General features: G+C 56.6%; 50 protein-coding genes, 1 tRNA gene and 2 rRNA genes (2 of these 53 cut by a window edge). 22 read left to right on the forward strand and 31 right to left on the reverse strand.

The window, feature by feature from the left end; genetic code table 11:
• From AVI_RS21255 to AVI_RS21270, 4 genes are all read left to right on the forward strand, one after another.
• Positions 1-1,703, forward strand: a 23S ribosomal RNA gene (locus tag AVI_RS21255) (it extends 1,244 nt beyond the left edge of the window).
• A 232-nt stretch (positions 1,704-1,935) separates the two neighbouring features.
• A 5S ribosomal RNA gene (rrf, locus tag AVI_RS21260) occupies positions 1,936-2,050 on the forward strand.
• A gap of 119 nt (positions 2,051-2,169) precedes the next feature.
• Positions 2,170-2,246: transfer RNA gene (locus tag AVI_RS21265), tRNA-Met, on the forward strand.
• Positions 2,247-2,522: 276 nt separating this feature from the next.
• Positions 2,523-4,031, forward strand: a complete 1,509-nt coding sequence (locus tag AVI_RS21270) for a pyruvate kinase (protein WP_012654198.1) — start codon at positions 2,523-2,525, stop codon at positions 4,029-4,031.
• Between the two features lie 106 nt (positions 4,032-4,137).
• Here the strand turns inward: AVI_RS21270 and AVI_RS21275 are convergent, their stop codons facing one another.
• The 8 genes from AVI_RS21275 to AVI_RS21310 all read right to left on the reverse strand — a co-directional run bounded on the left by AVI_RS21275 (position 4,138) and on the right by AVI_RS21310 (position 15,334).
• Positions 4,138-6,474: a polysaccharide biosynthesis tyrosine autokinase gene (locus AVI_RS21275; protein WP_012654199.1), complete on the reverse strand. Its 2,337-nt coding sequence runs from the start codon at positions 6,472-6,474 to the stop codon at positions 4,138-4,140.
• Positions 6,475-7,114: 640 nt separating this feature from the next.
• Positions 7,115-8,110 (reverse strand): glycosyltransferase family 2 protein, encoded by a 996-nt coding sequence (locus AVI_RS21280; RefSeq protein WP_012654200.1) that lies wholly within the window; start codon positions 8,108-8,110, stop codon positions 7,115-7,117.
• A complete protein-coding gene (locus AVI_RS21285; RefSeq protein WP_012654201.1) occupies positions 8,107-9,039 on the reverse strand; it encodes a glycosyltransferase family 2 protein in 933 nt (310 codons plus the stop codon). Before AVI_RS21285 ends, AVI_RS21280 begins: the two co-directional genes overlap by 4 nt.
• Complete coding sequence (locus AVI_RS21290; protein ID WP_012654202.1) at positions 9,036-10,061, reverse strand: glycosyltransferase family 2 protein; 1,026 nt, start codon at positions 10,059-10,061, stop codon at positions 9,036-9,038. Before AVI_RS21290 ends, AVI_RS21285 begins: the two co-directional genes overlap by 4 nt.
• Positions 10,051-11,295: a glycosyltransferase family protein gene (locus tag AVI_RS21295; RefSeq protein ID WP_012654203.1), complete on the reverse strand. Its 1,245-nt coding sequence runs from the start codon at positions 11,293-11,295 to the stop codon at positions 10,051-10,053. Before AVI_RS21295 ends, AVI_RS21290 begins: the two co-directional genes overlap by 11 nt.
• A gap of 229 nt (positions 11,296-11,524) precedes the next feature.
• The gene (gene exoK / locus AVI_RS21300; protein WP_012654204.1) at positions 11,525-12,331 is read right to left on the reverse strand and encodes an endo-1,3-1,4-beta-glycanase ExoK; all 807 of its coding nucleotides are present in this window, start codon (positions 12,329-12,331) and stop codon (positions 11,525-11,527) included.
• A gap of 1 nt (position 12,332) precedes the next feature.
• Positions 12,333-13,457 (reverse strand): acyltransferase family protein, encoded by a 1,125-nt coding sequence (locus tag AVI_RS21305; RefSeq protein WP_041698621.1) that lies wholly within the window; start codon positions 13,455-13,457, stop codon positions 12,333-12,335.
• Positions 13,458-13,855: 398 nt separating this feature from the next.
• Positions 13,856-15,334 carry a lipopolysaccharide biosynthesis protein gene (locus AVI_RS21310; protein ID WP_012654206.1) on the reverse strand — a complete coding sequence of 493 codons (1,479 nt, stop codon included), beginning with the start codon at positions 15,332-15,334 and terminating at the stop codon, positions 13,856-13,858.
• 236 nt (positions 15,335-15,570) lie between these two features.
• Here AVI_RS21310 and AVI_RS21315 point away from each other — a divergent pair, with 236 nt between their 5' ends.
• Both AVI_RS21315 and AVI_RS21320 read left to right on the forward strand, forming a co-directional pair.
• The gene (locus AVI_RS21315; RefSeq protein ID WP_012654207.1) at positions 15,571-16,530 is read left to right on the forward strand and encodes a glycosyltransferase family 2 protein; all 960 of its coding nucleotides are present in this window, start codon (positions 15,571-15,573) and stop codon (positions 16,528-16,530) included.
• A 73-nt stretch (positions 16,531-16,603) separates the two neighbouring features.
• Positions 16,604-17,569: a polysaccharide pyruvyl transferase family protein gene (locus AVI_RS21320; protein WP_012654208.1), complete on the forward strand. Its 966-nt coding sequence runs from the start codon at positions 16,604-16,606 to the stop codon at positions 17,567-17,569.
• Positions 17,570-17,696: 127 nt separating this feature from the next.
• Here the strand turns inward: AVI_RS21320 and AVI_RS21325 are convergent, their stop codons facing one another.
• Both AVI_RS21325 and AVI_RS21330 read right to left on the reverse strand, forming a co-directional pair.
• Positions 17,697-18,713: a glycosyltransferase family 2 protein gene (locus AVI_RS21325; protein WP_012654209.1), complete on the reverse strand. Its 1,017-nt coding sequence runs from the start codon at positions 18,711-18,713 to the stop codon at positions 17,697-17,699.
• A gap of 272 nt (positions 18,714-18,985) precedes the next feature.
• Complete coding sequence (locus AVI_RS21330) at positions 18,986-19,261, reverse strand: exopolysaccharide production repressor protein (protein WP_012654210.1); 276 nt, start codon at positions 19,259-19,261, stop codon at positions 18,986-18,988.
• Between the two features lie 786 nt (positions 19,262-20,047).
• On the opposite strand from AVI_RS21330, the gene AVI_RS21335 reads away from it, so the two are divergent.
• The 6 genes from AVI_RS21335 to AVI_RS21355 all read left to right on the forward strand — a co-directional run bounded on the left by AVI_RS21335 (position 20,048) and on the right by AVI_RS21355 (position 24,598).
• Complete coding sequence (locus tag AVI_RS21335) at positions 20,048-20,725, forward strand: sugar transferase (RefSeq protein WP_012654211.1); 678 nt, start codon at positions 20,048-20,050, stop codon at positions 20,723-20,725.
• A 96-nt stretch (positions 20,726-20,821) separates the two neighbouring features.
• Positions 20,822-22,102: a polysaccharide biosynthesis/export family protein gene (locus tag AVI_RS21340; RefSeq protein ID WP_012654212.1), complete on the forward strand. Its 1,281-nt coding sequence runs from the start codon at positions 20,822-20,824 to the stop codon at positions 22,100-22,102.
• A 6-nt stretch (positions 22,103-22,108) separates the two neighbouring features.
• Positions 22,109-23,386, forward strand: a complete 1,278-nt coding sequence (locus AVI_RS21345; protein ID WP_012654213.1) for an O-antigen ligase family protein — start codon at positions 22,109-22,111, stop codon at positions 23,384-23,386.
• Positions 23,387-23,683: 297 nt separating this feature from the next.
• Positions 23,684-23,848: a hypothetical protein gene (locus AVI_RS31185; protein ID WP_156582993.1), complete on the forward strand. Its 165-nt coding sequence runs from the start codon at positions 23,684-23,686 to the stop codon at positions 23,846-23,848.
• Positions 23,849-24,000: 152 nt separating this feature from the next.
• A complete protein-coding gene (locus AVI_RS21350; protein WP_041698993.1) occupies positions 24,001-24,270 on the forward strand; it encodes a DUF1488 family protein in 270 nt (89 codons plus the stop codon).
• A 100-nt stretch (positions 24,271-24,370) separates the two neighbouring features.
• A complete protein-coding gene (locus AVI_RS21355; protein WP_041698624.1) occupies positions 24,371-24,598 on the forward strand; it encodes a hypothetical protein in 228 nt (75 codons plus the stop codon).
• 54 nt (positions 24,599-24,652) lie between these two features.
• On the opposite strand, the gene AVI_RS21360 is transcribed toward AVI_RS21355, so the two are convergent.
• Both AVI_RS21360 and AVI_RS21365 read right to left on the reverse strand, forming a co-directional pair.
• Positions 24,653-25,300, reverse strand: a complete 648-nt coding sequence (locus tag AVI_RS21360; RefSeq protein WP_012654216.1) for an alpha/beta hydrolase — start codon at positions 25,298-25,300, stop codon at positions 24,653-24,655.
• 134 nt (positions 25,301-25,434) lie between these two features.
• Positions 25,435-26,388, reverse strand: coding sequence for a ring-cleaving dioxygenase (locus tag AVI_RS21365; protein WP_012654217.1), 954 nt, complete (start codon positions 26,386-26,388; stop codon positions 25,435-25,437).
• Between the two features lie 256 nt (positions 26,389-26,644).
• On the opposite strand from AVI_RS21365, the gene AVI_RS21370 reads away from it, so the two are divergent.
• Together AVI_RS21370 and AVI_RS21375 are read left to right on the forward strand one after the other, a co-directional pair.
• Complete coding sequence (locus AVI_RS21370) at positions 26,645-27,583, forward strand: LysR family transcriptional regulator (protein ID WP_012654218.1); 939 nt, start codon at positions 26,645-26,647, stop codon at positions 27,581-27,583.
• A gap of 269 nt (positions 27,584-27,852) precedes the next feature.
• Positions 27,853-29,019, forward strand: a complete 1,167-nt coding sequence (locus AVI_RS21375) for a polysaccharide biosynthesis/export family protein (protein ID WP_041698627.1) — start codon at positions 27,853-27,855, stop codon at positions 29,017-29,019.
• Positions 29,020-29,088: 69 nt separating this feature from the next.
• Here the strand turns inward: AVI_RS21375 and AVI_RS21380 are convergent, their stop codons facing one another.
• Positions 29,089-29,841, reverse strand: coding sequence for a TetR/AcrR family transcriptional regulator (locus tag AVI_RS21380; protein WP_012654220.1), 753 nt, complete (start codon positions 29,839-29,841; stop codon positions 29,089-29,091).
• A 99-nt stretch (positions 29,842-29,940) separates the two neighbouring features.
• On the opposite strand from AVI_RS21380, the gene AVI_RS21385 reads away from it, so the two are divergent.
• The 3 genes from AVI_RS21385 to AVI_RS21395 all read left to right on the forward strand — a co-directional run bounded on the left by AVI_RS21385 (position 29,941) and on the right by AVI_RS21395 (position 35,085).
• The gene (locus AVI_RS21385) at positions 29,941-31,407 is read left to right on the forward strand and encodes a carotenoid oxygenase family protein (protein ID WP_012654221.1); all 1,467 of its coding nucleotides are present in this window, start codon (positions 29,941-29,943) and stop codon (positions 31,405-31,407) included.
• A gap of 395 nt (positions 31,408-31,802) precedes the next feature.
• The gene (locus AVI_RS21390) at positions 31,803-33,581 is read left to right on the forward strand and encodes an FUSC family protein (protein ID WP_187152393.1); all 1,779 of its coding nucleotides are present in this window, start codon (positions 31,803-31,805) and stop codon (positions 33,579-33,581) included.
• 22 nt (positions 33,582-33,603) lie between these two features.
• Complete coding sequence (locus tag AVI_RS21395) at positions 33,604-35,085, forward strand: aldehyde dehydrogenase family protein (protein ID WP_012654223.1); 1,482 nt, start codon at positions 33,604-33,606, stop codon at positions 35,083-35,085.
• 91 nt (positions 35,086-35,176) lie between these two features.
• On the opposite strand, the gene AVI_RS21400 is transcribed toward AVI_RS21395, so the two are convergent.
• The 6 genes from AVI_RS21400 to hutI form a co-directional block, all read right to left on the reverse strand.
• Positions 35,177-35,779, reverse strand: a complete 603-nt coding sequence (locus tag AVI_RS21400; RefSeq protein WP_041698630.1) for a TetR/AcrR family transcriptional regulator — start codon at positions 35,777-35,779, stop codon at positions 35,177-35,179.
• Between the two features lie 161 nt (positions 35,780-35,940).
• Positions 35,941-36,513 carry a HutD/Ves family protein gene (locus AVI_RS21405; RefSeq protein ID WP_012654225.1) on the reverse strand — a complete coding sequence of 191 codons (573 nt, stop codon included), beginning with the start codon at positions 36,511-36,513 and terminating at the stop codon, positions 35,941-35,943.
• A gap of 1 nt (position 36,514) precedes the next feature.
• On the reverse strand, positions 36,515-38,188 hold the full coding sequence (hutU, locus tag AVI_RS21410; protein WP_012654226.1) for a urocanate hydratase: 1,674 nt from the start codon (positions 38,186-38,188) through the stop codon (positions 36,515-36,517).
• A 2-nt stretch (positions 38,189-38,190) separates the two neighbouring features.
• Positions 38,191-38,997 (reverse strand): N-formylglutamate deformylase, encoded by an 807-nt coding sequence (hutG, locus tag AVI_RS21415; protein ID WP_012654227.1) that lies wholly within the window; start codon positions 38,995-38,997, stop codon positions 38,191-38,193.
• Positions 38,998-40,536: a histidine ammonia-lyase gene (gene hutH / locus AVI_RS21420; RefSeq protein WP_012654228.1), complete on the reverse strand. Its 1,539-nt coding sequence runs from the start codon at positions 40,534-40,536 to the stop codon at positions 38,998-39,000. It lies immediately after the preceding gene.
• A 15-nt stretch (positions 40,537-40,551) separates the two neighbouring features.
• Complete coding sequence (gene hutI / locus AVI_RS21425) at positions 40,552-41,772, reverse strand: imidazolonepropionase (RefSeq protein ID WP_012654229.1); 1,221 nt, start codon at positions 41,770-41,772, stop codon at positions 40,552-40,554.
• A gap of 109 nt (positions 41,773-41,881) precedes the next feature.
• On the opposite strand from hutI, the gene AVI_RS21430 reads away from it, so the two are divergent.
• Positions 41,882-43,231, forward strand: coding sequence for a formimidoylglutamate deiminase (locus AVI_RS21430; RefSeq protein ID WP_012654230.1), 1,350 nt, complete (start codon positions 41,882-41,884; stop codon positions 43,229-43,231).
• 226 nt (positions 43,232-43,457) lie between these two features.
• Here AVI_RS21430 and AVI_RS21435 read toward each other — a convergent pair whose 3' ends face one another.
• From AVI_RS21435 to AVI_RS21480, 10 genes are all read right to left on the reverse strand, one after another.
• Positions 43,458-44,819, reverse strand: a complete 1,362-nt coding sequence (locus AVI_RS21435; RefSeq protein WP_012654231.1) for an LLM class flavin-dependent oxidoreductase — start codon at positions 44,817-44,819, stop codon at positions 43,458-43,460.
• Between the two features lie 20 nt (positions 44,820-44,839).
• Entirely contained in the window at positions 44,840-45,589 is a 750-nt protein-coding gene (gene hutC / locus AVI_RS21440; protein ID WP_012654232.1) for a histidine utilization repressor, read from the reverse strand.
• Positions 45,586-46,377: an amino acid ABC transporter ATP-binding protein gene (locus AVI_RS21445; RefSeq protein ID WP_012654233.1), complete on the reverse strand. Its 792-nt coding sequence runs from the start codon at positions 46,375-46,377 to the stop codon at positions 45,586-45,588. The genes hutC and AVI_RS21445 overlap by 4 nt, the downstream gene beginning before the upstream one ends.
• On the reverse strand, positions 46,374-47,042 hold the full coding sequence (locus AVI_RS21450; protein WP_012654234.1) for an amino acid ABC transporter permease: 669 nt from the start codon (positions 47,040-47,042) through the stop codon (positions 46,374-46,376). The genes AVI_RS21445 and AVI_RS21450 overlap by 4 nt, the downstream gene beginning before the upstream one ends.
• Positions 47,039-47,680: an amino acid ABC transporter permease gene (locus tag AVI_RS21455; protein WP_012654235.1), complete on the reverse strand. Its 642-nt coding sequence runs from the start codon at positions 47,678-47,680 to the stop codon at positions 47,039-47,041. Before AVI_RS21455 ends, AVI_RS21450 begins: the two co-directional genes overlap by 4 nt.
• A 286-nt stretch (positions 47,681-47,966) precedes the next feature.
• The gene (locus tag AVI_RS21460) at positions 47,967-48,794 is read right to left on the reverse strand and encodes a transporter substrate-binding domain-containing protein (RefSeq protein WP_012654236.1); all 828 of its coding nucleotides are present in this window, start codon (positions 48,792-48,794) and stop codon (positions 47,967-47,969) included.
• A gap of 209 nt (positions 48,795-49,003) precedes the next feature.
• Positions 49,004-49,639 carry a nucleoside triphosphate hydrolase gene (locus AVI_RS21465; protein WP_012654237.1) on the reverse strand — a complete coding sequence of 212 codons (636 nt, stop codon included), beginning with the start codon at positions 49,637-49,639 and terminating at the stop codon, positions 49,004-49,006.
• Entirely contained in the window at positions 49,636-50,418 is a 783-nt protein-coding gene (locus tag AVI_RS21470; protein ID WP_041698633.1) for an ATP-binding cassette domain-containing protein, read from the reverse strand. Before AVI_RS21470 ends, AVI_RS21465 begins: the two co-directional genes overlap by 4 nt.
• Entirely contained in the window at positions 50,418-51,500 is a 1,083-nt protein-coding gene (locus AVI_RS21475; protein ID WP_012654239.1) for an ABC transporter permease, read from the reverse strand. The genes AVI_RS21470 and AVI_RS21475 overlap by 1 nt, the downstream gene beginning before the upstream one ends.
• A 195-nt stretch (positions 51,501-51,695) precedes the next feature.
• Positions 51,696-52,721: a sugar ABC transporter substrate-binding protein gene (locus tag AVI_RS21480; RefSeq protein ID WP_012654240.1), complete on the reverse strand. Its 1,026-nt coding sequence runs from the start codon at positions 52,719-52,721 to the stop codon at positions 51,696-51,698.
• 349 nt (positions 52,722-53,070) lie between these two features.
• On the opposite strand from AVI_RS21480, the gene AVI_RS21485 reads away from it, so the two are divergent.
• Positions 53,071-54,300, forward strand: a complete 1,230-nt coding sequence (locus tag AVI_RS21485; protein WP_012654241.1) for an ROK family transcriptional regulator — start codon at positions 53,071-53,073, stop codon at positions 54,298-54,300.
• A complete protein-coding gene (locus AVI_RS21490; RefSeq protein WP_012654242.1) occupies positions 54,301-54,732 on the forward strand; it encodes an RbsD/FucU family protein in 432 nt (143 codons plus the stop codon).
• Positions 54,733-54,848: 116 nt separating this feature from the next.
• On the opposite strand, the gene AVI_RS21495 is transcribed toward AVI_RS21490, so the two are convergent.
• Both AVI_RS21495 and AVI_RS21500 read right to left on the reverse strand, forming a co-directional pair.
• Positions 54,849-55,616 (reverse strand): SDR family NAD(P)-dependent oxidoreductase, encoded by a 768-nt coding sequence (locus AVI_RS21495; RefSeq protein WP_012654243.1) that lies wholly within the window; start codon positions 55,614-55,616, stop codon positions 54,849-54,851.
• Between the two features lie 41 nt (positions 55,617-55,657).
• A complete protein-coding gene (locus tag AVI_RS21500; RefSeq protein WP_012654244.1) occupies positions 55,658-56,104 on the reverse strand; it encodes an Lrp/AsnC family transcriptional regulator in 447 nt (148 codons plus the stop codon).
• A gap of 123 nt (positions 56,105-56,227) precedes the next feature.
• Between AVI_RS21500 and rocF the strand changes: the two genes are divergently transcribed.
• Both rocF and AVI_RS21510 read left to right on the forward strand, forming a co-directional pair.
• Positions 56,228-57,160 carry an arginase gene (gene rocF / locus AVI_RS21505; RefSeq protein ID WP_012654245.1) on the forward strand — a complete coding sequence of 311 codons (933 nt, stop codon included), beginning with the start codon at positions 56,228-56,230 and terminating at the stop codon, positions 57,158-57,160.
• Positions 57,160-57,671, forward strand: the beginning of a protein-coding gene (locus AVI_RS21510; RefSeq protein ID WP_012654246.1) for an ornithine cyclodeaminase. It continues 544 nt past the right edge of the window; only the first 512 of its 1,056 coding nucleotides appear in the window; its start codon is at positions 57,160-57,162; its stop codon lies off the right edge, out of view. The genes rocF and AVI_RS21510 overlap by 1 nt, the downstream gene beginning before the upstream one ends.

Below are 57,671 nucleotides of genomic sequence, written 5' to 3' on the forward strand. Positions count from 1 at the left end.
GGCTTAGAAGCAGCCATCATTTAAAGAAAGCGTAACAGCTCACTGGTCTAAATAAGGGTCTTTGCGCCGAAAATGTAACGGGGCTAAAGCCATGCACCGAAGCTGAGGATGTGCACGTAAGTGTACGTGGTAGCGGAGCGTTCCGTAAGCCTGTGAAGGGACAGTCGTGAGACATCCTGGAGGTATCGGAAGTGCGAATGTTGACATGAGTAACGATAAAGGGGGTGAGAGACCCCCTCGCCGAAAGACCAAGGGTTCCTGCTTAAAGTTAATCTGAGCAGGGTTAGCCGGCCCCTAAGGCGAGGCAGAAATGCGTAGTCGATGGGAACCACGTTAATATTCGTGGGCCTGGTGGTAGTGACGGATCACACAAATTGTACAGTCTTACTGGATTGATTGTGCAGTGGAGTGGTTCCAGGAAATAGCTCCACCGTATAGACCGTACCCGAAACCGACACAGGTGGTCAGGTAGAGTATACCAAGGCGCTTGAGAGAACTATGTTGAAGGAACTCGGCAAATTGCACGCGTAACTTCGGAAGAAGCGTGACCCCTTTTTACGCAAGTGGAGAGGGGTGGCACAGACCAGGGGGTAGCGACTGTTTATCAAAAACACAGGGCTCTGCGAAGTCGCAAGACGACGTATAGGGTCTGACGCCTGCCCGGTGCTGGAAGGTTAAAAGGAGAGGTGCAAGCTTTGAATTGAAGCCCCAGTAAACGGCGGCCGTAACTATAACGGTCCTAAGGTAGCGAAATTCCTTGTCGGGTAAGTTCCGACCTGCACGAATGGCGTAACGACTTCCCCGCTGTCTCCAACATAGACTCAGTGAAATTGAATTCCCCGTGAAGATGCGGGGTTCCTGCGGTCAGACGGAAAGACCCCGTGCACCTTTACTATAGCTTTACACTGGCATTCGTGTCGGCATGTGTAGGATAGGTGGTAGGCTTTGAAGCTTGGACGCCAGTTCGAGTGGAGCCATCCTTGAAATACCACCCTTATCGTCATGGATGTCTAACCGCGGTCCGTTATCCGGATCCGGGACAGTGTATGGTGGGTAGTTTGACTGGGGCGGTCGCCTCCGAAAGAGTAACGGAGGCGCGCGATGGTGGGCTCAGACCGGTCGGAAATCGGTCGTCGAGTGCAATGGCATAAGCCCGCCTGACTGCGAGACTGACAAGTCGAGCAGAGACGAAAGTCGGTCATAGTGATCCGGTGGTCCCGCGTGGAAGGGCCATCGCTCAACGGATAAAAGGTACGCCGGGGATAACAGGCTGATGACCCCCAAGAGTCCATATCGACGGGGTTGTTTGGCACCTCGATGTCGGCTCATCGCATCCTGGGGCTGGAGCAGGTCCCAAGGGTTTGGCTGTTCGCCAATTAAAGCGGTACGTGAGCTGGGTTCAGAACGTCGTGAGACAGTTCGGTCCCTATCTGCCGTGGGTGTAGGAATATTGACAGGATCTGTCCCTAGTACGAGAGGACCGGGATGGACATATCTCTGGTGGACCTGTTGTCGTGCCAACGGCATAGCAGGGTAGCTATATATGGAATGGATAACCGCTGAAGGCATCTAAGCGGGAAACCAACCTGAAAACGAGTATTCCCTATCAGAGCCGTGGAAGACGACCACGTTGATAGGACGGGTGTGGAAGCAGGGTAACCTGCGAAGCTTACCGTTACTAATAGCTCGATTGGCTTAATCGTTCTCATTGACCATGCTCATCGACTTCGTCGATGAGCCATCTGTTTAGCGCTCACGCATGAGCGGCTCGTATACGAGCCTATGCTCCGCGAGGGCGCCGAACGATCGGCGACGCGCCTTGCGCTTGCGGACTTCGTCCGAAAGTGCCAAGCAAAACGTCGCGGAATGACGTGTTCACACAATAAGAAAACGGGCAATGCCCGCCAGCTTCTCATCAACATTGCCCTTAGCTGACCTGGTGGTCATGGCGGGGCGGCCGCACCCGTTCCCATTCCGAACACGGCCGTGAAACGCCCCTGCGCCAATGGTACTTCGTCTTAAGACGCGGGAGAGTAGGTCGCTGCCAGGTCTGCTAAGCGCAATGTTCATACTCAAATCAATCATCTTCTCTCATAAACATCGGCCCCGCCGAAAACATAAAGGGTCGCTCAAGCGACCCTTATTCCGTTAACGAATAAAAATATATAACGCGGGGTGGAGCAGCCCGGTAGCTCGTCAGGCTCATAACCTGAAGGCCGCAGGTTCAAATCCTGCCCCCGCAACCAATAACTTACATCAATCCCGCAGCCTTAAACGCTGCGGGATTTTTGCGTTTGGGGAATGAGATCCTCCGGGCTTTCAGCGCTGTTTATATGTTACAAGGAAGGGTGCGCACAGTTTCGAACCCGCGGCTTACTCCGCAAGTACTCACGGTTGAGATGATACCGATTTTCGAAATTGCTTTGTGAAACTTTCTAGACGGTTGACGTAGCGCAAAGCGATATAAGCGACCATCAGTCATCTGTGTCTAGAAGGCTTATGTCTTCTGGACATAATTAAGGATGATGGCCATGGCACAGTCTAATTTTGTTTCGAGTGAGAATTCAATCGCACTGGAGGCTTTGCATCGCCAGATAAATGACCTTCGCGCTGACATTGCTGCTCATGCGCAAGATTTGTTGCAAGGTCTGTGCGGCTCGGCGGTGGTTCCCGCGCAACATAGGCCAGCGATTGAGAACCTCTGTCATTATCTTTCACTGCGCCACCGTGACCTTCGTGTTTTGCAGCGCGAGCTGATGTGGAGAGGATTGTCGTCTTTGGGCCGGCTGGAAAGCCGCGTGCTTCCAACCTTGGATGCGGTCTCCGCAGCGCTATCGGGTCTACAAGGTGTTGCGTCACACCTGGAGGAACTGTCAGAGAGTAAATTCTTTGCCGGAGAGCGATCGTTGCGAGTGGCAACAGAGGAATTGTTTGGACCGGCCCGCTCCTCTCGCCGCGGGCGGATCATGGTGACCATGCCAAGCGAGGCTGCTGATCAGCCGGATTTTGTACTTGATCTCGCCAAACGCGGGATGGACATTGCCCGGATCAATTGTGCGCATGATGACGAGAAGGCATGGACAATGATCTCCGGCCACGTCCGCGCGGCGTCAGAGATCATTGGCCATAAGCTGACCGTGTTGATGGATATCGCCGGACCAAAAATTCGCACGGAGACCGTCGCGGGAGAAAAGCGCAAACTTCAGGTCGGGGACCGCCTCAGATTGGTTGCGCAAGGAAAGCCGCGGCCAACGCAGGAGGTTGAGTTTGCGGCGACCGTATCGGTTGCGGAAATCGTCACCCGTGTCGCCGTGGGCCATCGGGTTCGATATGACGACGGTAAGCTTGAAGGTGTCGTTGAAGAAACGGGGCCAAACGAAGCGGTCATTCGTGTAACCCACACCAAAACCGGAGGTGTGAAACTCAAACCCGAAAAGGGTTTAAACCTGCCCGATACAGCGCTTGGTCTTTCGCCGCTAACGACGAAAGACTATTCCGATTTGGCAACAGTTATGACACACGCGGATATGCTGGGCTATTCCTTTGTCAGCCATGCTGATGATATCGACCTTTTGGAGGATGCACTGGCAAAATTTCCGGCCCGTTTGCAGCCGCTTGGCTTGATTGCCAAGATCGAGCAGCCGCAAGCTGTGACCAACCTGCCGGAATTGATCGTGCGAGCTCGATGCCGTAATCGCCCGTTTGCTGTGATGATCGCCAGGGGTGATCTGGCGGCTGAAATCGGCTTTGAGCGGGTAGCGGAAATGCAGGAGGAGTTGCTGTGGCTCTGCGAGGCAGCCGCTGTACCCACCATCTGGGCGACCCAGGTTCTCGAGGATCTTGTCAAAACCGGTCTGCCGTCCCGGGGAGAGATGACCGATGCCGCCATGGCCGCCCGCGCCGAGTGTGTGATGTTGAACAAGGGGCCTGCGGTGGGTGAGGCAGTGAGCCTTCTCGATAGTCTCCTTGCCCGTATGGACGGACATGTGTTCAAGAAGACCCCAACGCTTCGCGCCCTGAAATCATGGTAGCGGGCAATTGCTCGTAGCCATCATCTTGGGGACTTGCCCCTCCCAGCAATAGCGAAGAGGGGCAAGTGTATTCCAATTTACGAATTGCGGGTCGCCGTTACAGCAATCATTCCACGTAGTATTTATTGTATTGCTTGCGGAATTTCTCTGAGCCGCCGAAGTCGCTATAGCGAGTCAGCGTCTGCATGTCTGTCTTGTTCAAGAGAACGCCGAGGACCTTATTGCTGATATGGGGTTCTGCTTCGAGTAGATCGGACACCAGCTTCTTAGGCGTCTTACCCCATTCGACAACGAAGACGAAACCATCTGCCAAGGGGGCGAAGGCCTTGGCATCGACGACTGGGCCAAGCGGCGCAAGATCAACGATGATGTAATCGAACGATTGGCGGACATTTTCGAGCAAGGCATTCATTCCAGGCGATGCGATGAGCTCGTTGGTATGAGCCAGAGATCGGGCTGCCGCGCCGGGAACGATGGGTAGGACGGCAAGTTTCGTTTCCTGGTCGACCTTGATGCAATCCTGCCAGGAGACCTCACCAAGCACGGCCTGCACGAGGCCGGTTTTCGGGGCGGGCTGCAGAAGCCGGCTGAGGCTCGGATTGCGTAAGTCGGCGTCGATCAGCAATGTCCGCTTGCCGCTGGAGGCAAGCAGAACGGCGAAATTTGCTGCAACCGTAGACTTACCTTCGCCAGGAAGTGCCGACAGGACACCGATAACGCGGCTTGTCTTGCCCTGTAGAATAATATCGGTGGCCAGCTTGGTATTGCGCAGGGTTTCTGTGAAGGCGGATCGGGGCGCTTCGATCACGGTTCGCATCATTCTGTCGAGCGATACATTTTCCGCGCCAGGAACGACTGTCGCTCCCTTAGGCGCTTTTTGACGCCAACGGGCAAGTTTGGGATTGATCGGCTTTTTCAACTTGGGACCGAGACGCGGCAGATAACCCAGAGATTTTTGGCCAAGTGTGGTGCGTACGTCGCTTTCCAGCCGGAAATACCGCTCCTGCATTTCCTGAAGAAAGGCTAGCCCGGCACCGGCCATCAGGCCGAGAACCATGGAAAGGGCGATCACCATTGTCTTTTTCGGGCTGGATGGTGAGGCGGGTATGCCAGCCTCCGAGATAACCCGTGCTTTGGCAGCCGGCAGTGATTGGCTTTGGCTGGCCACTTCGTAGCGATTCAGGAAGGCTTCGTAGAGGGTCTTGAGCGCTGACGATTTCTGCTCAAGCTCTCTCAGATGCACAAGCGATCGATTGGCGTCGGAATTGGTGCCGGTCAACTTCTCCAGGCTCCCGCGCAGTGATTGCTCACGCGATCTGGCAACGTCGAATTCATTGCCATAGCTTGACGTCAGTTGTTGCAGTTCCTGGAAAATCTGGCCGCCGACATTGTCTTTTTCAGCCTTCAGCGCTTTGGCCTGGGGATGGGTCGGGCCAAAATTGGCAACGATATCCTGTTCACGCTTTTCGATCGACAAATACCGGCTTCGCAGATCCTGGAGCACCTGATTGGCGCCAGCCTGTCCGGAAACGATGGCATTCTTGACCGCATTTTGCGGGCCTTGCGTGACGATGCTTTTATATTGCTCGTAGCGGGCCTGCGCGCTTGCCGCATCGGCCTGGGCAACGATCAACTGCTTGTTGAGGTCGGTCAACTGTTGTTCGGACATCAGTTCGCCGCCCGTTTGGGTCAGGCCGTTTTCTGCCTTGTATTTCTCAACGTCCAACGAGGCTAGTTGGGCACGCTTTGCCAGGTCGTCCAAGCGACCTTGCAGCCACAGTGTCGCCCGCTCACTGGCGTCGAAATTGGCATTCAACTGATCAGTGAGGAAGGCATCTGCGTAGGCTTTGGTGACTTTCGCCGACAGCAGAGGGTCAGGAGAGCGGTAGGATACGGCAATGACCGCACTGCGCATCACCCGCTCCACGGTGATGTTCTGCTGTAGCATGGCAGCGGCCTTGCCGCGCTTGCCTGCTGCAATTTCCGCATCGGTTAATTTCGGTCCGGGGCTGACCAGTCTCTTTACGGATCGCAACATGTCCTTGACGAAGGAGACTGGCGAGGCAGGAGGATTGGTGACCAGCTCGTTATCGCTGAGCTTGGCCTCATCGACAACCCGCAGGGCCATGCTGTTGGATTTAAGGATTTCCACGGCGCTGGCCAGTTCGGTATCGGCCTGGGAACGGTCACCGGGTGCTGCCTTGTCGTCTTGCGTGTAGCGCGACAGGCTATCATCCAGCAGGATCTGCGTCATCGACGTATAATAGGGTGTCGTGAAGAGCAGATAGGTGACGCCGAGCATCACGAAGAGGGCGATCGACAGACCGACGATCCTGGCCCTGCGCACGGCAATGGTCAGCAGTCTATCAAGATCGATAAAGGAATCGGCTTCAGGCTGCTCCCGTTGCAGAACGGCTTTATAGGGATAACTTCTCTCGTTCATGGGGCGGCTCTTCATAATTCGTTGCGGAACATAGTTTGGTCCAAGGATGTCTCGGCGGCACCAGGCCTGAGCCGGAAACCGGCTTCAAACGTGGTTGAGGCATGGATGGCTGTCAGGAAAACACCTCCGCTGACCTGCCGGGATTCATTTAGGGTTCGTCTCCCGCCAATGCTGTCCGGGCGGGAACTCTTCGTCAGGGCATGGTCTGTCAACGGACAGCTGGACCGCCGCGACTGCTCATGCACATTGGAAAAACTCACACTCATACAGCACTCCAAACCCTTGATCTCGACAGATGCCCGTTTCCCAGCTTCGTTAGGATCGGAATGATCCGACCCTGATCAAGCAAATTGTAGAACAATGTTGATATTCCGGTGCCTCATGTCATTCATGACGAACAAACCAGGCTCAGGCATTTTATATTCAAGCATCGTTGTCGCCTTAAATCGATTTCGGACTTAAGGACTTTGCACTATAGGACGTCTTGGTCCGCCTGAATACGGCATTCATGCGACGGAACCGATTCCTTTAAAAAAGAGTAAACAGCGCAGGTCAAGATCGCTCCGGGTTGGGACAAGGGCGTCATTAATTTTGGTCTTGGCGTGCAAAGATCCATGTCACTTCTCTTTAAAGCAGCGGGTTAGCCCTTGATTGGCGGATCGGCAGAAGAGGTAGCGGCTGTTGATGTCCGGTCTTTCTGCAGGCTCTTTATCAGTCGCCGGAGACGAACGGAGATTGGCATTTTCAGATGGCGCAGCGCCAAGGGATTGGCAAGGGCGGTCTTGAAAACACCCGACACCGATCGTGCCTTGAGACTATCGATCAGATTTATGAAAGCGCGTGCTTCCTTCAGGCTGCGGGTTCGAGCCGTCTGGGCCGCAAGGGCTGCTCCTTTCAGCGGATAGCGTGAGATGAAACCGGCATCGGCGGCCATCATTGCATCGACATGATGGAGACGAAGCACCCGCGAGATCGATCCCTCCCTGATATAATAGAGGTAACCCGCAGTCGGCTCTATCGTACAGATGGCATTCTCGGCCAAGGCCGAAGCCAGCAGCAGATAATCCTCGCCGATCCTGAGGCTCTCGTCGAAACGCAGGCCTTTGTCATTCAGGAAACTGCGCAGGAACACAGGCTTCATATAGCCGAAATTATGCTCGGATCGGAACAGGATGTTGGAGCCGATAAACCGCGCCAGGTCGATTTGGCCGATATGCGCCAGCGCGTCTTCCAGAAACATCGTCCGGCAGGTGCCATTCATGTCGATCACGTCGAGATTATCGACGACGACCTGGGCCTTTTCGTCCTCGGCGCGCTCGATCATTCGAAACAGCCGCATCGGTTTGAATGTATCGTCTGAATCCAGTACGGCGACCCAGCGACCACGGGCGGCATCTATTGCCGCATTCCTGGCACCGCCCGGGCCCTTATTACGCTCCAATGCGATCAAGCGAACGCGGGGATCGGTGAGGGCTGCGACCCGTTCACGGGTATCGTCGGATGAGCAATCGTCGACAACAACAACTTCGACTGTGACATTAACCTGCGACAGCGCGCTTTCAATGGCGCGCTCGATGGTTTCACCGGTATTATAGGCGGCAATCACCACCGTGACGTCGGGGGTCCAGGCGATCATGGCTTGGCAGTCTCCAGCGATCCGTATTGGTGGATTTCACGAAAACCGAGAATGCCGGAGACGGCGCCGAGATGCAGGATGCCGCGCAGGACATAGCGATGACGATGGATCGGCATGAAGACGAAAACCAGTGCGGCGAGAAAGCAGAAAACGGCCTTTGCTCCAGCCATCAGGATTGCCTTGAGTTTCGTCAGGGTTCCCTTGCCTTCAGCCACCAGCCGGCCATGGGTCTGGCCCATGCGGTAGCGGCGCTTGGCCAACCAGTCGAACCGGCTGCGCGATGGGGTCACGGGCTCATGGAGAAGGGCGTTCTCAGCATAGGCGATCCTGCCGCCATTGCGGTATATATAGGTGAAATACTCGGTATCCTCGCCGCCGGTTTTGCCCAGCGCCAAGTTGAAGCGGCGCTCTGCAAGGCGTGGTGAACGCAGATCGAGAAGCACGTTGCAGGTATAGCCGGTACGGATTTCACCGCCGACGAAGACCGGGAATGTCGAGTGAAAGTCACCTTTGCGCATCCATTCCGGTGCGTTGTCACTGTAGCTCGCCCTGACAGGACCAAGAACGGCATCGGCACCGGTTTGGCGGGCGACCCCCAGAAGTTCGGTCAGCCAGCTTTCCGTTGCGGTTTCGTCATCGTCGATAAAGGCGAGGTAATCGGCATCGCTGGCATCCAGGCAGGCATTGCGGGCGATGGATATATTGCCAGCCGGGCAATGGACGTAAATCAGCCCGCAGGGAAGACGCGGGCGCAGGCTATCGACCAAGGATGCGGCGCTGGGCGTCTGGTCATTGTCGGCAACGATGATGCGCAGTGACACACCGGTGGGAACGTCGATCATGGCGAGCGACAACAGAGCTGTCTCAAGCTCCGGCCGGCGGAACGTGCAGATGCCGATATCGATGCGGATGGGATGGGCGGCATTCATGACGCAACCTCTTGGCTGGGCGGCAGCGGATAGGTTTTACGATTGCGAAAATCCAGTATTTCCCGCCAGAAACCGGCTGACCAGGCAAAATGCATGATCATTGCCGAGAGGGCGGCCAGCGGCCCAAGTGGTTGGCGCTCGCCGATGGCGAGCCAGACGCCGTAGCCAAGGCAGGCCAGCGCCCAGACGAGAAGAGGGATGAGTGCGAGCCAGCTGAACACGCACAGCAATGCGAAAACGGCAACCGGTGCCACGGCCAGCGGAATGAGCTGACGCAGGCTTGGACGGGAGCGATGTTTCAGGAAATTCTGGGCGCGACCGCGGCCATAGCCAAAATATTGCCGGTAGAGCGGCAAGGGGCTAGAGCGTGGATAATAGACCATGCTGGTATTGGCGGTCATCCAGACACGAAAGCCGGATTTATTCAGTCGGTAGTCGAATTCCGCATCTTCGTTATGGCGGAACGATTCGTCATAGCCGCCAATCGCTTTATAGGCGGCAATGCGGATCAGGGCGTGATGGCCATGATCCGTCCAGTGACTTTGGGCGCCAGTGCGATGCTTGGAGCCACCGTTGCCGAGCTTGGAATTCTGTGCGAGCGCCGTTGCCTTCTGGAACGTTCCGAAGCCAACCGTCAACATGCCGACCACGACGGAATCGGCCCCGGTTTCCAGGGCCTCTGTCACCAGTGTCTGGCAATAATCGTCTGGATAGGTGCCATGGGCATCGATGCGAATGATATAATCGTAATCGCCGCCGAATTGCGCAACGGTCAAGTTGACGGCGGCGCTCTGGATCTTCTTGGGATTGTCGATCAGCCTGACCTTGGAATTCTCAGCGGAAATGCGCGAGACGATCGCCTGGGTCTGATCGCGGCTACCGCCATCGGCCACGACGATTTCAGCGTTCAGATCTTCAAGCGCCTTGGCCAGATTGGCGATAACGCCCGCGATGTGCTTTTCTTCGTTGAGGCAGGGGATGACGATCAGGCATCTTACGGATTTCAGCTTGTCAGCCATCATGAACGTCTACCTTGTTCGAAAGGGTTGGCTTGGTTGAAAGGATCGGCGCCTTCAGGGCGTTTGAATGCAGAGAACGGGAGGCCACGGGATCTGCAGGAAGTGCCGCAAGTCGTCGCACCAATGTCTCGCAATCGGCTCTGGTGAGCGTGAAGCTGTGAGGATCCTGAGCGGCAACCGCATCGAAGGCGGACTGGTAGCGCTCGGCATTCATGTTTTCAAACAGTGAAACGAGGGACGAGACACTTGCATCAGGCAATTCAAAGCCAATACCCTTGCGGGCCAGGTAGCGTGCTGTCTCAGTTCCCTTCAGGGCAATGGGAACGGTGCCATAGCGACATCCTTCATAGAGCCGGTTCGGCAAAAGCCAGCTTGAATTCTGGCCTTCCTCGTAGAAATCGATGGCCCAGACAAATTGAACCTGCTGGTAGATGCCTGCCAGGTCCTCGGGATTTTTGTAGGGTCCATGAAAATTGACATGCGGTTCACGTGCGACCTGAGCATCGAAATTCTCAAACTCGATATGAGCTGGACGTCCACGCATCTCAACAACTGCCGAACCCTGCATCGACCGGGTGAATTCACCGAGCAGTTTAAGGGATTTCGAACAGCGTAGGGCGCCGAACCAACCAATGCGCCAAGGCTGGCCGGGAGCCGGAACCCGCGGTGTCAGCGCCAGCGGTGCGTCTTGCCCGGACAAGTCGAGCACCTGGTTTTCGAGCAGCATGGTCGGCAGATCGAGACCCGAAAGCGGCTGAAAATACTGTTCGACAAAGGCCGGAGAGCTGGTGATCAACAGGCTTGCCTGGCGACCGAGCCGCGCTTCCAGACCGCGCAGCGATTTGCCGAGCGGATCATTGCGCAGCATCAGCCGATGAATGTCGAGACATTCATAGACCATCGGCACGGCTGCACCGAAAATATGGCGAGCGCGACGGCCTATGGCCAGCATTTCGAGATTACGGGCAATGATCACGTCCGGGCGGGGCAGATGGCCAAGTTTTGCGGCGGCTGACAAGCTGGCTTTCAACACCGTTGCTGCGCGGTGAGCAAAGCGGCCATCGGCGGTTATTCCAAGCTCAATCGGCTGAACACCTTCCACTGCGGCCAATTTGTTTTCATCGCGGCGAAAGCCAGCCAGCATCACGTCCGCGCCACCGGCACGCAACATCATCACCCTGCGGCGAATGGCAGGATCGGCAAGGTCATGCGCAAGGTATAGCACACGTATGGTCATTGGCCCCCTTTGTGCAATTGCGGGGAAACCCTCGCCAGTGAGGATCCGGTTTCCCGCGCTAAATTGCGTCTTCATGGAAAGGTAAGCCACCCATGGCTTACCTCGCCCCCTGTCGTGTTTCAGTTGTGCGGCATGCTTTTCTTGAACCTTACCCGGATCAAGCCATGATGCAGTAGTCTGGCAATGTGGCGTCCCTCTCAACGTAAGGCCGCTCTCACATTGTTTGGTCTCAATTCAGCGTGCAGGCTACCGATTCCGGGAACTGGCACTTATCGCCCAGCGCCGTGAATGCCAGTCGCTCTACGGTCATGGTCTGCGGTCCGGAATAGGAAAACGACCCCATCCAGTCCTTCAATGTATCCGTACCCCAAAGACTGAAGAAGATCTTCTGGCTGTGGCTGGGCAACTTGGCCGGATCGGTCACGTCCTGAACCAGCTTGCCGTTGACATAGTAGCGCAGCCTGTCCTTTTCCCAGACAAAGGCATAATCGTTGAAGCCCTTGTTGGCGCCGTTATCGACGGCAGCCATTTTTTCATTGCCACCCTTGGCCGAGATATACTGGTTGACCTGAACCTCGTTGAGGTTCTTGCCAAGGATCTCGAAGTCGATCTCGTCATGGGGAGTTTTGTCGCGCGGGCCGATAAAGGTGAAAAAAGCCGAATTCAGCCCGGACGCATCGGCGGTTTTCAGGCGCGCCTCATAGGTGCCATAGCTGAAGCGCTGTTTGGTCTGGATTTCGGCGCAGGAATACTGACGCTCGCCCAGGGGCTTGTCGTCAAATGTCAATTCCAGATGGCCATCCTTGATTTTCACGTTCTTCTTGGTCCACGTGCAGTTCTGATGCGGTCCGTTATTCCAGCCGTCGGAAATATACCAGCGTTTTAAATCCAGTTTGTCAAATGTATCGACAAAGGATTGTCCTTCCACTGGTTGCTGGGCATGTGCCGTGGACAGGGTCATCAAAACCGTCGCACCGAAAGCAGAGGCGCAGAGTAGGCGAGAAAACAGACCTCGGAAAAGCGAGGGGTGGTTCATGTCAGTCTCCTTTGCTGAAGGCAAGCGCCCGCCCGGCTGCCACGTTCTTGTTCTTGTCTCTACCGCTTGCATTGCGCTGGCCGGTCATGACCCCGTAAAATCCCGGCGTCAGCCGGATCGCCAGGAAATGGGAGGCAAGCAGCAGGCAGAAGGTGACGGGTAGCGCAAGGACGTAAAAGAGGGGGTAAGGCCCTATATCGAATTTTTGCCAGATCATCCATGCGGTCATCAAGATCGGATAATGCGCACAGAAAATCCAGAAACTAAGTCCGCCGGGTGCGGCGACCAGTGTTTTGCCAAGGCGCGTATTCTTGAGCAGCCGGGTCATTTCCCAGGCTCCCAGGCCGCCAATCACCGTGATCAGACCATATATCACATCAAGCCAGAGTGGGTGCTCGTTAAAGCCAGCTTGATACATGCAGACGAAGACCGCCATGGCCGAGACCAGCACGGCTGCCACAATCGGCAAGGCATAACGGTCGAGCTTGCGGATATCGACATTGTGTATCGCAATCGCCGCACCAGCCGAAAACCCGAGAATGATCGATTTTTTCAGGAAGATCATATTGGGCACCGGTAGGACGACATAAAGCAACAGAACTCCAAGCGTCAGTGCGGGTTGGCGTTTCACCAGGAAGCCAATCAGCGGCGATAGGAGGAAGCAGAGCAGCAGATCACGCAGGAAATAGAGCGGCAGATTGATTGGCCAATCTTCCGTCGCCAGCACCAGGGTAACGAGTTCCCGATAAGACGCGGTCAGTACGCTTGGGAAATATCCTTCGCCATAGCCCAGAGATTGCGTCGTCAGCACATACAGGAAAACGATGCTGTTCCAGAGCAGGAACGGCAGCAATACGCTCACACTTTTTGAGCGCAGCACTTTCCTGTAATCGAAACCGTCCAGCCCTTTGCGAAACATCAGCAAGCCGGAAATCGCACTCAGGCAGGGAACGCCAATGCGAAACAGCATGTCACCGAGAAAGGCGCGCAGCCAATCAAAGGCGCCGTATTGGCCCAGATAGGCGTTCGACTGCGGATCGAAGGGGACATGTACGAAGACAATGCCGACGATCAGCATCAACCGCGCCATATGAATCCGCGCGGAAAGTTCCTGGTCGATCTTCACGATATTCGGTACTCCTGTCTTCAATATCCTCTATCGTCCCCATCACCCCGCAGCCCTTCACAGTATGGGCCAGCACCTTCACATTATGGGAATGTGCCTGTAAAAATGTGGCAGTGCAGCAAAAATTTACCTTTAGTTACTCAATTTTTTGCGGCTCGCTTGGTGAACATAGTTGGGGTTAGTGGGGCGATAACTGGATTTTTTTGATAAAATATTGTAAATTCAATGGTTTAAATTTATGCACGTAAAGCTATGTATCTATTCGCGTCTGCGACTATTTTTTTGTCCATAGCTCGAAAAAAGCTAAGGAATTGCGCCGCCTCCACCATCGGTTTTCCCGGATTAGCGCAGAATGGCTCGATAATGAGGCGGCGCAGAGCAGTTTGCAGGGATTGCCATCATTCCGCAGGTGCGGGGGCAGTGGATCTGCGGTTGCGCACCATGGTTTTCAGTTTTCTCAACAATTCGGCCTCCGTCAGAACAACGAATACACCGTAGATTGTGCCGCCTATCAATCCGCCAATCAATACTTGCAGTACGGGATTGGGGACCAGATACCCATAAAAATGCAGAAGGGCGCGAACCATGCCAGCCATGATCAGAGCGGTGACCATCGGCCGTGTGGAAATAAACATTCCCTTGAGGAAGGGCATCTGGTCGGCGCGGAACACCACCCAGGAATAGCCGAAGAGCACGACGACATTGACGATGCACAGCGCCACCATGGCATCGACCAGGTTTCCGAAAGCTGCGGCAACCGCCACGGCAACGGTGGTGACGATTGCCCGGATGACGGCCCACCAGAACAGCGTACCGCCGTGCCCCACGCCCTTTAGATAGGGAATAAACGTGCTGCAAGGCGTGAGGATGCCCTTCGACAGAGCAAGCAGACCGAGAACCGGCCAGGCCCAGGCCCATTGCGGTCCAAACAGCACCAACATGGCCGGCTCGGCCAATGCCCACATGCCGAACATCATCGGCGCCAGCAGCACGGTCGTCACCTGGGTGCTCAACATCAGCGCCTGTGAGCGGCGATCCCGGTCATGCATCATGGTGCTGAAGGCGGGAAACAGCACGCCCATGACAGCGGACAGGACGACCTGGTTGGGAATGCTGGAAAACCGGTTGGCGGCGGAATAAGCGCCAGCGTCCGACAGGCCGAGATAGCGGGAAATCACCACCATAGGAGACTGGAAGGTGATGAAATTGGCGATTTCCGACCCCATCATGCCGAGGCTGAAGCGACCGAGCGCCAGGATACGACGCGGCTTGAAGGCAAAGCCCGGGACATAACCGGATACATAATAGAGCCCGCAAAGCCGGATGATGGAGGAGGAAAACAATTGCGCCACCAGCGCCATCACCCCATAACCCATCAAGGCCATGCCGACCGCAATCAGTGCGCCGGCTGATTCGGAAATCATGCTCCACAGCGCGTCCTGGCTGAACTGCATGCGCCGGGCCAGGAGAGCATAGGCAACGTCTCCGGTGAGTTGCAGCGGAATGAGCACCGCCATGATGCGCACCAGCGGCGCGGCCTCGACCGCCCCCAGCATGGCCGAAATCGGTTCGGCAAACACGTAAAGGAGGGTTGCCATCAGGCAGGAAATGATCAAATTCGCCCAGAAAACAGAATGGATCGTCTCCGGCTCTTCCTTTTCCTGGATGACCAAAGCTGCACCGAAACCCGCACCGCCGATCATCGCCAGGAATTGCACCACGGTTAGCGCAACGGCGACAGCACCGAATTGATCGGGAGTGAGAATGCGCGCCAGGATCGGGACCGTGACAAATTTAAGCCCGAAAGTGCCTGTCTTGGAAAGGACGCTCCAGCCGACATTCCGGGTTACGGATTTCGCATTGACGGTTGGCGGCATGGGCAAACATCCTTGGGTCTGGGGGCGAAAGAGCGGTTACAGGTCGAAAAGCTTGTGGGAAAGCGCCAAAATTGTATGGTTATGGAGAGTTTTTGCTTTCAGGGTGGCAAACAACACAAGCGCTATGGCGAACCTGATTGCATCATGGAATATGGTGCAAGGCACCATAGTCTGATAGCGCAAGGGTACATAACAGGCAACTGAACCTCTTTCTTGAGAAACGACAGGGCAAAAAGATGGCGAAGCTGACGGTGATTATTCCCTTCTATCAGAAGGAAGCCGGAATTTTAAGACGGGCGCTGGGCTCGATTTTTTCCCAGACATTCCAGGACTTCGACATTATTGTGGTCGATGACCAGTCACCCTATTCCATCGATTTGGAATTGCAGCCGCTGGAGCCGGCACAACGTGCCCGTATTCGGGTGATCAAGCAGGAGAATGGTGGTCCGGGCGGTGCCCGCAATACCGGGCTCGACGCAATTGCCGCCGATTGCGATTTCGCCGCCTTCCTGGATTCCGACGATGAATGGGCGCCGGACCACCTGAAAAATGCCTATGAGGCCATGACTCGCTTCAATGCGGATTGCTATTGGGCATCGATCCACGGCGGAGATGATTTCTACTATCATTTCAGCGTTGCCGAGCTGAAGAAGACCGAAAAAACCGTGGAGCTTCAGGAGACGCCACTGGTGCTCGAACTGCCGGAAATGCCAGTGGTGATGCTGAAGAACTGGAGTTTCCTGCATCTGTCCTGCATGGTGATCGGTCGCCCGCTGTTTGAGAAAATCCGGTTTGAAGCCGAGCTTCGGCTGGCTGCTGAAGATGTGCTGTTCTTCTGTGATTGTGTGCTGGCAGCCAAGCGCGTCATTTTGTGCGATGCCGCCGGAGCCGAGCGCGGTGAAGGAATCAATATTTTCCACAGTATTGATTCAAGTTCTCCCGCCTTTCTCCAGCAGCAGTTGAATACCTGGGTGGCGCTTGATACGCTTGAACGGCGATTTTCCAATAAGCCTGAAGCCTTGAGCTTTATTCAGCACTATAAGCAGACCGCTCGTAAAAATGCCCTCTGGGGTCAGATGGGCATGGTAAAACGCCGTAAGCTACCGCAATTCGGCGTGCTATTGCGATGGATGAGACGGGATCCTGCCATCGTGCAAAGTGCTTTGGCACTTGCGGTTGGTAAATTTTCCCGCTGATATAAAAGTATCTTGAAATGCAGTGATCATGCATTCTCATCGGGCGTCTGCCTCGCCCCGTAAAGGAACATTCATGCAGCCTTACTATTGGGAATCCGCCCATGGAAATTTTGGTGACGACCTGAACCTTTGGTTATGGGATTTTCTCATGCCAGGTTTTCGGGATGTGCATCCGGAAACGTTGCTTGTCGGCGTCGGAACTGTTCTCAATCGCGCTCTTTTGCCGGAAGGTCAGCATAAGCTGGTGATCGGCAGCGGTTTTGGCTATGGAAGCCTGCCGGATATGAGCCGACCGGAAGAATGGGATATAAGGTCCGTGCGCGGTCCTTTGACTGCCAAGGCGCTTGGTCTGCCGCCGGAAAAAGGTGTGATCGATCCGGCTGTGATGCTGGCCGACATGCCTGAATTCCAGAAGCTGCCAAAACTCTACAAAAAGAGTTTCGTTCCTCACTGGGAATCGGCGGTAGCGGGCGTTTGGGCATCAATTGTACCCAAAGTGGGTCTCACCTATATCGACCCCTGCGGCGAGGCAAAGGCGGTTATTCGTCAGATCCTGCAATCCGAGGTGATTATCGCCGAATCGATGCATGGCGCGATCATTGCTGATGCTCTACGCGTTCCATGGGTCGCGGTCAGCACCTCAGCTTCTATCAATAGTTTCAAATGGAACGATTGGGCTTCTACTCTTGGCGTGACTTACAAACCCCTGCGCGTCCCACTGTCCAGCCGCGCTGAAGCCCAGATAAAGGGTGAAAGCTTTTGGGGGATGAGCTTTAAAAACCACCAGCCAGCCCCAGAAAATCCAAATGATCTGGCTGTGGATGCAGCGGTTCTGGAACAAGCACGCGGTCCGAAGCAAACTGGATTGCGCACCGCCGTAAAGCAGATCCTGGCAGGGCCAGCCATGCTTAATCTATGGAAGGCAAGCCAGGCAGAACCGCAACTGAGCCGGGATTCGGTTTTGCAAGAGCGCAAAGCACGGTTCCTGGAGGTTATTGAGGGCGTCCGTCGTGATTACGGGATCGCAGCGGTCTCCTGATCATGCAGGTGTATGAAAGTCTGTCCGGTTTACTCTGAGCCGGGCAGATTTTTCATTTATGCGGTGCCGTAACGCATCATAGATGACTTGTTACAGCGCTGTAGGTGCATGTTTTTCCTGGAAAACTCTATCTTTGATCGGCATCCGCGATGACAGGCAACAGATAGCGCAGAGGCCCCGAAGACTGGGCAGATTGAGGGCGTTGGCCATTGCCCATCAGCGCATCTCTCTTATCGGCTGCAATTCCGCCGATGATGGCCGGTATGGCCGTAGGATGGCTCGCGGCATAGGCGATGGCTGAAAATGCACCCTGATTATTCTTTAAATCGAGGAAATGGCGCAACTCGTAGCGGTCGCGGATGTGCTTTTCATGTTGGGTCAACAATGACCTCTGTTCCTGCGTCAGGTTTGGATTGGCAAGAATGGAGCGGTCAGCTTCGTAAAGCCGCTTGAGATCTTCGGTGCGATGTTTGCCGCTCAGCGAATCATGGCGAACAACGGCGCCATAGCCGCAGCTATGAATGATTTTGTAGCGTGCGCCAGCGACAAGTGCGCGCGCGTAAAGATCATAATCTTCACCAAGGCGGAGCTTTTCATTATACCGCAAGCCATGGCGATCGAGAAAATCGCGCCGCATGACTGGCTTTAGGAAGCCGATTTCCCCGCGTTGCGCGCCTCTTTGGGAAATATTTCCGGCAATGAAATCCTCAAGCACCAAAAGGCGGGCCTGACGCCGGAAACGTTTGACGCCGGTACTGACCTGGGAAACGCATTCCTCTTTTACAAAAACGATATTGTCGGCGATAAAATCCCACTGGTCTTCAGCCATCATCTGGGTGAAGCGTCCTGGCAGGAAAAAATCATCTGCATCGAGAATAGCCAGCAAAGGTGCCGTCGATGCTTCAATGGCGCAGTTGCGCGCGGCGGCTGGGCCGCGATTATGGTCGAAACGGATAATTTTCAAGCGACCGCTGTTGTCATCGGCGGATAGTGCTTCTGCACCAGTTCCATCCACAGATCCATCATCGACAACGACCACTTCATGCGTTTCTGCTTCCGCCAAGGCAGAACGCACCGCCCGTGCCACAGTGGCGCTAGCGTTTTTGGCGGCAATAATAACGCATACGGTGGAATTCATCGTCATTACGGTCCCCCGTACTCTAATCTGACGCGCAGGTAGCGCGTTTCTGATAAGAACAGATGACGAAGCAAAATTTCCCCTACATTACGGCAGGAACCGGAAAGGCAGTGGATGTCTTCCGGGGTTCTAATCGCCTTGCTCCAAATCAACCGTTTTCCAAGCCAAACGCGGCTTTCAAACACAAATGCTTGGCGAAGTGAGCCGTGTCAACGGCTTTCGCGCAATCTTTGCCATTTGATTTTGGCTGAAACGCGGCCAGGCGAAAAGAAGGCCCGTTAGTTGTTGCGCAATGCGGTTTGACCCGTCTCGCCAAGCGCGCGGATCGCGCCATTGCTGGCTGTCGCGTCGCTGGTCCCCATCGCCTGCGTGCGGCGCTTTGATTCCTGGAAAACAAGATAAGCGACAGCGCAGAAGTAACCAACCTGCAAAAGAACGGCGGCCAAAACTGTTTTAATGAGCGTGCCAGCAAGCGAGCCTGACAGGAAATAAGTCGCAACTGCAAACACCAGCAGTGCACCAATCATGCTAAAGAAGACCTTAGGCGCATGCATAATTTAGAGCCTCCCCCCGGTACATTGATCTTGAGATCATAGCCATTGCCTTCTCCTCAGAGGCAAATTGAATATAGGCACCTTGCCTCATTCTTTCAATCTTCATGTTTGTACGGGCCTTTGGCTGCAATCTTGTCATGATGATAGAGCAAATGGCTTGCAGGACCGTTACAAAAATCAGTCAATTTTTCTGGCCGCTTTAGGGAATTACTAACTATTTCCTTGGCTTGCGACGGCACTTCGATAAAGGTCATTGCGTGTTGGAATAGGGAATGCATTGTCCAAGGGGAGGCGGCGATCGGGCTGAAAACCTATATTTCGCCTTTCTGAATTCATTAAATCTTTACCCAATTCAATCACGAATTGTTACAATATTAGGATATTGTTTTAAACCTATATGCGTCGCACCATAATGATGCAATGCAATATCCATGTCGGGGGACATCAACCTGACCCTCTTTCCTTCATTTCACATGACGAATTTATGAAACTTCCAGGAGTCCGCATTTATATTATAAGTAAAAAACATTCCATTTGCGGGAAGGTTAAAGGATTTTCATTGCAAAATATCCAAAAATGGAAACCTAAGTGTCACAACGGGACATTAAATACTTAAAATGTAGTGCAGGAAAGACACATATTCTAATTGCTATCATTCCATCCTCTGGAAGGTTTTCTGCAAAGGGTATTGCGAAGGACAAATTATCACCACACACTAGGGATCAATGACCACGGACGCGTCCCGCCGGGACCCGACCAATCGCCCACGTAAATGGAGTTACCTCTATGAAGTCCGCGACAAGATCGGCCAGTTCGCCGTTTTTTACGACCGCCGCATCCGGTACCCAGCCGGTTGGTGGTCTTGCCAAGAGAGGGTTTGATATTTTCATCGCCACCATGGCGCTGATTATGTTCAGCCCGATGTTCTTGATGATTGCAGCCATGGTGAAGTTTACCGATGGCGGCAGTGTGTTTTACGGTCATCGCCGTATCGGACATAACGGCCAGCAATTTCATTGCATGAAGTTTCGCACCATGGTGCAGAATGGCGACAAGGTTTTGCAGGATTACCTGCGGGCCAATCCGGAAGCCTATGAAGAATGGCGTGCCACCCGTAAGCTGCAAAACGATCCCCGCGTCACGGCGATCGGTTCTGTGCTGCGTAAGCTCAGCCTGGACGAGCTGCCCCAGCTGTTCAACATCATCAAGGGTGAGATGAGCATCGTCGGACCCCGGCCTGTGGTCGAGGACGAGCTGGAAATGTACGATAGTGCCGCTGCATTTTATCTGCAAACCCGCCCTGGCCTGACTGGTCTCTGGCAGGTGAGCGGTCGCAACGATGTTTCCTATGAAACGCGGGTGGCTATGGACACGCAATATGTTAAGACATGGTCGCTGGCCAGAGATGTCCTCATCATGGTCCGTACCGTTCCGGCCGTGTGCCTGTCTCGCGGCAGCTACTAAAATCTAAAGAATGTCATAAGGGCGGAGCCAGAAGGCTGCTGCCCGAAATGACGTTTAGACCAGCCGCATTTTTATTGAATACGCATAGGATTTGCCATGAAGGCTTACGGATTTGCTGGAGGATTTCGGTCATCCACGCGCATTACGACCTTGAACGTTGCAGCACTCGCGCTTTGCCTGTCCTTGGCTGTGCCGGGATTGGCATTGGCAGATGACTATCGTTTGGGTGTAATGGACAAGATCCGCGTTCGGGTGGCGGAATGGCAGACGGCCGAGGGCGCCGTACGGGACTGGGCCGCCGTCAGTGGCGACTATTCTGTCGGGGCTGCGGGCCAGGTGTCTCTGCCCTTCATTGGCGAGTTGCCGGCCTCGGGCAAGACCACCGCCGACGTTGCCGATGAGATCGGCAAAAAGATGCAACAATTGTTCGGTCTCAGTGATCGACCGTCCGCATCGGTTGAAATTTCCGAGTATCGCCCCGTCTACATGGCTGGTGCAGTTCAGTCGCCGGGTGAATATCCCTATGCACCGGGTATGACTGTGTTGAAGGCGCTCAGTGTCGCAGGCGGCTTGAAGCGCGCCGATGCTGGCCAGCGTTTTGCGCGTGATTTCCTTCAGGCACAGGGGGATGGCGCCGTTTTGGTCTCCCAACGCAACCGTTTGTTGGTCCGTCGTGTGCGCGTTCTTGCGGAAATGAATGAAAAAGAGACGATAGAAATTCCCGAGGAATTGAAATCCATTCCCGACATCAACCAGTTGGTTGAGTCGGAAGCGGCCTTGATGAATTCCCAAACCGCCAAGCTCAAGGTTCAGTTGTCATCCCTTGCCGACCTTAAGACTTTGCTTGCGGCTGAAATCGAGGCTCTTGGTAAGAAGTCAGAAACCCAGACCCGCCAGTTGACGATGGTTCAGGAAGACCGCGACAAGGTCAATAGCTTGAGCGAGCAGGGCCTGGCGCTGAGTTCGCGTCGTTTGGCGGTCGAGCAGCAGGTGTCGGATTTGCAGTCGGCACTTCTGGATATCGATACCAACACGCTGAAGGCCAAGCAGGATCTGAACAAGGCCCAGCAGGACGAGACCACGACGCGCAACGATTGGGATGCACAGCTTGCCCAGGAATTGCAGGATACCGAAGCTGAGCTGGACCAGATTGCGTTGAAGCTTTCCACCAGCCGTGGCCTGATGGCCGAATCCTTGCTGCAATCTTCGGAAAGCGCCAGTGCCAAGACTGCCGATGGCGAAGCCAATGTCGCTTATTCCATCGTCCGCGAAAAGGATGGGAAGCCCACCGAAATCGCTGTCGACGAAAATACCTCGGTGACGCCCGGCGATGTGATCAAGGTTACGGTAAAGCTGTCTCAGCCAGCCATGCGGTAACGGTCGATGCGGATCGCCAAATCGCATCTGATCGACCCGGAACGCAATGGTCTCTATGCCGTCACGGCGATTGCGCTTTCCTATTTCGTTTTTGCCTATTCTGCCCGTTTCGGGCAGATTTCCATTTTGGCCTATTACGGGGTCTGGCTGCCGCTGATTGCTGTGAATTACCGGCGCGTGCTCGGTAACTATGGCCTGTATCTTCCGATTTTTGCCTTCAGCATTTTGACGATTCTATCGATCTTCTGGTCGGCGGCGCCACCGGTGACAGTCAGGGCCTCGTTGCAATATTTCTCGCATATCGTCTGTGCGTTGATTGCCATGCGTGTGGTGGGAATCCGTTCCTTTCTGAGGGGATCCATGATCGGCACTGGAATCGTGCTGATTTATTCGCTGTTGTTCGGCTCCTATTTCCTCGATCCACTGGACGGATCCTTCAGCTTTGTGGGTGCTTTCTCGTCAAAGAACCAGTTGGGTTTCTATGCCTCCCTCGGCGTGTATTTTTCGTTCGCTGCGATCATTATCCTGAAAGAACGCAGCATATGGATGCTGCCGCCCGCTGGGCTGGCTTTGCTATCAGCTTACTGTCTGTTTGCATCCGAATCGGCCACATCGGTCATTACCGTCATGGCGGTGGTCGGTGCGTCCCTGGTCTTGAGAGCGGTTATTCTTCTGTCGCCGCGCCATCGGATTGTGCTGGTAGTGGCTGGCGTCGTGCTTGGCGGGCTTGGCGCGGCTGCGTTCGTTTATGCTGGTGGCGTCGATTTGATCCTGGGAGCGTTCGGAAAGGATTCGACCCTGACGGGGCGAACCTATCTTTGGCAGCAGGGCATAGCGGCGGCCCTGGCGAATCCGATTTTTGGCGTCGGTTACCAGGCCTATTGGGTCCAGGGCTTTTCCGAGGCGGAGCGGCTATGGGATGAGTTCTACATCCCAACCCGGGCCGGGTTTCATTTTCACAATACCTTCATCGAAACCGCTGTTGAGACGGGGATTATCGGCCTCGTTCTGCTGGTTGCGATGTTGGTCGTCGCATTGATCGGCAATCTCAAACGTCTGCTCGTCAATGCCCGAGATCCAGAGGCCGGCGTGCTGTTCGGTCTCGCCATGCTGTTGGTCGAGCGGGCTTTCGTGGAAATCGATATTATCTTCGCCTATCAGATCGGCTCATTCCTGCTTTATTTCATGCTGGGCAAGCTTGTTCAGCGCCGCGCCATTCCGGTGACACGCTCAAGTGTCGTGCGTTATTATGGTGATGGAACCTCGAGCGCCCGCAATATCTAAAAAACAACGGCGCTGTAGCCGTTGTAAAAGAAGCGCTACTGCATCATATATGAATGATCGGCTGCCTTGCTTGCAGGATTCTGTCTTTGCGCTGTGCTTTCTTTTGCAGGCGTGGATTTTAGAAGTCGCCACCCGTGTTTTGCCAAAGCACACAAGACGCCGTAACGCTTTAAAGATGCTGCATAATGGTCCTGAATTACGTTGGATTTAGGCAATCGTGCAGCCACAGTCATAATCGACAGTCGATTTCCTGACCGTATCCCTTTGCTCAAGCCCGTTCATTCGAAGGACTAAGCCATGATTCGCTTCACCACCATTACCGATGATGCCGCACCGGCAAAAACGCCAGCCGTAAAGGCCGTTTCAAATGAGACCGCGCCTGAGCAGCAGCCCGAGCCGGCAAAAACCGAAAAACGGCAGAAACGTAGCAAGTCGGCAGATGGCGGTGAAAGACTGTTGTGACGATTGGGCATGGCTACTGAGATTTGATCGCGAAGTTTCTTGGCGTTCGATTTGAGAAATGCATGCAGTCGTGGAACCTTAGGTGCCTTTTTTCACTTCAGGAATCCGATAATGACCTCTTTTCTTTGAAACATGCGAGCGAGAATAATGCGATGGCTTTAACCTTCCCGAATAGTAGCCGCAGTTTCGATGAGAAGGGACACCGCATCCGGTTTCTTGGTTACGACGGCATGTTTGAAATCCGGTTTTTCGTAGAACTTGATGCGATATCCAAGGCGATGGCCAAGGTCATTGTCGGAGAGCACGACTTCCTTGCGGCATTCGACAATCTTCGCGGGTCTATTCTGGATGTTGCGAGAAAAGCCTATGGAAAAAAAGGCGGCAACAACATGTATCTTTTGACCGCGGCGGATTTCCATTGACCGTAGAACAGCTGGATCTGTCACGTACTCTCTGAACCTGACGGGGGTCCAATGTCTTCTGCTCACGGCTACGTCAAACTCTAAGCAAAGGGATTTTACATTGACTGATCAAGATGAGGATCTGGTTGAGCGCCGCGCTGTTCGTGCCCAGGAAAAACTGGTGAAGCAGCAGGAAGGGCAGCAGGCGATGGATGAACATCTCGCTGCCCTCGAGCGGCAGAAGGAAAAGACCTTGCGGCTGCGCGAATTAAGGCATGCCTTGGAGGCAGAAAAAATGCAGACAGCCGTCAAGGCAAAGCCCGCAACCAAACGCGCTGGTCAGCTGTAAACGGCTTTGGACGGAGATGCCGTATTTTATCCGCGGCCCAAAACACCCGTCATATCAGGTGGTAGCAGCCGGCGCGAAATTCGTGTCGAGGAACTGCTTGCTGATTGATAGATCGAGTTGAGTGAGATTATGCCCCGACGGCAGGATTTCGTGGCTGACCGTATGGCCCACAGCTTGAAGCGAGCCGACCAATCGTTCTGCATTGTCTGCGGGAACGATTGGATCCATCGCTCCAGATAGGATGAGAACTGGCACGCCATCGGCAGTGTCATGCACCACCGGCGGCGATTTAAACGGGGTCATGGCCCGCAACAGTACCGCACCAGCCAAGGCCTGGCGATGCAGCAACAGCAGAGCCGCGGCAATATTGGCGCCATTGGAGAAACCGACGGCGACCGGGGCTGCCAGGTTATGAGCCGCACGGGCCTCCTTTATGAAGCCGGCCAGATCCGCTGCCCGCACCCGCAGGTCATCTTCATCGAACACACCTTCCGCCAACCGTCTGAAGAAGCGTGGCATGCCGTGTTCCAGGACTTGTCCACGGGGTGATAGGAGAGCCGCACCCGGTGAAAGGGCAGCGCCAAGCGACAAGAGATCATTTTCGTTGCCGCCTGTTCCATGCAGCAAAAGCAAGGGCGCAAGGTTCGGCACCGTCGCCGGAACGAACTGATGGATGAATGACGAGATGGGGGAATGGGTCATGTCGGATCTCTCCTGTGCTGCCTACTGCAAAATAAGGATTTTGGCCTCGACGAAATTATGCAGCAAAGCCAGCGCGTTGCGACATTGTTTTGGCGGCGCGTTTCGCAAGCGCGCCGCATTTTGTAGCATTCTGACTAAGCCTGCTTGGTCTCGCCAAGGGGGCTGATATCCGGCAACATGCCCTCAATCCGGCCCCGGAAGCCTTCAAGGCCCTTCGGCAGCTTCAAGGCCTGACCCAGGCTTTCTGCCGGTTCATCGACGGCAAAGCCGGGGTCGAGCGTGGCGATTTCGAACAACACGCCACCCGGAGAACGGAAATAGATCGAGCGGAAATAGTCCCGGTCTTTCTGTTCCGTTGTCTGCAAGCGGTGATTCTTACGCAGTTTTTCGGCCATTTCCGCCTGTTCTGCATCGTCCTTCGCTCTGAAGGCAACGTGGTGCACCGAGCCAGCACCTGGCCGGGCGGGCAGAAATTCACCGGCGGCGCGCAGGTCCACAACCCCACCGATCTCCGTGCCAGGCACATGATACCGGGTGACATAGCCTTCCTTGCCCTGCTGTTCAAAGCCGAACACATCGGTCAGGACAGCAGCCGTTGCGTCAATCTTGTCCAGCAGCAGCGTCACCCCGTGAAATCCCCGCAGCGCGTGCTCCGCAGGAATGCCCGGTGCAGCCCAGGCGGCTTCGTGTTCGATGTCTTCAATGCCGACCAGGGCAAGTCGCATCCCATCCGGATCCTTGAAGGGCAGGACTGTCTGGCCAAAGCGCTGTTCGAGCTTTTCATGCACGACGCCCTGTTCGATAAAACGGTGCGCCCAGAACCCCAGGGAGGATTTGGGAACCCGGTAACCGGTTTCCTGGGTTTCACCGATGCCGAGGCGGCCCGGTGCGGCGTGTTCCCAGGGGAAGAAGGTCATGATCGTGCCCGGATTGCCTGCCTCATCGCCGAAATAGAAGTGATAGGTGCCGGGATCGTCGAAATTCACAGTCTTCTTGACGAAGCGCTGGCCGAGAACCCGGGTGTAGAAATCGAGATTGCGGCGCGCTGGGCCAGCAATAGCTGTGACGTGATGAATGCCGTGTGCCATGTGAACTCTCCTTTGCTTGGTCAGCATTGAGGACGCCGGGCGGTTTCAATTACCGCTAATCGGGTTCTCGGGCTATGAAAGCAGGTGCAGGATTGGACTTCGGTTCCCGATGTCGGCAATGATGCGGCGCTTTCGATGACCAAGAGATAGGCGCTTGGCGTTCGGATTGCAGCTGGTTTTGCTTGCATTCATGCAAACTTGACTTTGCGTTATAAGAAACCAGAATGCATTCTGGAAATAAACGCGGAGGCTTATCATGCGGGCAGCAAAATCCTTGGCCTGGGACGATCTGCGGCTCGTCAAGGCTATCGCCCAGGCATTGGGCATGGCTGGGGCGGCTGCGACGCTGGGGATTGATCATTCCACCGTGTTCCGCAGGCTGGGCGCCCTGGAAGAGGCGCTGGGTGTGCCGCTGTTTGAGCGCAGGCGCTCCGGTTATGCACTGACGCCGACCGGGGAAGAAGCGGTGCGCACTGCCGAGCGGATCGAGGCGGAGGTCGCCCAGCTGGAGCGCCGCCTGCAGGGCCGGGAGATTGCGCCGGCCGGTGAAATCCGGGTGACGACGGCTGACAGTCTGCTGGTCTATTTGCTGACGCCCTTGTTTGCCCGCTTCCAGCAGGCCTATCCTGACATTCAGCTGGATGTGGTGATCGGCAATAATGCTTTGAACCTTTCGCGGCGGGATGCTGATATTGCCATCCGCGCCACGGACAATCCGCCGGACATGCTTGTCGGGCGGCGCATCGGCCTGATCGCCTGGGCACTCTACGGTCGCGGCCAGGATTTTGCCGCCGCATCCGCCCCTAAGCCGGCAGAACTCAATGCCGCTCACTGGGCCTGCCTAGGCGAAGACATGGCGGGGTTGAAAGTGGTCAAGGCGGCCAAGCAGCAGCTGGCGCCAAAACAGCTGCGCTACCGCGCCAATTCTGTGCTGGCATTGGCCGACGCGGTTGAGGCAGGCATCGGCATCGGCCATATTCCCTGTTTCATCGGCGACGTACGCCCCGCCCTGGTTCGGCTTTCGCCGACCATTCCTGATTATTCCGCCAGCCTTTGGCTGTTGACCCATCAGGACCTGCGGCATTCGCCCCGTATTCGTGTGTTCATGGATTTCATTGCCGCTCAGTTGATCCCGCTGCGACCTTTGATCGAGGGGGAACTGCCGGGCCGTTCCGACACTCTCCAACAGCGTTGATGTCGCTGTGGTCGCGGCGCGGCCAGGATCAGGCCGGGGAAAGTTTACCTTGCTATGCCGTCTGCGTCTTTACGGCACAATCTTTGTCATGCAGTTCCTGTTGAAAGCCGATGGGTGAGAATTCGTTAAGATTGTTTGAATAGTGTCAGCGTAGAGAGGGTATCTTGAAACGACCGTAGAAGGTCGCTAGTAGTTTGTTGCGCCCACCGTCTGCGATGGCAGTCGCACTGTGGAAGCGCCAAGGAGTTGTGCGAGTGGAGAGTTACCCGTTGAAAAAGGTTGTCGCAGTTTTTGTTACTGCGGGTCTTGCAGCATGCGATACTCTACCGGCCTCAGGGCCGCTTTCCTCGCAGATCGAGAGCCAGGCAGGTAAGTCAAGGCAGGAGCTAAACAGGCCCAATGCATCGGTTTTCGATGTCGTAGATGTCGATCAGCGGACTGCTCGCACGGTTTCCGGTTTTTCCAATTCGATGTTCAGCCGCCGGTTCGGCATTGGCGGGCGGGCTGGTCGGGTGGTGATCGGGATTGGCGATCAGTTGAAGATCAGCATTTTCGAAGCGGGATCGGACGGGCTATTTTCAACGAGCCAGTCCAAGCAGACGACCATTGATGTGGTGATCCAGCCGGACGGAACCGGCACCATTCCTTATGTCGGACAAATCGTCCTGGCCGGCAAGACCCAGGAAGAAGCACGCAAGGCTATTCTGGCCAAACTGGTCAATAAAGCGGTTGAGCCTGATGTCCTTGTCACGGCAGCAGGTACTGCCTCGCGTTCCGTCACGGTTTCCGGCTCCGTCGGCAAGCCGTCGAATGTGGAGCTGACACTGGCCGGAGACAAGCTCACCGAGGTGATCGCACGGGCTGGCGGGGCTTCCAGCGAACCCTACGAATCCTACGTAACCCTGGTACGCGGCACCAAATCCGCCAGCGTGCTTTTGAAGTCGCTGATCGAAAATCCGCGTGAAAACATTTATGTCGAGCCGCGCGACCAGATCTATGTCACCCACGATCCGCGCACCTTCACCATTCTGGGTGAAGTCCAGAAGAATGGCCGGGTACCCTTCGGCGCCAATGATCTGAACCTCCTTGAAGCCATTGCGCTTGGCGGCGGCGGTTCCGACAGCCAGGTGGATGCGGAAGGCTATTTCGTGTTCCGCTACGAGGAGCCGGAAATCGTCATGGATATTCTGGGTGCCAAGCGGTTCCACGAATTGCAGTCCAAGGGCATGGTGGCGAGCAAGGATGGCCGATACCCGATCGTCTACCGGTTCAACATGCGTTCACCCGATAGCCTGATTGTTGGCCAGAGTTTCCCGATCAAGAGCCGCGATGTCATCTATGCGTCGCGTCATCCAACGGTCGATTTCATGAAGTTCATGCAATTGATCGCAACCCCTGTTGGTACGGCCTCCGGCGTTCGCAGTTTGACGGATTGAGTTTAAGGGGAGCCATTGAAAATGGCCCCCGCTATGCCCCATGAAAACAAGTCAAGTGCTTGATATATATCAAGTTCTATAGGATTGCTCTTGGTGAGCTTTTTCGGGTAGCAGATCATTCTGCTGGCGCAGGACATCGCCGTCCGGCGGCTTTTTCCTGCGTGTCACCCGGGTGGTCGATGACTGTTTTGCAGGGGCTTTCGGTCGCCGCCGCGATTTTGTCGGTCCATACCTCGTGCACATAATATCGACCGTGGCTGCGACATTGGCCTCCATGTCGCGTTCGCTCGGAATACCGGCTACACCAAGCAGCACAGGTTCATAAAGACCGGCCTCGCACAACGCCTTGAATTCTCGCGCCGCCTGCGCGCTATCGGGTGGGACAAGTTTCCCTGACATCTTCATCGTCTCGAAAATCTGTATGAAGCGGTCCAGCACCCGGCGCGGACCGATGTCGAAGTAAATCGCGCTGAGATCGGTAGCCCTGCCTGCTTCCGACACCACCAGACGGGTAATTGCGATGATCTTAGGGCGCAGCAGCAGCCTCAGATAGTTCATTCCGAGTGCTTTCAGCGTATTCGCCGCGTCCTGCTCCTTGTCGATGGCGTCCATCAAAGGGGCAAAGGCATCTTCACCCGCCTGGACGACAAAAGCTGCAAAGAGATCCGCCTTGCTTGGGAAATAGCCGTAGAGCGTTCCCTTGGATCCGCCGACTTCTGCCGCCACCGCCGCCATCGATACCTGGGCATAGCCATGGCGAAGAAACATCGACCCGGCGATGTCGACAATGGCCTGGCGCTTGGCCTGGGTTCTGACACGCATGGCGCCTCCTGAAATCGTACTGGGATGTACGTTTATAACTTGACGTCTGTCACATGGCTGTATATGTACAATATCGTACGGTTATGAAAGGTCAATCCGATGACAGTCCCATTTCCAAATAAGCCTGAATTTACTGGATCGCTCTATAAGCCGGCCCGTTTTGAAGGCCAGGTTTATGATCTCGAAGTGGAGGGCAAGGTGCCCGAGGAGATCGACGGCACGTTCTTTCAGGTTGCTCCCGACCCGCAATATCCCCCAATGCTTGGAGAGGACATTTTCTTCAATGGCGATGGCGCTGTCAGCGCCTTCCGGTTCAAGAACGGCCATGTGGATTTTCAGCGTCGTTACGTGATGACCGAGCGATTGAAGGCTCAGCGCGACGCCCGCGCCTCCCTGCATGGGATCTATCGCAATCCCTTTACCAATGATCCGAGCGTCAAGGATATTTCCAACTCCACCGCCAATACCAATGTCGTTGTTCACAATGGCAAGCTGCTGGCGCTGAAGGAGGATAGCCCTCCTTATGCCCTCGACCCGATCACGCTTGAAACCATCGGTCTTTATGATTTCGATGGTCAGTTGACCAGCGCGACCTTCACGGCCCATCCGAAATTTGACCCTGAAACCGGCGATCTGCTGTGTTTCGGCTACGAGGCCAAAGGCGAGGCCACACCCGACATCGTCTATTACGAGATCGACAAGCATGGCCGGATGAAGCGTGAAGTGTGGATCACTGCACCTTATGCCGCAATGATCCATGATTTTGCGGTCACGGAGCATTTCGTGATTTTCCCGCTGATGCCGTTAACGGCGGATCTGGAGCGGATGAAGCAGGGCGGTAAGCACTTCCAGTGGCAGCCGGGTCTGGATCAGTTGTTCGGCATTCTGCGCCGGGATGGCGACGGACGTGATGTTCGTTGGTTCAAGGCGCCCAACGGCTTCCAGGGCCACACCCTGAACGCCTTCGATGACGGCGGCAGGATCTTTGTCGATATGCCCGTTACATCAGGCAATATCTTCTATTTCTTCCCGCAATCGGATGGCACGGTGCCGCCGCCGGAAACCCTGTCGTCGCAGATGATGCGCTGGACCTTCGACATGCGGTCGAACGGTAACAATATCGAAGTGAAGCCGCTCACCAGTTTCGCGTGTGAGTTCCCCCGCAGCGACGACCGCTATTGCGGCCGACAATATCGCCATGGCTTTGTGATCGCCATGGATCCAACCAAGCCCTTTGACGAAGCCCGGATCGGCCCGCGTCCGTTTCAGTTCTTCAACCAGTTGGCGCATCTGGATATTGCAACCGGAAAGACCCAGCTCTGGTTTGCCGATGACCAGTCCTGTTTCCAGGAGCCGATCTTCGTGCCACGCCGGCCGGATGCGCCGGAAGGCGATGGCTATGTGATCGGTCTGGTTAATCGGTTGGCGGAGCGCGCCACGGATCTCCTCGTGCTGGATGCGCAACATCTGTCCGACGGTCCGATTGCGACCATCAAGCTGCCGATGCGTCTACGCATGTCGTTGCACGGCAATTGGGTGCCGGGCGATCAGCTGAAGGCGGTTTGACGTCGCCTGAAGGAAAGTATCGGGCTGAAAGCCGGGAACGATTTTCAGCCCGATGCACGGATAGCAAGGCGAAGTTGCTCACGTATCCGCGCCTTGAAGACCTTGAAAATATGTCAAATGCAGAAAAAAACGTGAGATATTTGCAAACGCATTTCCTGCATCTTCGCAAGGGCGCGTTGTCATCAGGAAATCTCGCCAGGACCGGCTGGCATGCCACTATTATCGAATAGGCAGTCCAAGCTGAACCCAGTCTTGCCTGGTGGATCTTCGGCCCCCTGCCACCCTTGAAGAGAACCGACCGCATGTCCCCAGCGACAAAAAACACAACATGTGGTGATGTAAACCGGTGGCGGCGTCGATTTGTTTTCTTAAAAGGCCCCAGCGTCAGCTTTGCCTTGCGCACCACCATTGCCGCCATTCTTGCCATGGCGCTGGCCACTTTGCTGCAAATTCACCATCCCTACTGGGCGGCAATGACCGTGTGGCTGGTCGCTCAGCCCACCCGTGGCCTGGTGGTCGAGCGGGGGCTGGCGCGTCTGGTTGGCACTATCATCGGGGCACTTGTCGGTTTTCTAATGCTTTGGCAATTGAGCGCTGCACCCGGGCTGCAGCTGTCGGTGCTGATTTGCTGGGTTGCGCTGTGTGCCGCGGCTGGGTCGTTCTTTCGCCACTTCCGCTCCTATGGGCTTTTATTGGCCGGCTATACCGCTGCCGTCGTTACCATGTCGGGTCTGATCGAGCCCCAGCTTGGCCATGAACTTGCCTGGTCACGGATCGCCTGTACCCTGATAGGCGTGGTGGCTTCGCTTGTCGCCACGGTGCTTTTCGCGCCGGGGGCGACCAAGGACATGGTTCATACCCGCTCGCTGGCACTTCTGCGTCAAGCTCTGTCGCTTTCGGCGACCTTGCTGAAAACCCGTGAGGAGACTGTGGGTGAACCCGTGCAACAGTTCTTCTCTGCGGTGGTCCAAATGGACGCCGATCTCGATACATTGGCCGCGGGCTCGCTCACAGGGCACCAGCGCGCCCGGTTCGCCCGTCACATTGCCGCCGCCTCGACAATTCTGGTCACTGAAGCGATGACCGCCCGCCAACTCGAGGAACCGCAGGTGAGGGCGGAAAAGACCGCCGACACATTGGCCTTCGTCGATCAGGCGCTTGGGCGTGGTGATATCGAGGCTGCCCACGCTGCCGTCACGGCAATTGGCGATCATGCCCCGCAATTGTCCGCAGCCGTGACCGCTGCGATCAATTATTTGGGTGAGCTTTCCGCTGTCCAGCCGGTCAATCGCCTGCTGGACCTCAATGCCTTGCGCATTTCGGACAAAAGGGCGGCAGCAATTGCCTTTTGCCGGACTTTTCTTGCGCTGAGCGCGGTGGCCCTGGTCTGGAAGCTTACCGGCTGGTCACTGGGTCCGGTCATGCTCATGACGGCTGCCGTATTCGTGACGCTGTTTTCAAGCCATGAAGCACCTCAGCTCGCGGTTGGTGAGGCATTGAAGGGGACGCTGTGCGGCGCAACGCTTGGCATGTTCTCTCGGATCTTTCTGCTGCCGCATGCGGAAAATTCGCTGGACATGCTGTTGATGGTGGCGCCTTTCCTGGCAGTGGGCGCCTATGCCATGTCGCGTCCGAAAACCGCCAAAGCGGCCATTGATGGCAACATGTCCTTTCTGCTCGCCGCCCAGCCGGTTTTTCCGGTGGCGGTATCGCCCTGGCTTGCGGTCGAACAGACCTTGGCGATGGTGGCGGGCGTGGCGGCGGCGGCACTCGCCTTCCGGTTTGTTTTTCCGGTCAATCACCGGCTGGTGCTGACAGTGCTGCGCAACCGTTTGACGGAGGATCTTGAGGTCACGGCCCGGCTTGCAAGCCATGAACAGGTGCTGCAACGCCGCTTCAGAATGATCCAGCGCATCCTGCGCATGGGAAGTCTGCGGCTTGTTGCGCCTTCAGAAACCAGCCGGGACGTGTATCTGCTTCTCTGCCTTGTGACCATGCTTGGCCGTCTTCTGGAGCGGCGCGGGCGCGATGACATCGCCTCGCTCGACAGGCGCTATGTCGACTTTGCACTCGAAGCACTGAAAGCGGCTCCTGAAAACTGGGAGCACCACCATTCGGTCTTCTCGACCCTTCTGAAACGGGATCCGGTCCTGGTTCCCCACGCATCCCTTTGAATTCCAATTGTGGAGAAAAACAATGAACGCGATCGCTCGGTCGGAATCCTATGGCGCTTACAGCGGCCAGTATATTGGCGGCATTTGGCGTCCTGGCGCCGCAGGTGACATCCTTAACGTCAACAATCCCTATTCCGGGGAGAGGATTGCTGAAATCGCACTGGCCTCAGTAGAGGATCTTGATGCGGCCTATTTGGCTGCCGAAGCGGCGCAGCGCGATTGGGCAGATAGGCCCGCCAGTGTAAAGAGGGATGTCTTTCTGCGTGCGGCGCAGATCGTTGAACAACGGCATGCTGAAATCGTCGATATGATCATCGCCGAATCCGGCAGCACGCGCATAAAGGCCGAGATTGAATGGGCCTCGGTGCGCGATATGATGCTGGAAGTGTCCGGCATGCCATCGCGCGTCCAGGGCCGGATTATCCCCAGCGAAGTGCCGGGAAAGGATGTGCGGGTGCATCGCGCTCCTCTCGGTGTCATCGGGGTCATCAGCCCTTGGAACATGCCGATGCATCTGTCGCATCGGTCGATCGCACCGGCGTTGGCGCTCGGCAATGCGGTGGTTGTCAAGCCGGCGGAAGAGACCCCGATCAGCGGCGGGTTGATGATTGCCAAGATTTATGAAGAGGCTGGCCTGCCGGGCGGCCTCCTGAATGTGGTCGTCGGCCTTGCCGGGGTAATCGGCGACATGTTCACGCTGCATCCCGTGCCGAAATTCATTTCCTTCACGGGATCGGCACGCGTCGGTCGTCATATCGGGCAGCTTGCCATGCAGGGCTCAACCTTGAAACGGGTGGGGCTTGAACTTGGCGGTAATGCGCCCTGCGTCGTGCTTGATGATGCGGATCTCGATCTGGCCGTCCGTGGCGCGCTCTTTGGCCGTTTCCTGCACCAGGGCCAGATCTGCATGAGCACCAACCGGATCATCGTTGATGCCTCGATCTATGACGAGTTTGTCACTCGCTTCATTGAGCGTGCCTCCAAACTTACCTATGGTGATCCCAGTCTGATCGGCACCAATATCGGTCCGATCATCAGCAAGCGCCAGCTTGACGGTATCCTGGCAAAAATTAATGAAGCCAAGGCCTCTGGCCTTCATCTGGCGTTGGGTGGTGAACCGCAAGGCCAGGTCCTGCCGCCGCATGTGTTTATTGATGTCGATAACAACTCGACGCTGGCCCAAAGTGAACTGTTTGGCCCCGTTGTTCCGATCATCAAGGCTCATGGTGAGGAGGACGCGCTGAAACTCGCCAACCAGACCGAATTCGGACTTTCCAGTGCGGTTTTCACACGCGATGAAGGGCGTGGCCTGCGGTTTGCCAAGCGCATCCATGCCGGCATGACCCATATCAACGATATTTCCGTTGCCGATAGCCCCAATGCCATGTTTGGTGGTGAAAAGAATAGTGGTATCGGGCGTTTCAACAGCGATTGGGTCATCGCGGAATTCACCTGTGATCACCTGATCACCACCCAAAGCATTCCCCTGCAATATCCCTTCTGACCGAAGGCGCTTCGTTTATCGCACGGACACGACAGCATCAGACGTTTCATAAAACGCATGATTCTGTCGTTAAGAGCGGTCGGCCAGCGTTTCAGCGGCTATAAAGCGTCAGGATGGTGGTGGAGGCATTTTTCGCTGCGGTCTCGATTTGCGCGTCATTCGGGCGATCAATCAGGCCCCAGAGGCAGTGTTCATAAAGACCCGCCTCGGCCACTGCCTTGAACTGTAAGGCCGCCATTGCGATATCCGGGATGGCAAGCGCCTGGCGTTCGACCAGATGCTCCAGCTTTTTTTCGATCTGGTCCAGCGTGGCCCGGGGTCCATTCTGATAGAAGATCCTGCCAAGCTCTTGAAAACGTGGCGCTTCGGCAATCACCAGCCGGTTGATGGCGAGAACTTCCGGCGACAGCAGTAGCCGCAGGTAGGCGCGCGCATAGGCCGTCAGCGATTTTTCCACATTGTCGCCAGCCTGATTGCTATCGGCCAGAGCTGCAAAGGGTTCGCGCCCTGCTTCAATCACATAGGCTTCGAACAAGGCTTCCTTGGAGGGGAAATGATTGTAAAGGGTCGATTTCGATCCGCCGACCGAGGCCGCGATCTGCGCCATATTAACGGCGCCAAATCCGTGTTCCCGGAACAGATTCCCGGCAATCGTCAGGATCTGGCGTCGTTTCGTCTCGCTTTTTGTCCGCATGGGTTCTCTGGTCGGAATACATCGAAGATGCTGATGCATCCACATATTGAGGATCATCGCTATCCCTGATGCCTCAAGGCTTCAAGTGTTCATTCTCCACGAGAACTATCCTAAAATTCTTGCCAGGTTAAGGTTCTGTGTCGCAGAAGGAACAATCTTCTTCAGCTTTGATACCCTGCGTCTAGCGTCACGGTGAGGAGATCGCACTGCGCCGTGAGTGTCAGGTCCAGTGGATCTCCTGGCGAAAACACCAGGGTATCGAAACGGCGCAGTGAGATGGTTTGTCCACTGGCAATGACAGTGGCGTCACTGTTGAAAATCAACAGTGTTGTGGTCATCTGGCCGTGCCGCATTTCCAAATTGTCCCGTTGCATGGTGTGGCGAAAACGGCCGCGCCGGGACATGATATTGAGATCGATGGTTTTGCCGTCAAGATTGCGGCTGGCGATGGCCCAATCGCCGGAAAAGGCAAGGGGGGCACCGCCTTGTTCAAGAGTTACGTCTTGCCTGTTCGGTAGCGACAGAACCATGCCGCCGCCCTCAAGAAGTGCAATGCTGCGGTCCACACCGGGAAAGGTCGAAAAAGGGCCGTCCGCGCCGACATGGGCGATGGACAGACGGTAATCGAAATCCCCAAGGCCACTTTCAGGCGGAAAAATCAGGATTTCCTCTGTCATGCCCTGGCCGTTCTTCCAGGGCATGCGGCGATAGTCTTCCCGACGCAGAATCTGCATCTCAATTGCCCAGAATGCCGGGCAGGCGCAGGCCTTTTTCCTTGGCGCAATCCAGTGCAATGTCATAGCCCGCATCGGCATGGCGCATGACGCCGGTGGCCGGGTCGTTCCACAACACCCGCTCCAGGCGCCGCGCCGCATCATCGGTGCCATCGGCGCAGATCACCATGCCCGAATGCTGGCTAAAGCCCATGCCCACACCGCCGCCATGGTGCAGCGATACCCATGTGGCACCGGATGCGCAATTGAGCAGCGCATTCAGCAACGGCCAGTCGGATACGGCATCCGAGCCATCCTTCATCGCTTCGGTTTCGCGGTTGGGCGAGGCAACGGAGCCGCTGTCAAGATGGTCACGACCAATGACAACGGGGGCTTTCAGTTCGCCGCTGCGCACCATTTCGTTGAAGGCCAGACCCAGTTTGTGGCGATCGCCCAGACCCACCCAGCAGATGCGGGCGGGCAGGCCTTGGAAGGCAATGCGCTCGCGGGCCATATCCAGCCAATTGTGCAGGTGCTTGTTGTCTGGCAACAATTCCTTCACCTTGGCATCGGTCTTGTAAATATCCTCTGGATCACCCGAAAGAGCAGCCCAACGGAACGGACCAATGCCCCGGCAAAACAGCGGGCGGATATAGGCAGGCACAAAGCCGGGGAAGGCAAAGGCATTTTCCAGCCCTTCTTCCTTGGCGACCTGGCGGATATTGTTGCCGTAATCCAGCGTGGGAACGCCCATGTTCCAGAAATCCACCATGGCGGCGACATGCACTTTCATCGAGGCGCGGGCGGCACGCTCCACCGCTTTCGGATCGCTTTCCTGCTTGGCGCGCCATTCGGCAACGGTCCAGCCGGAGGGCAGATAACCATTGATCGGATCGTGCGCCGAGGTCTGGTCGGTGACAATATCGGGACGGATACCGCGCTTGACCAGTTCAGGGAAAATGTCGGCAGCATTGCCAATCAGGCCCACGGATTTGGCTTCGCCTGCCTTTGTCCATTGGTCAATCAACGCTAGGGCTTCATCCAGCGTGTGGGCCTTGGCATCAACATAGCGCGTGCGCAGGCGGAAATCCACGCGGGTTTCATCGCATTCCACCGCAAGGCAGCAGGCACCGGCCATAACGGCTGCCAGCGGCTGCGCGCCACCCATTCCGCCGAGACCGCCGGTTAGTATCCACTTACCTTTGAGGTTGCCGTTATAGTGCTGGCGACCCGCTTCCACGAAGGTTTCATAGGTGCCCTGCACAATGCCTTGGGTGCCAATGTAGATCCACGAGCCTGCGGTCATCTGGCCATACATGGCCAGTCCCTTCTTATCCAGCTCGTTGAAATGGTCCCATGTGGCCCAATGCGGCACGAGATTGGAATTGGCAATAAGCACCCGTGGCGCGTCTTTATGGGTTTTGAACACACCCACTGGCTTGCCCGATTGCACAATCAGCGTCTCTTCTTCGGTCAGCGTCTTCAGCGTGGCAACAATCCTGTCAAAATCCTCCCATGTGCGGGCGGCGCGGCCAATGCCGCCATAGACCACCAGCTCATGCGGACGCTCGGCTACGTCGGGGTCGAGATTGTTCATCAACATGCGCAAGGGGGCTTCGGTCATCCAGCTCTTGGCCGATAGCTCCGTGCCCGTGGCAGCCCGCACATCGCGGATATTGTGGCGTGGGTTGGTCATGATCATTCCCCCTTTTGTTTCAGTTGAAGCGCGATTTGCTCAATCCGCTCGAGAATGGTTTTGAGATGCACGCGCAAGCGACCTGCCTTTTCCGCATCATAGGCAAAGGGCGGCGCTTCTGTGGCAAGGTGAGAGGCTTGCGCCAACTCCATCTGAATGGCGTGGATGCCGGTGTCTGGCTTGCCATAATGGCGCGTGGTCCAGCCGCCTTTGAAGCGGCCGTTGACGATGGAGGTGTAACCTTCAGCCGTTGCGGCAATCTCCACCGTTGCCGCTTCAATGGCGGCATCACAGGTGCGGCCCATGTCGGTGCCGATGTTGAAATCCGGCAAGCGGCCTTCAAACAGATAAGGAATGTTTGCGCGGATGGAGTGGCAATCATAGAGCACGACCACGCCGTGAAGGGCCTTAACGCGCTCAATCTCGGAGAGAAGTGCTGCGTGATAGGGGGCGTGAAAGGCTGCCAGACGTTCAGCAATATCCGCCTCAGTCGGTTCATCAATCCAGATTGCCTTTCCGTCGAAATCCGTGTCCGGAATAAGCCCCGTGGTATTCTGCCCCGGATAGAGGCTCACCCCTGCCGGATCACGATTGGCGTCAATCACATAGCGATGGAACGTGGCGCGAACGGTGGTGATGTTTGGCAACAGGTCTTTGTACAGATGGTGGATATGCCAATCGGTATCGGCCAGCAGTTTGCCGTTGTCGTTGAGGCGGTTCCAGATGGCAGGTGGCACATCCGTTCCCGTGTGCGGGAAGGCGAGGATGACGGGCGAGGTGCCTTGGGTGATCTCAAAAATGTTGGACATTTAAAACCCCTCCAACCCCGGCAAAATCCCAGAGGATACACTGCCCACCAAAGACCCATCGGCCACCAGAGCGCTGGCTGCCGCCAAGTCCGGGGCCATAAACCGATCTTCTTCCAGCGTCGGCACAACGGCGCGCAAGGTCTCCATGGCCTTTTGCAGCTCCGGGCTGGTGGTGAGGGGTGCGCGAAACTCCACGCCTTGAGCTGCGGTGAGAGCCTCAATGCCAATGATGGCAAACAGGTTTTCAGTCATTTGCAACAGCCGCCGCGCACCGTGGCAGGCCATGGACACATGGTCTTCCTGATTGGCAGACGTTGGCGTTGAATCGACGGAGGCCGGATGGGCCATCTGCTTGTTTTCGCTCATCAGCGCGGCAGAGGTGACTTCGGCAATCATCAGGCCGGAATTGAGGCCCGGTTTTTTCGCCAAAAACGCTGGCAAGCCATAGGACAGGGTCGGGTCCACCAAAAGCGCAATGCGCCGCTGGGCAATGGCCCCAATTTCACACACGGCAATGGCAATCTGATCGGCCGCAAAGGCCACTGGCTCGGCGTGAAAATTGCCGCCAGACACCACACTGTCATCGGACAGCACCAACGGATTATCCGTCACCGCATTGGCCTCGATTTCCAAGGTGCGGGCGGTCATCCGCAGCAGATCAAGGCAGGCTCCATCCACCTGCGGCTGGCAGCGGATGCAATAGGGGTCTTGCACGCGCTCGTCACCATCCAGATGGCTTTGGCGGATCACCGAGCCTTCCAGCAAAGCCCGCAAGCTGGCAGCCGTATCGATCTGGCCCTTGTGGCCGCGCAGCGTGTGAATATCGGCGGTAAATGGTGCCGAGGAACCCATTGCCGCATCGGTAGACATCGCCCCGGTTATCAATGCGGCTTGGGCGGCGCGATGGGCGCGGAAAAGGCCTGCCAAAGCCAAAGCGGTGGAGGCCTGCGTGCCATTGATCAGCGCCAAACCTTCTTTGGCGGCCAAAATAACCGGGGTGAGGCCAGCGCGTTCCAGCGCAATCCTGCCCGGCAGTTTTTCGCCCTGATAAAAGGCTTCTGCCTCGCCCATCATCACCGCCGCCATATGCGCCAGCGGGGCCAAATCGCCAGATGCGCCGACAGAGCCCTTTTCCGGGATCAGCGGAATCACGCCTTTTTCCAGCATGGCCTCAATCAACCGCACCAGGTCCAGCCGCACGCCGGAGGCTCCACGGCCCAGCGAAATCAGCTTGAGCGACAAAATCAGCCGCACAATATTCTCAGCCAGCGGCGCACCGACGCCGCAGCAATGGGAGAGAATGAGATTGCGCTGAAGCGTGGCCGTATCGGCTGCATCAATCTTGATGGAGGCCAGTTTGCCAAAGCCGGTGTTGACGCCGTACACTGGCTCATTGCCCGCAGCAATGGCGGCAATACGGGCGGCGGCGCGCTCAATGCCCGCATCAAAACTGCGATCCAGAACGGCAGGCTCACCATGCCAATAGATTTTCGCCAGATCGGCCAGCGGCACAGAGCCGGGGTGAAGGGTAATGGTCATAGTGGCCCCTTGTTGTTATGCGTCATTGCCGCGCCACACCCGCTGGTGCAGCGGGTTAAAGCCCATGCGGTAGACAAGCTCAGACAGTTCAGAAATATCCCAGATGGCCAGATCAGCCGATTTTCCGGCTTCCAGCGTGCCGATTTCATCCAGCCGACCCAATGCGCGGGCGGCCTCACGGGTCACGCCCGCTATGCATTCCTCCACCGTCATGCCAAACAGGGTGGCACCCATATTCATGGTCAGCAGCAGCGAGGTGAGTGGCGATGTGCCGGGGTTGTTGTCGGTGGCCAGTGCCATTTTGGTGCCATGCTGGCGGAAGAGATCGACAGGCGGCTTTTTTGTCTCACGGATAAAGTAAAAGGCACCCGGCAGCAGCACCGCCACGGTGCCAGCTTTGGCCATGGCATCCGCGCCCGCCGCATCGGTATATTCCAGATGGTCGGCAGAGAGTGCGCCATACTCCGCAGCAAGCGCTGCACCGGATAGATTGGAAAGCTGATCCGCATGCAGTTTTACCGGCAGGCCCAGAGCCTGTGCTGCATCAAACACCACGCGCATTTCATCGGGTGAAAAGGCAATGCCCTCGCAAAACCCATCGACGGCATCAACAAGCTGTTCTGCATGGGCCGCCGTCAAACCGGGAAGCACAACCTCGCGGATAAAATCGCCGTTGCGGCCCTTATACTCGGCAGGCGTGGCATGGGCACCGAGATAAGTGGTGCTGATGGCAATGGGGCGCGCATCGCCGAGTTTTTTTGCGGCCCGCAGCATTTTCAGCTCGTCTTCCACCGTCAGCCCATAGCCGGATTTAACCTCGATGGTGGTGACGCCCTCCGCCAGCAGCGCGTCCAGACGCGGCAGTGTTTCGCGTAGCAAATCCGCCTCACTCGCCGCCCGCACCTTGGAGACGGATGAGACAATACCGCCTCCGGCGCGGGCGATTTCTTCGTAGCTGGCACCCGCTAGGCGCATCTCAAATTCATGGGCGCGATTGCCAGCATGCACCAGATGGGTATGGCAATCCACCAGACCGGGGGTGATCCAGCGGCCCTCGCAATCGGTCACCTCGGCAGCATTCAGCAGGCTAATCGGCAGCTCTGCCATAGGCCCTGCGTAGACAAGCTGCCCATCGCGCACCATCAGCGCGGCATCTTCGATAATGCCGAGGCCGGATAGTTGCGGATTGAGCGTTGCTAACCGCGCATTGGTGAAAATGCGATCCCGATGTGTCATGCTGATCCCTTGTTATTGCCGTTCAGGCTGCATTGCGCCCAATCGATTTTCCTATTATGTATATACTTAATTGGCCAAGGCGCAAGATAGAAAATGAGAGGGGAAAGCCATGACGACACTCCACGCAAAACAGGCGCTACTGCCAGATGGCTGGGCCAAGGATGTGCGGCTGATGCTGAAAGGCCGTAGAATTTCCGCCATTGAGCGGGGTGTTGAGGCGCAAGCTGGCGACGAGCGGCACGAGGTGTTGCTGCCCACAATGGCGAACTTGCACAGCCACGCCTTTCAGCGCGGCATGGCAGGTTTGGCGGAGCTCCGCGGGCCGGACAATGACAGTTTCTGGAGCTGGCGCACGGTGATGTATCGCTTTGCCCTGACCATGAACCCGGAGCAGATGCAGGCCATTGCCGCCCAGCTTTATGTGGAAATGCTGGAGGTCGGTTTTGGCCGGGTGGGCGAGTTTCACTATCTCCACCACGACCGCGATGGCAGCCCCTACAATAACCGTGCCGAGATGGCAGAGCGGATTGTGGGAGCAGCGGAAGAAACTGGCATTGGCCTCACGTTGCTTCCGGTGTTTTATGCTCATTCCGGCTTTGGTGGGCTTGCCCCCAATGAGGGCCAGCGGCGGTTTATTAATGATCTCGATGGTTTTGCGAAGCTGTTGGAGGGGGCGAAAAAAGCGGCATCAAATCTGCCCGGTAACGTCACAGGCATTGCGCCTCACAGCCTGCGGGCGGTGACACCGGAAGAATTATCAGCGCTGCAACAGCTCTCCTTTGATGGACCAATCCATATTCATGTGGCCGAGCAGGTCAAGGAAGTGGACGATTGCGTGGCGTGGTCTGGAAAGCGTCCCGTCGCGTGGTTGCTGGACAACGCTGATCTCTCATCCCGCTGGTGCCTGATCCATGCCACCCACATGACGGACGACGAAACCATGCGGATGGCAAAAAGCGGTGCCATTGCCGGGCTTTGCCCGATCACTGAGGCCAATCTGGGCGATGGCACGTTTAATGCTGAGGTTTTCTTGGGGCAGGGTGGGCGCTTTGGTATCGGCTCTGATTCCAACATTCTGATTGGCATTGCCGATGAGCTGCGCCAGCTGGAATATTCGCAACGTCTCGCTCACCGCGCCCGCAATGTCATGGCCGTTCCCGGTGGATCAACCGGGCGGTATCTGTTTGACGGTGCCGTGGCAGGTGGCGCTGCGGCGTTGATGGCAGAGAGTGGGCTGTCAGCGGGCAAGCCTGCCGATCTCGTCAGTCTCAAGTCGCGCCATGATCTCGGTTTGAGCGGAGATCAGATTTTGGACAGTTTTATCTTTGCCAATGGGGCTGCGGTGGATTGTGTTTGGGTGGGTGGGGCCAAGCAGGTGGAGGCCGGGCGGCATATTGCTCGGGAGAGGGTTGCTGCGCGGTTTGCCGGTGTTATGCAGGATTTGATGGCGGCGTTTTGAGGTTGATCTTGTCGTCCAACAATTTGGCTTCGCCCCCCTCATCCGGCTGCCGCCACCTTCTCCCCGCTGGGGAGAAGAGGTCGTGTCGCAGATGCCGCGGGTTTCAGCCAAAGACAGTGTATGTGGACGCTGGTTTTCGTATGAATCCAAGGCTAACGACCTGCTTTCTTCACGCCTGCGGGGAGAAGGTCCCGGCAGGGGGATGAGGGGGCGATCTTGCTCAGGTTTATTTGGCGACCCCACCATTTCGCGCCGCCACATACCGATTGACCGGCATCGACAGCCCCAAATTCTCCCGCAGCGTATTGCCCTCATACTCTTCCCGGAACAATCCGCGCCTGCGCAATTCCGGCAGCACCAGCCGCACAAAATCATTCAAGCTGGCGGGCAGGGTTGGCAGCATCAGAATAAAGCCATCGGCGGCCCCGGCCTGGAACCATTCTTCCATAAAATCCGCGATCTCAGTGGGGGTGCCGGTGATGCCATTGCCGGTGCTTTTCTCGGCGTAGAAGCGGATCAGCTCGCCAACGGTGTGGCCTTCCATGATGAAGTCACGCAACCATTCAAACATGGCTTTCGAGCCTTTTGGCTCGGCGGGCAGGCGCTCCAGCGGGAAGGGCTGGTCGAGCGCCACGCCGGAAAGATCGGCTTCCAGAAATTCTCCCAGCATCCAGCGGCCCACATCGGGGTGCAGGTTGTCGATCAGGAAATCGACCTTGGCTTGCGCCTCGGCTTTGGTTTCGCCAACGTTGACCACCAAGCCGGGCATCAACTTGAGATCGTTGGTAGAGCGGCCATATTTGGCCATGCGGCCTTTGATATTGTCGGCAAAAGCCTTGTTGCGCTCCAGATTGGAGGCGAGGCTGAAGACGATTTCGGCGGTGCGGGCCGCCAGTTCCATGCCCGCTTCCGAGCCACCGGCTTGCGCAATCACCGGGCGGCCTTGGGGGCTTGCTGCAATGTTGAGCGGGCCGCGCACCTGAAAATGCTTGCCCTTATGGTTCAGCGTGTGCAGCTTTTCTTTGTCGTGGTAAAGCCCGTTGGCCTTGTCCAACACCAGCGCATCTTGCTCAAAACTGTCCCACAGGCCAAAGACGACATCGACGAACTCCGAGCCGCGCTCGTAGCGTTCCGCATGGGGCGGCAGGCCCTCGAAGCCGTAATTATAGCCGGTCTCATCATGGTCGGAGGTCACGACATTCCAGCAGGCGCGGCCACCGCTCAAATGATCGATGGAGGCGAAAATGCGGGCAATGTTAAACGGCTCGTAATAGCTGGTGGAGGCGGTGGCGACAAAGCCGAGCTTTTCCGTGAGCACGGACAGCGCCGAAATCAGCGACAGCGGCTCAAACCGGTTCATCTTGGTGGGTGAGCGCGCCAGCGCATCGGCATCGCCAATGGCGGCGGCGGGAGAATCGGCCAAAAACATGAAGTCGAATTTCGCCGCTTCGGAGATTTTTGCCACGTTCAGCAGGTGATCAATCTTGTTGGCCCCCTGCACATCGGCATCCGGGTGCCGCCACGCTGCCGGGTTGAAGCCGAAAGTGTAGACGAAGGTTCCAAGTTTCAATGTGTCGGTGCGGGCCATGGCGATCTCTTCTTTTCTGATCAGGCTGGGGTCATAACGCGTTGGGATGGGGTGAAGCGGGCGGTAACGGCATGGCTGGCACCGGGATAGGTCAGGCGCACCTGGGTGACGGTTTCATCCAGCCGCCATGTTTGGCGCTCCACCACCAGAACCGGGGTGTTGGCGGCAATATCCAAGGTTTTGGCCGCTGCATCATTGGCAGCTTCGGCGGCAATGCGGTGCTCTGCGGCGTTCCATGGAATGTGCGTCAAAAGCCACGGACCGGGAGCCAGATCGGCAAAATCAGCATCCGCTGCCTGCGGCACCACGCCGAGGTTGATGATACGTTCTTCAAGGCAGAAAGGACTATCATCAGCATAATGCAGACAGGCGAGGGTCAGCAGCTTGCGGCGTGGTGCGAGAGACAGGTTTTCACACTCTGTCTTGGTCGGAGGGTGGATGGTTCGCGACAGAATGCGGTGATGGTAGGTCTTCTCTAACGCGATGACCTCATCACGGATGTCGTAAATTTCCAGAATGGCGCTTTGCGAGTTCTGCGGCATGACGATGCTGCCGGTCTTGCGCTTGCGCAGCACAAGGCCAGCGCGAGCAAGCTGGGTCAGCACCTTGTTGACGGTCATGCGTGAGCAGGCATATGTCTCGGCCAGCACTTGCTCGGACGGAATTTTATGGCCCGGCGGCCATCGACTTGAGAGAATATTGCTCTCAATGTCATCCAGAATACGCTGGTGCAGCGATTTGCTGCGTGTGTCTATCTCTTCAGTCATCATGCCAGCATCGATGCGCCGCGATCCAGATAGGTATCAAGGAATTGTTCCAATCGGGGATGGCGCGGCTTGGCAAAAACATCCGATGGCGCGCCAGTAAACAGCAATTTTCCCTGGTCGAGAAAGCTGATCTGCTGGCCAACCGTGGCGGCAAAGCCGATTTCGTGTGACACGACCACCATGGTCATGCCCTCGGCTGCCAGATCGCGCATCACGTTGAGCACTTCGCCGGTTAATTCCGGGTCGAGCGCCGAGGTTGGCTCATCAAACAGCATGATTTTCGGTTGCAAGGCAAGGGCGCGGGCAATGGCCACGCGCTGTTGCTGTCCGCCGGAGAGCTGCGACGGGTAGTGGCCTGCGCGGTTTTCCAGCCCCACTTTTTTCAGCTGCGCCATGGCGCGGTCTTCCGCCTCACGTTTTGGCACTTTATGCACGGTCTTCAAGGCTTCGGAGACATTACCAAGCGCGGTCATATGCGGCCAGAGATTGAATTGTTGGAACACCATGCCAATTTTAGAGCGCACGGCGCGGATTTGGGCGGCAGGCAGGCGCTCGCGCTGGCCATCGGGCCGCTCGAAATAGCCAAGGGCCTCGCCGCTGACGGTGATCATCCCCTCGCTGGCCTCCTCCAGAAAGGCCATGCAGCGCAAAAGCGTGCTTTTGCCAGAGCCGGAGGGGCCAATCAGGCAGGAGACTTTGCCCTCGGGGATGTCGAGATCAATGTCATTCAACACGGTGTTTGTGCCAAAGCGCTTGACGAGTTTGGAAACGGAAATAGCGGGAAGCGTCATGGCGCGGAAAACCTCAATCTGCTCAAACGGGCTTCAGTCTTGCGAGCGGCCCAGGCGGTGGCCTCCACAATGACCCAGTAAATAACGGCCAGCACGAAAATCGCCTCCAGAAAGGCATATTGCGCAGAACCAATGGCGCTGACGGTGGCGGTGAGTTCGGGAACGGTGATGATCGACAACACCGCCGATTCTTTCAGAAGAATGATGGCGAGATTAACGCAAGGTGGCAGCACAATCAGCGCCATTTCCGGTAAGAGAATGCGGCGGATAATTTGGAGCCGGGTCAGCCCCAGACATTCTGCCGCTTCCACATGGCCATGAGGAACAGAGCCATAACCTGCACGAAAAATTTCCGAGTAATAGGCGGCGGAATAGACGGTGAGACCAATCAACCCGCAAGGGATAGGGTCGAGCGACAGGCCAACATAGGGTCCGCCATAATAGACCAGAAAAATCTGGATTAGAAACGGCGTGCCGCGTAACACTTCCACCACCAATCCCAGTGGAATATCCAGAAACCTGCCGCCGTAGCGCCGTCCTGTCGCGACGAGAAAGCCAACGACAATGCCCAGCACCATGCCGACCACCCAGATCCACAGGGTGGTGGTGGCACCGCTGAAAATTTCCGGTAGATGATCGAGAATGACTTTCGGATCAAAGATCATTTGACCGCTCCTGGCAGGCTACGCTCGGTGATGCGGGCGATCATCGCTACGCTCCAGCAGATGATTAGATAAATCAGCGCTGCCGATGAAAACAGTTCAATGGGCAGATAGGTGGAGGCGGCAAGATCCTGTGCCATGCGGGTCAGCTCGACAATGCCGACGACCGAGACCAGCGAAGAGGATTTGAGGATCATGATCGCCTCATTGACCAAAGCCGGAAAGGTGAGCCGCAACGCAATGGGCAGTTTGATGCGTAAAAACGTCTGGCGGCCTGAAAAGCCAGCCATATCGGCAGCCTCGATCAAGCCTTTCGGCACGCTTTCAAAGCCCCCACGCAGGTTTTCGGCCTGATAGGCTGCGGTGCAAAGCGAAAGGCCAATGATGGCGGCCACCACGCTTGGCACATTGATGCCTATAAAAGGCAGGAGATTATAAATCAGCAGCAATTGCACCAGCAATGGCACGCCGCGAAAGAAGCTGATGAACAGCTTGGTTGGCATTGTATAGAGTCGTTTGCCGGAGAGCATGGCGCCAGACAGGGCAATGGCAATCAAAAAGCCGATGGCAATCGAAATCACACTGATGCCCAGCGTCCATCCGGCAGCCTTAACCAGCAAAAAGAAGAGTTTGAATGACATGGCACCCCAGTCTCCGCTGTTGCGGACCACAATAAACGACAGCGTGCGGGATACCCCCCTCTGTCCTGCCGGACATCTCCCCCTCAAGGGGGGAGATCAGATAGATCACCACGACTTGCTTAAACTGACGCAACCGCAAAATGCCGTTCTGGCTGATTGACTGGGCGCTTCGGGCGAGTCGATCTCCCCCCTTTGAGGGGGAGATGCCTGGCAAGGCAGAGGGGGGTAGGCGGCAGATCAAGCGATCATCTGTCGTTCCAGAGGCAGAACCTTAGGATAGCTCACCTCAAAACGCCGGGTCTTTCACGCTATCAGGCGTATCAAACTTGGTGCCAAACCATTTTTCCTGCAATTTCGCCATGCGGCCATCGCCCTTCATCTTGATGATGGCGGCATCGACAGCATCGATCAGGCTGGCGTGGTCTGCATCCTTGGTGCCAACAAAGCTGAAATAGCTCTTTTTGCCAAAGGGTGGCACCACCACTTCAAAAGCTCCATTGCGCTGCTTGGCAACGAAGGCGATATTGGGCAGTGAATTGGCAACGGCCACCACGCGGCCTGCGGCCATATCGGCATAGGCGTCGTTGAAGGAGACATATTCACGCACATCAATTTTCTTCGGCAAGGTTGCGGAAAGTTCCTGCAACTGCGCCAGCTGGGCTGTGGCCTTGCCAACACCAACAGATTTACCCGCCAGATCCTCAGGCTTGGTAATGGTCTTGTCGCCAGCCTTTTTCAGGATGGCAACGGTGGCTTCGGCAATGGGTGCGGTGAAGCGATAGCGCTCCATGCGCGCTTTGGTGACGGTGGCGGGGCCTGCAACAATATCGAACTTGCCAGCTTCAAGGCCGGGCAAAACACCATCCCACGGCAGGGCAATCCACTCAACCTTCACGCCCAGTTCCTTGCCGATTTCGGCAAAGAGATCGACGTTGAGGCCGACGTGGTCGCCAGCATCAATAAAATCGAACGGCGCAAAGGCGGTTTCCGTTCCGACCTTCAACGTGCCTGCGGCCTTGATTTTCATCAGCGCATCCTCGGCATGGGCCGAAAGGCTCGCGCCAAACAACAGGGCAGCCCCAAGCGCCGCCTTCAGCAACAATCTTTTCTGCATCACGATTTCTCCAGTTGCCCGCAACCCGGCGATCTCTCGTACCGGTGCAATTCCCCTCAGCCGTTTCTCGGCTATTTGACTATACAAATAGAGCGGGGAAGGGGGCAGCTGTCAATGCTATTGTGCGGAAAATAAGCGTGCTTATTTTCTAAGCAGATCTTTGGTCGGAGTCGAGGTGAATCCGCCCCTTTTTCCAGGAAAATGCTATTTCACGCGATGGCGACGATATCAACACTGATATCAGCGGGCCGGGAGGCTTCGATCACCAATCGCCCGTTGGGCAAGTCGTTGCCGTTCAATTTCCAGGCGATTGCGGCCTCGTCCAGTCCGTAATGAACCCAACGGTCCCGCAGGCGCTGTTCCAGCACCTCCAGTGGGGGGCCAACGAACACAGTCAGGTCGAAACAGCTTTGCAGACGGGTCCAAGGCGCGCGATCCAGAAGCAGGTAATTGCCTTCGACCAGAATGAAGCGGGTTTCCGGTGCAATTGGCCGGGCCGAGGCAATCGCCAATTCGCGGTCGCGGTCGAAAACCGGCACAAGCACTTCCTCGTCGCCAGCCTTCACCGCCGTGACGATGTCGAGAAAGCCGCGCACGTCGAAGGTTTCCGGTGCGCCTTTGCGCTTCAGCAGGCCGCGCTGTTCCAGAATGCCGTTGTCCATGTGAAATCCGTCCATCGGCAGGATTTCCGCAGTTTCGCCGCGCGCAATCAGCGCCTCGCGCAAGGCTTCCGACAGGGTGGACTTACCGGCCCCTGGCGGTCCGGCAATGGCGATCATGAAACGGCTGGCCCCTTGGGCCAGCCGCGTGATTTCCTCAAGAAGGGAGGAAATAGATGTTGTCATGCTGCAATCGCTTCTGCTGGTGCTTCTTTTGCACCCGTCATGAAGGCCACGGCATCCGACATGGTGTAATCCTTCGGATTGATCACGCACAGGCGCTTGCCAAGCCGATGGATATGGATGCGGTCAGCCACTTCAAACACATGCGGCATGTTGTGTGAGATCAGCACGATCGGCATGCCGCGCGAGCGCACGTCCTGGATCAGTTCCAGCACGCGGCGGCTTTCCTTGACACCCAAGGCAGCGGTTGGTTCGTCGAGGATAACCACCTTGGAACCAAAGGCTGCGGCACGGGCCACAGCCACACCCTGACGCTGACCGCCCGACAGGGTTTCCACTGCTTGATTGATATTCTGGATGGTCATCAGACCAAGCTCGGACAACTTTTCACGGGCAAATTTGTCCATGGCAGGCTTGTCCAGCGCCCGGAACAGGCTGCCCATGATGCCGGGTTTGCGCATTTCGCGGCCCAGGAACATATTGTCGGCAATGGAGAGTGCCGGAGACAGGGCAAGGTTCTGATACACCGTTTCGATACCCGCCTTGCGGGCATCAATCGGTGAGCGGAAATTGATGGTCTTGCCTTCGAGCTTGATCTCGCCTTCATCCGGCGTCACCGCGCCGGAAATAGCCTTGATCAATGAGGATTTACCAGCGCCGTTATCGCCGATGACCGCAAGGATTTCACCCGGATAGAGATCAAAATCGGCGTTGTCGAGGGCAGTGACGCGGCCATAACGCTTGACGAGACCACGGGCGGTGAGAATGGGTTCTTGTGCCATTAGCCAGCTACCTTTCTGATCCATTGGTCAATTGCGACGGCGGCAATGATCAGCACGCCAATCAGCATATAGGTCCATTGCGGGTCGGTGCCGGCCATGCGCAGGCCAAGCTGGAACACGCCGACGATCAACGCGCCAAACAGCATGCCCATGATGGAACCACGGCCACCAAACAGTGACATGCCGCCAATCACCACGGCCGTGATGGATTCGATATTGGCAAACTGCCCAGCCGTTGGCGATACCGAGCCGATACGGCCAATCATCGCCCAACCACCCAGCGCACAGATCAGGCCAGCAAGCGTATAGACGGAAATCAGCATGCGCTTGACATTGACGCCAGACAATTCCGCTGCATCGGGATCGTCGCCGACAGCGTAGAGATGGCGGCCCCAGGCGGTGTTGTTCAAGACATACCAGAGGACCGCAACCAGAAGGGCGAGTGAGATCACACCATAGGTCAGGACGGCACCGCCCAACTTAAAGCTTTGGCCAAAATATTGCAGGATGGGCGCATTGGTGCCCAGGTCTTGCGAGCGGATTGTCTCGTTGCCGGAATACAGGAAATTGGCTGCCAGCACGATCTGCCACATGCCGAGTGTGACAATGAAGGGGGGCAGCTTGACGCGGGCCACCAGCACGCCATTGATGAAGCCGCAAATGCCGCCGACGGCAAAGCCGCACAGCACGGCAAGCGGGCCAGGCACGCCATAGTGAACGGCAAATTGCCCCATGACGACAGAAGACAGGACCATGATGGCCCCCACCGAAAGGTCAATCCCGGCGGTGAGGATAATCAGGGTCTGGGCTGCGCCGATGATGCCGGTAATGGCAACCTGCTGCAAAATCAGCGTCAGGGCAAAGGGTGAAAAGAATTTGCCACCCAGAATGACGCCGAACGCGATCAGTGACAGAATCAGCACGATCAGCGGCACGGCAGCCGGGCTGGAATGCAGGAAGTGCTGAAACTTTTGCAATGGCGTCTTGTCGTTGGTATCGAACTGCGCGACCGCAGTGGCACTGCCCGACAGCACATTCTCGTATTCAAGATGAGGTTTGGTGGCGGCTTTTGGCTCGCTCATCGGCTTTCCTCCCGTGGACCTCTTCTGAGGCTTGAGGGCCGGGCTGGACCGTGACACCAATTGCCGACGGCCGCCTGCGGCATTGTAGAATTTATGTATTCAACCCAGAAATCTGTCTATTACTCTTGGTTGCGTATGGCGCTTACCAGAAGGGCGGCCTGAGCCGCCCTTCCGTTGCAATATTTCAAGAGCGTATCAGCCCCAGCACTTCTTCAGGCCTTCGGCGACGTCGATTGACGGTACGCCCTTAGCAGCCTTGTCGGTGACGAGCGAAACGCCCGTATCAAAGAAGTCCTTGCCAGCGGTTGGCTTTGGCTTTTCGCCAGAGTCAGCAAACTTCTTGATGGCTTCGATGCCGAGGGCTGCCATCATCAGCGGATACTGCTGCGATGTCGCACCAATCACGCCTTCCTTGACGTTTTTCACGCCAGGGCAGCCGCCGTCAACCGATACGATCAGCACGTCCTTCTGCTTGCCAACAGCCTTGAGGGCTTCATAGGCACCGGCAGCGGCTGGTTCGTTGATCGTGTGAACAACGTTGATGTTCGGGTTTTTCTGCAGAAGGTTTTCCATGGCCGTACGGCCACCTTCTTCGTTGCCGTTGGTGATGTCGTGGCCGACGATGCGCGGGTCGGTTTCGTCACCAATCTTGTTCGGGTCCTTCGGATCAATGCCGAAGCCGATCATGAAGCCCTGGTCGCGCATAACGTCAACCGATGGCTGGGCAGGGGTAAGGTCGAGGAAGGCAACCTTGGCATCCTTGGCCTTGTCGCCCAGGGTGGCGGCAGCCCACTGGCCAATCAGCTTGCCAGCAAGAAGGTTGTCGGTCGCAAATGTCGCGTCAGCGGCATTGACCGGATCAAGCGGCGTATCGAGTGCGATCACCAGAAGACCAGCGTCGCGGGCTTCCTTGACGGCAGGCACGATGCCCTTGGTGTCGGAGGCGGTGATCAGGATACCCTTGGCACCATCGGCAATGCAGGTTTCAATGGCTGCAACCTGGCTTTCGCTATCGCCGTCGATCTTGCCGGCATAGGACTTCAGCGTAACGCCCAGTTCCTTGGCCTTGGCGGAAGCGCCTTCCTTCATCTTGACGAAGAATGGATTGGTATCGGTTTTGGTGATCAGGCAGGCTGAAACGTCAGCAGCCTGTGCGCCTGTCGAAAAGACAACGCCGAGAGCCAGGGCGCCAAGCGTGGCGCCGATCAAATTGGTCTTCATATGGATCCTCCCAAGGACAAAGATAAACGCACCCTCTCAAGGGGCCGTTCGGTTCGCATGGTCCATCACCTCTCCCGTGTTGGCCCCCATGCTTCCTGCCTCAAGAAAACACTATTCCAAATGCCTGTCAATAAATAAATCGAGTTGAATTATTAATCCACTGTGGCATGCTTGGCGCGGTCGTGGCAGGGCGGGAGGAGCCTGTGCCAGGCTGATACGGAGCAGGATGCTCAGCAGAATTGGTTGCCGGGCCAGGATGGCGAAATGCTAATCCGGCAGAGCTCGGGGCCTTGAAATTCTTGTCGCACGCGGCTCTCTGGCCGGGTTGGGCGGGATGGGAGGATGATCGATGACAGAGGGAATGAATGCGGGTCTGGCCATGCCGCCCGCTGCCCTCGAGACGAGTGGCGGCGCCAATCAGGTCGGAGTGCGCGCCTATAACGAGCGGCTGGTCATGTCGCTGGTGCGCCGGCATGGCAGCCTGTCCAAGGCGGAAATTGCCCGGCGCAGCGGTCTCTCGGCCCAGACGGTGACGGTGATCATGCGGGTGCTGGAGCGCGAAAAGCTGCTGGTGCGCGGTGAGCCGGTGCGTGGACGCGTCGGCCAGCCTTCGGTGCCAATGCGGCTCAATCCGGATGCGGTCTATTCGTTCGGGGTCAAGATCGGAAGACGCAGTGCCAACCTGGTGCTGATGGATTTCGTCGGCACGATCCGCCATGAGGTGCGTCGCACCTATCCTTATCCAATGCCCGGCCTCCTGCTGGATTTCATCGTCGGCGGCATTTCCGATATTGAGGGCAGGCTTTCCGTAGCCGAGCGCGCGCGAATTGCCGGTGTGGGCATTGCAGCGCCGTTCGAATTGTGGAGTTGGGCGGAGGAAACCGGCGCGCCATCAGAGGAAATGGATGTCTGGCGTGAGACTGATCTCAAGGCCGATGTTGCGGCCCGGATCGGTTATCCGGTCTTCATCCAGAACGATGCGACCAGCGCCTGTGCAGCGGAATTGGTGTTCGGGGTCGGGCCACACTATCCGGATTTCGTCTATTTTTTCCTCGGCTCTTTCGTTGGCGGCGGCATCGTGCTGAATTCCTCGCTGTTTTCCGGACGCACCGGCACAGCTGGCGCGGTTGGGCCGCTGCCTGTGCAAAGGCGCGATGGCAAAACCGTCCAGCTTTTGAAGATCGCGTCGATTTTCGTGTTGGAAAACCTGCTGCGTGACTATGGACAGGATAGCCAGTCCCTATGGTATTCGCCGAGCGACTGGGTGGACTATGGCGAGCCGCTGGAGATCTGGATCCGCGATACCGCCGCAGCGCTGGCCCAGGCGATTGTTGCTGCGGCCTCGATCATCGACTTTTCCGCCGCCGTCATCGATGGCGGTTTTCCGCAATGGGTGCGCCAGCGTCTGGTTGTGGCTATCCAGGAAGCGGCGCGTGATCTCGACCTCCAGGGTGTATTGATGCCCGAGATCGTCGAAGGCGCCGTCGGCCACCAGGCCCGGTCGGTTGGCGGTGCCAGCCTGCCGCTGTTTTCCCGTTATCTTTTGGATCAGAATGTGTTGTTCAAGGAGTTACTGTAAATGCTGAAGGGCCTCAATCCCATCCTCAATCCCGAATTGCTGGCTACCCTGCGGGCGATGGGTCATGGTGATGAAATCGCCATTGTCGATGGCAATTATCCCGGTCTCGAACATGCAAGGCGGCTGGTGCGGCTGGATGGTCTCGGCCTTATTCCGGTGCTGGATGCCATTCTCTCGGTTCTGCCGATCGACGATTTCGTGCCGGAAGCGATTTTCCGCTCCACCGTCGGCAAGGACCGCGATGCACTTGACCCGGTTCATGCGGAAATCATCGCCTGCTGCGCTGTCCATGAGCCAAAACAGCCGGTCGTCCCGCTGCTGGGGCCGGATTTCTATCCGCGCGTCAAGGCGGCGCATACAGTTGTGCAAACTGGCGAACCCCGCCTTTATGCCAATGTCATTCTTAAGAAAGGCGTGATATATCCGAAATAACCTCTGATTGCAGCAGTCGCATTGGCGGACCTGCGGCTGCAAAGGGCGAAAGGCCCTGGATGGGGTTTTGAGCCAGAAGAGGCCGTGCGGGGGGGCCTGCACGGCCTTTTCCATGCTCAAATCGCCGTAAAGCCGTTATCCACGAACAGATGGGCACCATTGACGAAGCGGGATTCGTCGCTGGCCAGATAAAGGGCTGCGCGGGCCACGTCTTCCGGTTCGCCGATCCGGCCCTGTTGGGCGATGATGGCGGCATCCGAGACATCGACACCCAGCGCTTGAAGGTCGGTCAATTCCCGAAGTCCATGCGGCGTGCGGATAAAGCCGGGGCAGACGGCGTTGCAGCGAATGTTCCGGTCGCGGAATTCCACGCCGATGGCGCGGGCAAACATATGGACTGCGCCCTTGGTGGTGTCATAGAGCACTTCCATCGGCGTCGCTGCTACGGCTGATATCGAGGAGGTGCAGACGATGGAGCCACCACCCGCGGCAATCATGCCGGGCAAAACGGCCCGGGTCATCAGAAACATCGAGCGGACATTGACCGCATGCAGCCAGTCCCATTCCTTCAGCGTGGTTTCCAGGAATGGCTTGATGACGATGGTGCCGGCGTGATTGAACAACACGGTGACAGCCCCGAACCGGTCCTCGACACCCTTGACGGCGGCCTGAACGGCGTCTTCTTCCGAGACATCGGCCACCCAGAAATCGGCTATGCCGCCAGAATCACGAATATCCTTGACCGTCTGTTCGGCCTCCGCGCCATTGCGGTCGATGATGGCGACGGCAGCGCCTTCCGCTGCAAACAGCCGCGAGGCCGCCCCGCCCATGCCGGTCGCACCACCGGAAATGATGGCGATTTTTCCCTTCAGTCTGTCTGTCATGGGTTTCCGTCCTTGTTGCGCTGCGGATGATGTTGGTGCGCTCACGGCTTCGACAGCCTTGCCCGGGTTGAGCGCGGCGTCGAAAGAATGAGGCTGGTTTCGCTATTGGTGATGCCGGGAACCAGTCGCACACGTCGCAAGACACTGTCGAAATCCGTCAGGGTTGCTGCCCCCAGCTCGACGATCAGGTCCCAGCGCCCATTGGTCGAATGCACGGCGGAAATCTCGGGAAAGCCGCTCAGCGCCCGGATCACCTTGTCAGTGACATGGCCCTGGATTTCGATCATCATGATACCGCGCACGCCAAGATCGACCGTATCGGCCCGCAGGATCACGGTATAGCCAAGAATGGTGCCCTCACGCTCCAACCGTTCCAGCCGCGCCCGCACCGTTGCGCGCGACGCGCCGGTTTCCAGCGCCAGATCGGAAATGCTGCGTCGGCCGTTATGGCGCAAAAGTGTGACCAGCCGTTCATCGAGATCGTCCACTAACTTCTCACTTTGAGCAATAAAACTGCCATAACGATAAGCCATATGGAGATTATTGCCAATCTACATCGTTCAAATTGCCAGATACAGATGGTTGAATAGCGACAACAACAGGAGGTGCGTATGGAGTGCAGATTGATCGGAGTTCCCTTGCAGATCGGGGCGGGCCGTCTGGGCTGTGAAATGGGACCGAGCGCGCTGCGTATTGCCGGGCTCGGCCCGATGCTGGAAGAGCTCGGCCATCGCGTCACCGATCTCGGCAATGTCGCGCCTGCCGCCTTCAAGTCCCTTAGTCATCCCAATCCGGCTGTGCATCACCTGCCGGAAACCGTTGCCTGGATCGAGACCTTGTCCGAGGCCGCTTACCGCGAAAGTGCGGATGCCATGCCGATTTTTCTGGGTGGTGACCACGCGCTTTCGGCTGGCACGGTACCGGGGCTGGCGCGCCGGGCGGCGGAACAAGGCCGACCGCTTTTTGTGCTCTGGCTGGATGCCCATACCGATTTCCATACGCTGGAAACCACGGAAAGCGGCAATCTGCATGGTACGCCGGTGGCTTATTTCACCGGTCAACCGGGTTTTACCGGCTATTTTCCGGATCTGGTGGAAGCGGTCGATCCGGCTCATGTGGCAATGATCGGCATTCGCAGTGTCGATCCGGCGGAACGCGCCGCTTTGCGCCGGACCGGCATCACCGTGCATGACATGCGGATGATCGATGAGCATGGCGTTGCCGTGCTGCTGCGGGCTTTTCTGGATAAGGTTCGGGCCGCGAATGGCTTGCTGCATATCAGTTTCGATGTGGATTTTCTCGATCCGATGATTGCGCCCGCCGTTGGCACCACAGTGCCGGGTGGTGCGACCTTCCGCGAGGCGCATCTGGTGATGGAAATGCTGCATGACAGCGGCCTGGTCTCCAGCCTTGATCTGGTCGAACTCAACCCTTTCCTGGACGAGCGGGGCCGCACCGCAATCCTGATGGCGGATCTGACCGCCAGCCTGATGGGACGGCAGGTCATGGACCGTCCGACACGCGATTATGCCGGGAGCGTTTGATGAGTGCTATTGCCAATCTGAATATCGTCCCCTTCGTCAGCGTCGATCATATGATGAAACTGGTGCTGCGGATCGGGGTCGAGACCTTCCTGACTGAACTCGCCGAGGTGATCGAGGAGGACTTCCGTCGCTGGGAAGTGTTTGACAAGACGCCGCGCATTGCCTCGCATTCCAGCGATGGGGTGATCGAGTTGATGCCGACCAGCGACGGCACGCTCTACGGCTTCAAATATGTCAACGGCCATCCAAAGAACATGCGGCAGGGCCGCCAGACAGTGACGGCTTTCGGCGTGTTGTCGGATGTCGGCAATGGCTATCCGATGCTGCTGTCGGAAATGACCATTCTCACGGCATTGCGGACGGCGGCGACCTCGGCTGTCGCGGCCAAATACCTCGCCCGGCCCGATGCCCGCTGCATGGCGGTGATCGGCAATGGCGCGCAAGCCGAGTTTCAGGCGCTGGCCTTTAAGGCGATCTGTGGCATCACGCATCTTCGGCTCTATGATATCGA

The sequence above is a fragment of the Allorhizobium ampelinum S4 genome, from assembly GCF_000016285.1.
Lineage (GTDB): Bacteria > Pseudomonadota > Alphaproteobacteria > Rhizobiales > Rhizobiaceae > Allorhizobium > Allorhizobium ampelinum.

Excerpts from the sequence above, each read along its gene's own strand:
- AVI_RS21480 (WP_012654240.1), bottom strand. The coding sequence starts at position 52,721 with ATGAAGACCAATTTGATCGGCGCCACGCTTGGCGCCCTGGCTCTCGGC.
- AVI_RS21335 (WP_012654211.1), top strand. The coding sequence starts at position 20,048 with ATGAAGTCCGCGACAAGATCGGCCAGTTCGCCGTTTTTTACGACCGCC.
- AVI_RS21345 (WP_012654213.1), top strand. The coding sequence starts at position 22,109 with ATGCGGATCGCCAAATCGCATCTGATCGACCCGGAACGCAATGGTCTC.
- AVI_RS21430 (WP_012654230.1), top strand. The coding sequence starts at position 41,882 with ATGACGACACTCCACGCAAAACAGGCGCTACTGCCAGATGGCTGGGCC.
- hutI (WP_012654229.1), bottom strand. The coding sequence starts at position 41,772 with ATGACACATCGGGATCGCATTTTCACCAATGCGCGGTTAGCAACGCTC.
- AVI_RS21470 (WP_041698633.1), bottom strand. The coding sequence starts at position 50,418 with ATGGCACAAGAACCCATTCTCACCGCCCGTGGTCTCGTCAAGCGTTAT.
- AVI_RS21270 (WP_012654198.1), top strand. The coding sequence starts at position 2,523 with ATGATGGCCATGGCACAGTCTAATTTTGTTTCGAGTGAGAATTCAATC.
- hutH (WP_012654228.1), bottom strand. The coding sequence starts at position 40,536 with ATGACCATTACCCTTCACCCCGGCTCTGTGCCGCTGGCCGATCTGGCG.
- AVI_RS21465 (WP_012654237.1), bottom strand. The coding sequence starts at position 49,639 with ATGACAACATCTATTTCCTCCCTTCTTGAGGAAATCACGCGGCTGGCC.
- AVI_RS31185 (WP_156582993.1), top strand. The coding sequence starts at position 23,684 with ATGATTCGCTTCACCACCATTACCGATGATGCCGCACCGGCAAAAACG.
- AVI_RS21330 (WP_012654210.1), bottom strand. The coding sequence starts at position 19,261 with ATGCATGCGCCTAAGGTCTTCTTTAGCATGATTGGTGCACTGCTGGTG.
- AVI_RS21340 (WP_012654212.1), top strand. The coding sequence starts at position 20,822 with ATGAAGGCTTACGGATTTGCTGGAGGATTTCGGTCATCCACGCGCATT.
- AVI_RS21360 (WP_012654216.1), bottom strand. The coding sequence starts at position 25,300 with ATGACCCATTCCCCCATCTCGTCATTCATCCATCAGTTCGTTCCGGCG.
- AVI_RS21285 (WP_012654201.1), bottom strand. The coding sequence starts at position 9,039 with ATGAATGCCGCCCATCCCATCCGCATCGATATCGGCATCTGCACGTTC.
- AVI_RS21485 (WP_012654241.1), top strand. The coding sequence starts at position 53,071 with ATGACAGAGGGAATGAATGCGGGTCTGGCCATGCCGCCCGCTGCCCTC.
- hutC (WP_012654232.1), bottom strand. The coding sequence starts at position 45,589 with ATGATGACTGAAGAGATAGACACACGCAGCAAATCGCTGCACCAGCGT.
- AVI_RS21460 (WP_012654236.1), bottom strand. The coding sequence starts at position 48,794 with ATGCAGAAAAGATTGTTGCTGAAGGCGGCGCTTGGGGCTGCCCTGTTG.
- exoK (WP_012654204.1), bottom strand. The coding sequence starts at position 12,331 with ATGAACCACCCCTCGCTTTTCCGAGGTCTGTTTTCTCGCCTACTCTGC.
- AVI_RS21495 (WP_012654243.1), bottom strand. The coding sequence starts at position 55,616 with ATGACAGACAGACTGAAGGGAAAAATCGCCATCATTTCCGGTGGTGCG.
- AVI_RS21445 (WP_012654233.1), bottom strand. The coding sequence starts at position 46,377 with ATGACGCTTCCCGCTATTTCCGTTTCCAAACTCGTCAAGCGCTTTGGC.
- AVI_RS21280 (WP_012654200.1), bottom strand. The coding sequence starts at position 8,110 with ATGATCGCCTGGACCCCCGACGTCACGGTGGTGATTGCCGCCTATAAT.
- AVI_RS21380 (WP_012654220.1), bottom strand. The coding sequence starts at position 29,841 with ATGCGTGTCAGAACCCAGGCCAAGCGCCAGGCCATTGTCGACATCGCC.
- AVI_RS21365 (WP_012654217.1), bottom strand. The coding sequence starts at position 26,388 with ATGGCACACGGCATTCATCACGTCACAGCTATTGCTGGCCCAGCGCGC.
- AVI_RS21385 (WP_012654221.1), top strand. The coding sequence starts at position 29,941 with ATGACAGTCCCATTTCCAAATAAGCCTGAATTTACTGGATCGCTCTAT.
- AVI_RS21475 (WP_012654239.1), bottom strand. The coding sequence starts at position 51,500 with ATGAGCGAGCCAAAAGCCGCCACCAAACCTCATCTTGAATACGAGAAT.
- AVI_RS21315 (WP_012654207.1), top strand. The coding sequence starts at position 15,571 with ATGGCGAAGCTGACGGTGATTATTCCCTTCTATCAGAAGGAAGCCGGA.
- AVI_RS21275 (WP_012654199.1), bottom strand. The coding sequence starts at position 6,474 with ATGAACGAGAGAAGTTATCCCTATAAAGCCGTTCTGCAACGGGAGCAG.
- hutU (WP_012654226.1), bottom strand. The coding sequence starts at position 38,188 with ATGACCAACCCACGCCACAATATCCGCGATGTGCGGGCTGCCACGGGC.
- AVI_RS21325 (WP_012654209.1), bottom strand. The coding sequence starts at position 18,713 with ATGACGATGAATTCCACCGTATGCGTTATTATTGCCGCCAAAAACGCT.
- AVI_RS21295 (WP_012654203.1), bottom strand. The coding sequence starts at position 11,295 with ATGACCATACGTGTGCTATACCTTGCGCATGACCTTGCCGATCCTGCC.
- AVI_RS21405 (WP_012654225.1), bottom strand. The coding sequence starts at position 36,513 with ATGCAGATTCTGCGTCGGGAAGACTATCGCCGCATGCCCTGGAAGAAC.
- AVI_RS21310 (WP_012654206.1), bottom strand. The coding sequence starts at position 15,334 with ATGCCGCCAACCGTCAATGCGAAATCCGTAACCCGGAATGTCGGCTGG.
- AVI_RS21370 (WP_012654218.1), top strand. The coding sequence starts at position 26,645 with ATGCGGGCAGCAAAATCCTTGGCCTGGGACGATCTGCGGCTCGTCAAG.
- rocF (WP_012654245.1), top strand. The coding sequence starts at position 56,228 with ATGGAGTGCAGATTGATCGGAGTTCCCTTGCAGATCGGGGCGGGCCGT.
- AVI_RS21395 (WP_012654223.1), top strand. The coding sequence starts at position 33,604 with ATGAACGCGATCGCTCGGTCGGAATCCTATGGCGCTTACAGCGGCCAG.
- AVI_RS21400 (WP_041698630.1), bottom strand. The coding sequence starts at position 35,779 with ATGCGGACAAAAAGCGAGACGAAACGACGCCAGATCCTGACGATTGCC.
- AVI_RS21455 (WP_012654235.1), bottom strand. The coding sequence starts at position 47,680 with ATGTCATTCAAACTCTTCTTTTTGCTGGTTAAGGCTGCCGGATGGACG.
- hutG (WP_012654227.1), bottom strand. The coding sequence starts at position 38,997 with ATGTCCAACATTTTTGAGATCACCCAAGGCACCTCGCCCGTCATCCTC.
- AVI_RS21490 (WP_012654242.1), top strand. The coding sequence starts at position 54,301 with ATGCTGAAGGGCCTCAATCCCATCCTCAATCCCGAATTGCTGGCTACC.
- AVI_RS21450 (WP_012654234.1), bottom strand. The coding sequence starts at position 47,042 with ATGATCTTTGATCCGAAAGTCATTCTCGATCATCTACCGGAAATTTTC.
- AVI_RS21320 (WP_012654208.1), top strand. The coding sequence starts at position 16,604 with ATGCAGCCTTACTATTGGGAATCCGCCCATGGAAATTTTGGTGACGAC.
- AVI_RS21350 (WP_041698993.1), top strand. The coding sequence starts at position 24,001 with ATGGCTTTAACCTTCCCGAATAGTAGCCGCAGTTTCGATGAGAAGGGA.
- AVI_RS21435 (WP_012654231.1), bottom strand. The coding sequence starts at position 44,819 with ATGGCCCGCACCGACACATTGAAACTTGGAACCTTCGTCTACACTTTC.
- AVI_RS21290 (WP_012654202.1), bottom strand. The coding sequence starts at position 10,061 with ATGATGGCTGACAAGCTGAAATCCGTAAGATGCCTGATCGTCATCCCC.